Origin of the sequence: Limnohabitans sp., from assembly GCF_023910625.1 — a bacterium.
Classification (GTDB): Bacteria; Pseudomonadota; Gammaproteobacteria; order Burkholderiales; family Burkholderiaceae_C; genus Limnohabitans_A.
In genome coordinates this window covers 1,621,205-1,676,552 of the sequence record NZ_JAAVVW010000003.1, presented here as the reverse complement: position 1 = coordinate 1,676,552, position 55,348 = coordinate 1,621,205, and the positions used below count along the sequence as shown (strand labels likewise).

Here is a 55,348-nt window from a genome sequence, read left to right as displayed (position 1 = left end):
GCCGCACGCTACAACGAGCAGGGCGCCGACGAACTCACCTTCCTCGACATCACCGCCACCAGCGACGGCCGCGACGTGATCCTGCACATCATCGAAGCCGTGGCCAGCCAGGTCTTCATTCCGCTCACCGTGGGCGGTGGCGTGCGCACGGTGGAAGACGTGCGCCGATTGCTCAACGCGGGTGCTGACAAAACCAGCTTCAACTCGGCGGCCATTGCCAACCCGCAAGTCATCCGCGAGGCGTCTGCCAAATATGGCGCGCAGTGCATCGTGGTCGCCATCGACGCCAAGCGCCGCAGCGCAGAGGACGAACAGCGCATCGGCACGAATGGTCTGCCCATAGGCCCCGGCTGGGACGTTTACAGCCACGGCGGCCGCAAAAACGTGGGCCTGGACGCGGTGGCCTGGGCCGAGCAAATGGCCGCCTACGGCGCAGGCGAATTTTTGCTGACCAGCATGGACCGCGACGGCACCAAAAGCGGTTTTGACCTGCAACTCACCCGCGCCGTGAGCGACGCCGTGAGCGTGCCCGTGATCGCGTCTGGCGGCGTGGGCAACCTTGACCACCTGGCCGATGGCGTGAGCATCGGCGGGGCGGATGCGGTGCTGGCGGCGAGCATCTTTCACTATGGTGAATACACGGTGGGGCAAGCCAAAGCGCGCATGCGGGAGCGGGGCATTGCGGTGCGGATTTGACGCGTTGACGAATCGGCCTAGACGCTGAGCAAAGCATCCAAAGGGCTGGCTGTGCCACCCGTGGCCACCTTCAGCACATGGGTGTAAATCATCGTTGTCGAGACGTCAGAATGACCCAGCAACTCTTGCACCGTACGAATGTCGGTGCCCGACTGCAGCAAATGCGTGGCAAACGAGTGGCGCAGCGTGTGAACGGATACGGGTTTGACAATGCCCGCAGCCGCCACGGCCTTTTTTAAGGCGCGTTGCAAGCGCTCTTCATACAAGTGGTGGCGGCGCTCCACGCCACTGCGAGGGTCAACCGACAGCGTCGGCGAAGGAAACATCCAAAACCAGCCCCATGTATCACCCACCTTGGGGTATTTGCTAGCCAAAGCGTGGGGCACCTCCACACCACCCCGTTGCACCTCCCGGTACAAAAACAGCAGAGCACTGAGCGCTTGGTTGTGAGTGGAGGCCGATACCTTGCGCTCATTGGCCAGCATGGACAAAAAAGCTTCGACATCGGCCACAACCAACTCGCGCGGGTGACGCATGCCGCCTGACTGCGTAGCGCTCCAGCGAATAAAAAAACGAATCCAATAGAGGTAAGCTTTCTCGGTTTTGAGGCTATAATGCATATACCGAACCCGCTCGCGCACCTGATCAAGCAAGCGGGTGGACTGCAAGGAAGGAGCACCGGGTTTCATGGCAAATTTATACCTGTACAAAACCACAGTATATGAACCTGTAAGCCAAGGCGCAAGCGGCTTGCAGCCAATTTCTCTGAAAGATGTATCGACACGGCCCGGATGTATCAACCGGGTTTTGCGGTCTACATTACGTTATGCATCTCCAAGGGATTAGCTAACTGATGTTGAACTCCAACAACTTCAAAGTCGTGTGGTGGGCAATCCTAGTCATTGCTCTAGGTGGTTATCTCTATCTGAGGCAAGACCAACTTGTTGGCGGGAACCCAACTTTTTTCGACGTGGTTGTGTTCTTAGTATGGATGGCGGTTTGCCTTGCCCCCATCTTCAAGGACGTGAAGCTATTCGGCCTCGAATTCAAGCATGACATTGAACAAATAAAAAAGGACATTTCCCATCAATTGGCGCTCATGAAGGTTGAGCTCCAATCGTCGATTGACGTCTCTTCATTCAATACCAGTCATGTCCACATCAACAGCGGAGCGCCGATCCCTGCTAACGATGAGGAAATCCCAGACATTAAGCAGCAAATCGCGGAAACCTTGAGAGAGTTCGGTATTGGTGCGGGAAGAACAGACCAACCCGAGTTGCATTTTGCACATGACATTCAAAAAGAGAGCATTGATCTATTCAAGGTTCGCCTTTCCTTTGAGCTGCTTATAAATGAGTACTCTCGCCTGAATGGCATTGACCCACGCCGTTATCCAATGCACAGGGTTCTGCGTGAGCTCCAGAAAAATGAAAAGATTTCCCCGAACGTAATCAATGGAGTTCTGGAGGTAATGGCCATTTGCAACTATGCAGTCCATGGGGAAATGGTTTCGGAGAACCAAATTGCTTTTGTTTTGGATTCAGCGCCTGGCCTGTATGCTGCTCTTAAGAAGGAGCTCCAGTCAAATGCATAACATGGCGCTCAACCTCTCTCCCTTCGGTCGCTGGACGCTGCGCGATAAAACCGCGCAGCGCCGGTTAGCCTTACGTTAGGCGTCATGAACGAACTTGAACGGTGGGCATACATCAATGAGCTCGATGAGAGCCTGCTGCTGCGCTGCGTCGTCTTGTCCGAATGGTGTTCCTTCATCGTCCGTCAAGCTGACATCGCCTTCACCAAGGGCGCGGACCTCGCGGCAATCTTTACTAGTGTCTCCGCTGCTGAGACCTACTTGCGAGCCGAGTTCGCAGAGATGCGAAGGGAACGCCTTGCAGACCTCATAGATAAGGCATTGATCAAGCCCGCGATCAAAGTCGATCTACACAAACTACGGCAATACAGGAACAAGTGGGTACACGTAGAAAGTCCCTGGGATGAGCAGACACTGCTCGCAGACGATGGCGCAGCCACAGAGAAAGAACTAGAAGACATGGCAGCCTTCGCTGTAACCGTGCTCCGAAGACTCATCTATGAGAACCAGTGGACATAGCGGCGATGACGCCTAACCCCTCGCTCAAGCGGAGCGCCAACGGCAGGCCACCAGGCCCGGCCACAGGGTACGGTGTACATTTTCCTGTGGCCGGGCCTGGCGTCCTGCCGTCGGTGCCCGCTTAACTCAAACGTTAGCTTTCACAATGCTCACGATCGAAATTCGAACCTACCGACTAAAGCCTGGCGCATCTGCACAATTTGAGGCAGCGATGCAAAATGCGCTGCCGATGGTGCGCGCCTCAATGAATGTCGTGGCTTTTGGGCGTACTGACCATGAAGGTCAGACTTATTTCCTAATTCGAGCTTTCTCAAGTGAAGCGGATTTGAAACTGAAGCAGGATGTTTTCTACAGTTCCTTGGCTTGGCGCAATGGGCCGCGCGAACCACTTGTTCAATGTATCGACACATATGTCAATACAATCGTTGAAATGTCAGCACAATCGGTGGATGAGCTTCGAAGTCAAGACGGGAAGGGACTCAATGCAAGCTAACATTTTGCTCGGCTCGGACACGCAGCAGCAGAATGCCGCTTCGCGGCGCGTGCAGCGTGCCGGGCAGCTTTGACGTTAGGCGTCACATCCAACTACTTTTCCAGGTCGCAGCTCCATGAACACCCGAAAAGCATTACTGCTCGTCGCATCTCATTTCGCGGTCGCTGCTGCCGGCTTTGCTGGAGGCATTTACGCTCTGCCTATCCTGATAGCACCGGCAGCACCGACCGCAGAAGAAATCAAGGCTGCCACTGCGCAGACTCAATTTACTGGGCAGTTCAAGCGAGACTTGAAAGACAGCGACGCGCTTCACTGGGGAGAGGGAGTCGTATCACTATCCCCCACTGCTATCTCACTCACCGGAAAACTCGCACCGGGTCCTGATTACAAGCTCTACCTCTCCCCCGAGTTCGTTGAAACCGAAGCCGACTTCAATAGACTCAAGAGGAACATGGTCCGAGTCGGGGACGTCAAGACCTTCGAGAACTTTGTAGTTGCTTTGCCGGCGAACATTGATCTCACAAGATACACCGCGGTTATCGTCTGGTGCGAGACCTTTGGTCAGTTCATAACAGCTGCCAAGTACAGGTGAGTGCAGTGACGCCTAACCCTTCGTTCAAGCGGAGCACCAACGGCAGGCCGCCAGGGCCCGGCCTGAGGTACGGTGTACATGGTCTCAGTCCGGGCCCTGGCGTCCTGCCGTCGGTGCCCGCTTAACTCAAACGTTAGGCCGCAAGACTTGCGTCACCGGCTCTTGAGCCGCCAAATTTCACAACAAGCAACCTGCGAGAAGACCTTGGCAAAGAATGATGTCGTACTCATTGACTCTGTGCTGCAGCAACTGCAAGTATCTGATCCTAGCGTCGATATCGGCCAGCACTTCGAACGGTTTGTTCTGGAACAGATCCTAAAGAACTTTGATCTGTCCAAAGAAGAGATTGATTTTGGTTGGACAGACGGATCGCACGACGGAGGCATCGACGGCTTCTACGTGCTTGTCAACGGACTTCTTCTGACCGATCCGACAGACTTCGCCTGGCCGCGGTCCGGCGCAGATATCCAAGTCATCCTTCTAACGTGTAAGCACCACTCTACCTTTCAACAAGCGCCCTTAGATTCGCTGCTAGCTTCGACCCAAGAGATCTTCGATCTTTCCCTTTCTAACGCACAACTGTCAGGAAAGTATTCAGCGGACATCAAGAGATGCCGAGACACGTTCATTTCCGCGTTTCATCATCTATCGCTGTACCGACCGTCTATCGGCTTCACCATCTACTACGCTTCTCGCGGCGACACTGCCCTTCTTGGCGACAGCATCGCCGCTCGTGCTTTGCAGTTGAAGTCGCTGTTTCACCAGTACTTCAGCGCCGCCAAAGTCGAATTCGTACCACTTGGTGCAAGCCAGTTGGTGGAACTTCATCGTGAAGTCAAGAGCTTCGCACTAGACCTTCCAGTCCAGGAGTGCCTCACCGCAGGCCAGGAGGGCTATGTCGTACTGGCTCGACTAAGTGACTACTGCAAATTCGTCCAGGACGAAAAGGGCGCACTTCGAAGATACTTGTTTGACTCGAATGTACGCGCCTTTCTCGGTGCGAATCTAGTCAATGCAGATATCGCGGAAACGCTTGCAAGTGAGGTTGGCCCAAACTTCTGGTGGTTAAACAACGGCGTGACCATATTGGCCACCAGCGCATCCCTGGTTGGCAAGACCCTCAAGCTCCGCGACATTCAGATTGTCAACGGATTGCAGACCACCGAGTCTTTACATCGTCACTTTACCAAGTCCGCCGCGACCTTGACCGACGTCCGCGCCCTTTTGGTAAAGATCATCGTCTCGCAAGATGAGAGCGTTCGAGATCAGGTCATTCGGGCAACCAACAACCAAAGCGCTGTAGAGCCAGCGGCCCTGCACGCGACTGATCGCATTCAAAGGAGCATCGAGGAACTTCTTCTTCGTAGCGAGTGGTTCTACGAAAGGCGAACCAACTTCTACAAGAACGAGGGACGGCCTGACGCCCGCATCATTTCTCCGATTGTTCTTGCCACGGGAGCGGTTGCACTTCTACTCAAGAACCCAGTTCGCTCATCGAAGCTTCGGCAGAAGAACATCCGAAGCCCTGAAGCTTACGCTGCCGCTTACTCTGAGCACTTTCCTCTGGATGCTTGGCCAATCGTTGCCGCGCTTACACGAGCAGCGGAGAATGCCATCACGCGCGCGCACCGCGCAAAGAGAGTAGCCCAAGGTCAGCACCTTGCAGCTTGGCGTGGTGTTCTAGCCTATTTCTCGGCAGTGCGAGCCATGGGTACGTTCAGCTACAGGCATCAAGATCTAGTAGCGCTCGACACGGCTCTGCTCACTGATCACTTTATGGATGACTGTTGGTCGACAGTCAGAACCGCAGCTGGCAGCCCGGGCTCAACAAAGGTGTCAGAACAGCAGTTCATGAGGATCTCCTCGACGGTACAGAGCAAGTGGCTCGTACCCGGCAATCCCGCTGACGGTAGGCGAGAACTGCCCCCGTCGGCGGGGCCTCTTGTCCCGGCATCCAAACTGCCGCGCACTGAGGACGAAACGTTCCTTGAACAGGTCGCAAAGCTGCTCCCGCCGCAGCCGTGGAAGCCAGGTGTCCACGTAGCTCTCGCAAAGGAGCTTTCCGCCAAGCCTCAACGCGTAACAAACGCTATCCAGATACTAATCGCGCGAGGGGCTTTCATGCAGCAACGAGATGGTGTCGTTTACGACAACGCCGGCAATGAAGTAGCCCGGGACGTTAGCCGCTACAAGCCTTGAACTCGCACCGTGCATTGCGGCCTAACCCCTCGCTCAAGCTGACCCGCTACGGCAGGCACTGTAAGCCCGGCCTGAGCCACTAGCACTATCGTCTCAGTCCGGGCTTACAGTACCTGCCTCCGCGGGCAGCTTAGCTCGAACGTTAGGCCTCAGAAGACACCCTAGTTTTATGCCTCGTGATACAAACACGCTTTAGCACAAAGGGAGACAGTACCGTGGACTTCATTGACCAGCTTCGAATCCTCGCAACTCGCATAGGCAACACTCGGTCAGTTATTCAAACCGAGGAAGCTACAAAAAACGCGATGATCATGCCGATGATCCAGATCCTCGGCTACAACGTCTTTGACCCACTTGAAGTCACACCCGAGTTGGTAGCTGATGTCGGTACAAAGAAGGGTGAAAAAGTCGACTACGCGATCCTAAAGGACGGTAAGCCGATTATCCTGTTTGAGTGCAAGAAAGCAGGCGGCGATCTAAGCATTAATCACGCCGGTCAGCTATTCCGGTACTTCCACGTCACAGAAGCGAGATTCGGTGTCCTCACAAACGGCTTGGTCTATCGGTTCTTCACCGACCTAGAACAGCCTAACAAGATGGACGAGAGGCCTTTCTTTGAGTTCAACATTCTTGACTTTAAGGACCGTGATGTAGAGGAACTTAAGAAGTTTGCGAAGTCAGCCTTCGACTTAGAAACGATTCTCACAACTGCGAACGAACTGAAGTACACGCGAGCCATTCAAACAAAGCTCAATGAATGGATGCTTAGTCCGTCAGAAGACTTTATCCGTTTGGTCGCCTCCGAACTGCTCGGCAACAAACGCTTTACCCCTGCTATCCGCGATCAATTCACCCTAATTACCAGGCGAGCTTTCGAGCAACTTGTGGGTGAGAAGATCAACGAACGCCTTAAGGGCGCAATGGCGCCGGAGTCAGTGTCCGTTCAGGACAGTGCGCAAACTACACAGACCTCCAGAGTGGAAGCCGCAACAGCAGGTCTAGCACCGGAACCCCTGGTGGTCACATCCTCAGAGGAACTCGAAGGCTTCTATATCGTTCGAGCAATTGTCCGGGGACTTGTTCCAACAAAGCGCATCGTAATGCGAGACGCACAGAGCTACTGCGCCATTCTGCTAGATGACAACAACCGTAAACCTATATGTCGGCTTCGCTTTAACAATCGCGAAAAACTGCGACTCGGACTATTCAACGGTAATAAAGACGAAGAGGTTGTAAACCTGGAGTCGCCAGACGACATCTACAACTATACGACTCAAATACAAGCAACACTCAAGTCGCATCTACCGCAAACTGAGGCCTAACGAGTAAGGATAGGTCGCTCGAAGCCGCGACCTGATCCGTTTGTTGGACGAGCCCGGTTCTGGGCGGTGGTTTTTGCCCTACAGAAAATATCTTTTTTGTCCTGCCTGCGCGATTGAGCATTCACTTGGCTCACGCGATACGACGGCGGTGCGCCTTGTGCCATTGCGGCACTTTTTGGGCAGTGTGTGGCTGTTTTTGGTCGAGCACATGCACAGTGCTTTGGGGCACTGTTGCGCGATGCTCAAGCTCAGATCAGGACGTGTTACTGTTTCGTGGGGGCCTGACTGTGTGAAAAGCGGACAACTTTGTTGACAAACACCGGGGTGCGCTAAAGCGCTGTCCGCTTGGTGCTCCAGCGCCGGGGCGAGCCCCCCATTTTGCGGGCCATCATCGAGTCCATCGCCCCCCCAGATCGGGTGCGTGCATCAAACCCTGGCTCTCTGGCCCGCAGGATGTACGTTGTACACTTTCATGCTCAGGGCGTGCGCCGCCGGCCTTTGCAGGCGTCTTAACTGTTATTTGAGCAGTCTTGCTTTTTTAGTCTTTCGCCCGCTGTTGTATTCATCAAGGAGCCATGTTTATGTCAGAGATCACAATCAAAATGGAAAGACCATTTGTTGAAGAGCTGTTCGCACGATACAAAGATCTGATTGGTAAAGATTACCCCGGTTATCGCAATCATGTGTATCGGACGATCTCGTATGCCATGCATTTTTTAGGCAATGCTCAGGAGCATGAGAGGCTGGTAGAGACTGCGTTTGTTTACCATGACATCGGTCTTTGGACGGATCATGAGTTGGCTTATTTGGAGCCATCTGAGGCTGTGGCCTTGGCCGACAACATCAAGTTCGGATTGGGGTTGGACCCCGAATTGTTGCGCGGCGCGATCCATTGGCATCACAAGATTTCTTCTTATTCCGGGCCTCATCGTGAGGTCATTGAGGCCTGCCGCAAGGCCGACTGGATTGATGCGTCCAAAGGCATGCTTCGCAAGGGTATCAGCAGAGACCAAATTCAACGCGTCGAAGCTGCATTTCCAAACTTGGGCTTCCACGATACGCTGCTTCGGCTGGCCAAAGACTATGGTGGCTCAACGCTTGTTGGTGGCGTCAAGGTGACGTTGGGGATCGTTAAGTGGTGACCGCTTTCTGCTGGGTGTCGGTGCTGACTGTGTCAGTGCCCTGAAAAATAGTCCCGTCGGTTTTCTTCAACCTAAGATCTTCTCCTATGAGCTGGCTCGATCAAATTCAATGGGACGATAAAGGTTTGGTGCCCGTCATCGCCCAAGAAAAAGACTCGGGCGATGTTTTGATGTTCGCCTGGATGAACCGCGAGGCGCTGCAAAAGACGGTTGAGCTGAAGCGGGCGGTGTATTTCAGCCGCTCGCGCAACAAGTTGTGGTTCAAGGGCGAGGAGTCGGGCCATGTGCAAACCGTGCACGATGTGCGCCTGGACTGCGACAATGATGTGGTTCTGCTCAAGGTTACTCAGTTGGGCCATGAGCCGGGTATTGCCTGCCACACCGGGCGGCACAGCTGTTTTTTTCAGAGCCTGCAGCCTGAGGGCTGGGAGGCGGTGGACCCGGTCCTCAAAGACCCCGAGAGTATTTACAAGTGAACGTCATGAGCCCCACACCTTCCCATGCCCCCAGATCCGTTGACGTTTTGGCGCGGTTGGCGGCGATCATCGAAAGCCGCAAAGCGGTCAATGGCGGCGACCCCGAAAAAAGCTATGTGGCACGCCTGTTGCACAAAGGCCCAGATGCCTTTTTGAAGAAAATCGGCGAAGAAGCCACCGAAACCGTCATGGCCGCCAAGGATGTGGACCACGGCGGCGATGCGTCCAAGTTGGTTTATGAAGTGGCCGATTTGTGGTTTCACAGCATGATTGCGTTGGCGCACTATGGTCTTGCGCCCGCCGATGTGGTCAACGAGCTGGCGCGCCGTGAGGGGCTGAGCGGTCTGGAAGAAAAAGCCCTGCGCAAAGTGCAAGAGCGTGAGCGTTTGGGCGAATAAACCATGAACAACCAACCCATCGACGACAGCACCCACACCATCAGCTGGGTGAGCTATATCTTGCACTTGATTGTGGCAGTCAGTGCCATGATTCCAGGCGCGCAAATGGGGCCGACTTTGCTGTTGGTGGCGCTGATCATTGATTGGGTCAAAAAGGGCGATGTCCCAGGCTGGGAGGCGACGCATTTCAGCTACCGCATCCGCACCGTGATTTGGGCGGCTTTGCTGTACCTAGTCACGGCGCCCTTGTGGTTGTTGATGTTTTTCCCCGGCTGGCTGGCTTGGGTGGCCATCTCCATCTGGTTTTTGTACCGCATTGTGCTGGGCATGGTGCGCCTGAACGGGCAGCGCCCGGTGACTGACTGATGCCTGTTTCCCAATTCAAGCAAGACATGACCGACGCCAACTGTATTTTTTGCAAAATCATTGCAGGCCAGATCCCTTCGCGCAAAGTGTACGAAGACGAGCACGTGTTCGCCTTTCATGACATTGCCCCTTGGGCACCCATTCACTTTCTGATCATTCCCAAGTTGCACATTCCCTCGATGGCGCAACTGGCCCCTGAGCATGCGGGTCTGATGGGCCACATGATGACCCTGGCCCCCAAGTTGGCTGCGCAGGAGGGTTGTAACCCTTACCCGGATGGCGGTTTCCGCATCGTGGTCAACAACGGGGCCGAGGGTGGCCAAGAGGTGCACCACCTGCACATGCACGTCATGGGCGGTCCTCGCCCTTGGCTACGAGGTTGAAATTCGGGGTTTTTCCCTCAAATCCTTCATTCATCAGGGCCGATCTGCTGTGCGGGATCGATCCCCTTAGAATCCAATCATTCACAGGAGATTTTCATGGGTACTTTTTCCATTTGGCATTGGTTGATTGTTTTGCTGATCGTGGTCATGGTGTTTGGCACCAAAAAGCTCAAGAACATGGGCTCTGACTTGGGTGGTGCGGTCAAGGGCTTCAAGGATGGCATGAAAGAAGGTGGTGCCAAGCCTGAAGACGGCGCGACACCAGCAGGTCAGGTCACTTCTTCGGTTGCGGCCGAAAAGACGACCATTGACGTTGAAGCCAAGACCAAGTCCTGAGTTTATTGATCGACTGAACGCTGCACTGTGCTGGATTTAAGCTTTTCGAAAATGGCCCTCATCGGGGTGGTGGCGTTGATCGTCATCGGTCCCGAGAAGCTACCCAAGGTGGCGCGGACTTTGGGGGCCTTGCTGGGCAAGGCACAGCGCTATGTCTCCGATGTCAAGGCCGAGGTCAATCGGTCCATGGATCTTGAAGAGCTCAAGAAGATGAAAGAGTCCATGGAAACCGCTGCCCGCGATGTCGAGCAGTCGGTGCAGACCACGGCCTCCGAGTTTGAAAAGGACTGGGCCGAGACCACGGCGGGTCTGACCAGTGATTTGCCCGACATTGAGCCACCACCACCCTATTACAAGCGTCCCGAGAAGAACTGGCGTCTGAAGCGGGGTGCTGTGCCTCAGTGGTACAAAGCCCGCTCGGGCGTGCGCACCAAGGCTCTCTCGGGTGCGGCACGTGTGGCCCGTTACAGGCCCAAGCCCCTCAATTCTGTGTGACGACTGCACATCACCCCCCGCGTGTGTGCCTCGACCAACTGACCTGCCCATGTCCGATACCCCTCCCCAGCCAGAAGACGAACTCAAGGGTTCTGAGCAACCTTTTGTGGCGCACTTGATCGAGTTGCGGGATCGTCTGCTTTGGGCGGTGGCGGCGATTGCTTTGGCCGCAGCGGCTTTGGCCATTTATCCCGGCCCTGGCAGCCTGTACGACATCATGGCGGCACCTTTGGTGGTGCACCTGCCCAAAGGGGCCACCTTGATCGCCACGTCGGTCATTTCGCCTTTCATGGTGCCGCTCAAGATTTTGTTGATGTCTGCCTTTTTAATCGCTTTACCCGTGGTGCTTTACCAGGTCTGGGCCTTTGTGGCCCCCGGTTTGTACAGCCATGAGAAAAAGCTGGTCATGCCCTTGGTGGTGTCGAGCACGTTGCTGTTTTTTGTGGGCGTGGCTTTTTGTTACTTTTTCGTGTTTGGCCAGGTGTTCAGCTTTATCCAGAGTTTTGCGCCCAAGAGCATCACCGCCGCGCCAGACATTGAGGCTTACTTGAGTTTTGTGCTGTCCATGTTCCTGGCTTTTGGCTTGGCTTTTGAGGTGCCGGTGGCCGTGGTTGTTTTGGCCCGCATGGGTGTGGTCAGTGTGGAAAAACTCAAGGAGTTCAGGGGCTACTTTGTGGTGCTGGCTTTTGTGATTGCCGCTGTGGTAACGCCGCCTGATGTGGTGTCTCAGTTGGCCTTGGCCATTCCTATGTGTTTGCTCTACGAGTTGGGCATCTGGGCTGCACAGATTTTCATCAAGCACACGAAAACCCCTGAAACGCCGGCTGACGCCGCTTGAACCCCACCACCCGAAAAACGGCGGTGCGGCCCTTTTAGGGTGGCGGCCTGAGCTTCAACGTTGCTGGGTTTTGGCAGCGGGTCTTTCAGCGGGTACGAGCTGCAAGTTCATCTCGGTTTGTTGCCGCCAAACCCGCACTTGGGCAGGTGCACCCGGCTTAAGACTGGCTACTTGATGCAGCAGCTCGGATACATTGCCCACCGATTGCTGGTCCACTTGCAAAATGACATCACCCGGGCGTATGCCCGCTTTGGCAGCCGGACCGTTTTGCAAGACGCCCGAGATCACCACGCCAGAGCGCAAGGCGTTGGGTCCTGTCAGGGGAAGTTTGAAGCTTTCGGCCAATTCGGCAGACAGCTCCTGGGGCTCTACCCCGATCCAGCCGCGTATCACCTTGCCGTTTTTGAGCAGGTCTTGCATCACCTGTTTGGCGGTGGAAATCGGTATGGCAAAGCCGATGCCCATGTTGCCACCGGAGCGCGAGTATATGGCCGTGTTGATCCCCATCAAGTGGCCATTGACGTCGACAAGCGCTCCGCCAGAGTTGCCGGGGTTGATGGCGGCATCGGTTTGGATGAAGTTTTCGAAGGTGTTGATGCCCAACTGGTTGCGCCCGAGTGCGCTGACAATGCCCGAGGTCACGGTTTGGCCTACGCCAAAGGGGTTGCCGATGGCCAGCACCACATCGCCAACTTGCATGTCAGTCGTCTGGCCAAGCACAATGACGGGCAGGTTCTTCAATGGAATTTGCAACAAGGCCAGGTCGGTGTCCGGGTCGGTGCCGATGACTTTGGCCATGGTTTTTCGGCCATCGCTTAGGACGACTTCGATGTCGTCTGCGTCTTCAATGACGTGGTTGTTGGTCAGGATGTGCCCCTCGGGGCTGACGATCACGCCGCTGCCCAGACCTGCTGTGTTTTGTTCATCGGGGTCCCCGTAGAAAAACCGGAACCAGGGGTCTTGCGCGAGCGGATTGTTGTCTTTGCGTTTGCCTTTGCTGGTGTTGATGCTGACCACCGCAGGGGAGGCTTTTTGGGCTGGGGCGCTCAGACTCCCGGCGGGTCGGTTGCCGCTGGAGCTGGGCGGTGCCTGGAGCAAGGTCATGCCCTGCATGGCAGATGGGTAGCCGCTCAACCATTGGGGTTGCAATGTGGCCACGACGAACCAGATGGCCAGCAAAACCGTCACCCACTGAGAAAACAAGAGCCAATAGCGTTTCATGGTCACAGATTGTCCCTGATTCGGACCTGCAGCAGGGAGCCATGCCTGCAATCACCAGATCCACGCTGGTTGTTGGCCACCTGAGCCACAATCGCAGGTCTCAACACCATTCCTCTGCCCATGACCGATGCCAAAACCCTGGGTCAGGCCTTTGATGCCTTGCTCCAACCCGAAAAGTTCCGCGACTACGGTCCGAATGGCTTGCAGGTCGAGGGTGACCGCGATGTCAAGTTGCTCGTCAGTGGCGTGACTGCCAGTCGTGCCTTGATCGAGGCGGCCATCGCCGCCGATGCTGACGCCATTCTGGTGCACCACGGCCTGTTCTGGCGCGGACAAGACGGACGGGTCACGGGCTGGATGCGTGAGCGGCTGCGGCTGTTGCTGGCGCATGGCATCCACCTTTTTGCGTTCCACCTGCCGCTCGATGGGCACCCGCAGTTGGGCAATAACGCCCAACTGGCCCGCGTGCTGGGCTTGCAGGTGCAAGGCCGTTTTGGTGAGCAAGACTTGGGCTTTTGGGGGGTCGGCCCCCAAGTTTGGGCGCAGCCTCAGGATTTGGCTGACCATGTGCGGCTGGCTTTGGGACGCACGGTGACCTGCGTTGGCGACCTGCACCGCCCGGTGCGGCGAGTGGCTTGGTGTTCCGGCGGGGCGCAGGGTTATTTTGAAGCGGCCATGGCGGCTGGGGCGGATGCTTTCATCACCGGCGAGATTTCCGAGCCGCAAGCCCACCTGGCGCGAGAAACCGGTGTGGCTTTCCTGGCCTGTGGGCACCATGCCAGCGAACGCTATGGTGCCCCGGCCGTGGGGGCACATATGGCGCAAAGCTTGGGTTTTTCTCACCGATTCATCGACATCGATAACCCCGCCTGATGGCATTGCCGCGCACGCGGTGGCCCTCGGTACATCGAAAGAGCCCATTGACCATGAAATTACCCATCGCCATCACCCCCGGAGATCCGTGTGGCATTGGCCCGGAGATCATCGCCAAGGCCTGGCGCGACGCGCCCGAGTTGACCCGTGGCTGTTTTGTGGCGGGCGATGTGGGCTTGATGCGCCGCGCCTTGGCTTTGGTGCAGCCGGTGCCTGCTTTGCCGGTGTGCGGCATCGATTCACCCGCCCAGGCGCTGGAGCTGCCGCCCCGGTGCTTGCCAGTGCTGCAAGTGGGGCCGGTGGCTCCCGTTTTGCCTTGGGGGCAAGTTGACGCCCGCGCCGGGCAATTGGCAGGTGAGTCGGTGTTGTGGGCCACACGGGCTGCTTTGCGAGGCGAGGTATCGGCGCTCGTGACGGCCCCTTTGCACAAAAAAGCCTTGCACGCCGCAGGTGCCCCGTACGATCAGTACCCCGGCCACACTGAGCTGTTACAGGCCGAGGCAGCCCGTCATGCTGGGGTGTCTGTTGACCAAATGCCGGTGCGCATGATGTTGGCCAATGACGAGCTGCGCACCGTGTTGGTCAGCATCCATGTCTCGCTGCGCGAGGCGCTGGAGGCGATCACTCTAGAGCGGGTGCTGCAGACCTTGCACATCACCGACACGGCATTGGCCCGGATGCTGGGGCGCAGACCTCGCATCGCAGTGGCAGGGGTCAACCCGCATGCCGGTGAGGGCGGCTTGTTTGGTCGTGAAGAAATCGAGGTGTTGCAGCCTTGCCTGGCGCTGGCCCGCCTGGAGGGCTTGGATGTGCATGGGCCCTGTGCGCCTGACACCGTGTTCATGCGGGCGCGCCAACGCGCCGACGGGCAGCGTGAATTTGATGTGGTCATTGCGATGTATCACGACCAGGGCTTGATCCCGGTCAAGTACCTTGGGGTGGAGCAGGGCGTGAACGTGACTTTGGGCTTGCCTTTGATCAGGACCAGCCCGGATCACGGCACCGCCATGGACTTGGCGGGTCAAGGCCTGGCCGATGCCAGCAGCATGGTTCGGGCCATTCGAATGGCCCGTCAGCTTGCCCATGGGGGCCCCTGAGGGACCAACGAGGTTCAGGATTGGCGGTTCAGGCTGTCCCGAATTTCTCGCAGTAACGCCACCTCTTCAGTGAGCTCGGGTGCCTTGGGTGCTGGAGTTTCGGCGGGTTGAAGTGACTTGAGCCGGTTGATTTGCCGAACCATCAAGAAAATGATGAAAGCTAGGATAAAAAAGTTCAAGGCCACGGTGATGAAGTTGCCATACGCAAAAACTGCGCCGAGTTTCTTGGCTTCCGCAAGAGACAAGTTGGCGGTTTGTCCTGACAGTGGCCAGTAGTAGTTGGCAAAGTCCAAACCACCAAAAACCAAACTGACCAGTGGCATGATCACGTCGGCCACCAATGAGTCAACGATCTTGGCGAACGCAGCACCGACAATGACGCCCACCGCCAGGTCAACGACGTTGCCTTTGAGTGCAAATGTTTTGAATTCCTGGATAAATGCCATGGGAAAACCCCCTGCTGTGGTTGCAGCTGCCATTGTGACCCATTCATGCAGAGGCCTATTGAGTTGTAAGTCGCTTATCTGTTTCACTCCGCTACAATCATGGGTTGACCCTGATAACGACTCGCTAGAGGATTCCCATGAGTGACACCCCAGTCGACAACAGCAAGCGGACCTGGCTGATTGCTTCTACTTGTGCAGGTGCTGTAGGCGCTGGCTTTGTGGCCACCCCCTTCGTCAGCAGCTTTCAACCGTCCGAACGCGCCAAGGCTGCTGGAGCCGCTGTTGAAGTGGATATTTCCGCTTTGAACCCCGGTGAAAAGCTGACCGTCGAATGGCGCGGCAAACCCGTTTGGATCATGAAGCGTTCGCCCGAGCAGCTCGAATCCTTGAAAAAGACCGAGTCCCAGTTGGCGGACCCTGCTTCCGAGCGCACGGCTTATCCGACCCCTGAATATGCCAAGAACCAGCACCGCTCGATCAAGCCAGAGGTGATGGTGGCTGTGGGCATTTGCACGCATTTGGGTTGTTCGCCTGCCGATAAATTTGCGCCAGGCCCTCAGCCCTCGCTGCCCGATGATTGGAATGGCGGTTTCCTGTGTGCCTGCCATGGCTCCACTTTTGATTTTGCCGGTCGCGTCTTCAAGAACAAGCCTGCACCTGACAACCTTGAAGTGCCGCCGCACATGTACCTGTCTGACACCAAGTTGCTTATTGGTGAGGACAAAAAGGCTTGATGGAGTACAACATGGCTCAATTCAAAGAAATCTCTCCAAATGCTCCCGTCGGTGAAAAGCTGCTCAACTGGGTGGACAACCGTTTTCCGGCCTCCAAGCTGTACAAGGAGCACCTTTCCGAGTACTACGCTTCCAAAAACCTGAATTTTTGGTACGTGTTTGGCGCGTTGTCGCTGCTGGTTCTGGTCATCCAGATCGTGACCGGCATCTTTTTGGTCATGCATTACAAGCCCGATGCTGCATTGGCGTTTGCTTCGGTCGAGTACATCATGCGCGATGTGCCCTGGGGCTGGTTGATCCGCTACATGCACTCGACAGGCGCCTCTGCTTTCTTCGTTGTGGTGTACCTGCACATGTTCCGGGGTTTGATGTACGGCTCGTACCGCAAGCCGCGCGAACTGGTTTGGATTTTCGGTTGCGCCATTTTCCTGGTGCTGATGGCCGAAGCCTTCATGGGTTATCTGCTGCCTTGGGGCCAGATGTCTTACTGGGGCGCTCAGGTGATCGTGAACCTGTTCTCGGCCGTGCCTGTGATCGGACCTGATTTGGCTTTGCTGATCCGCGGCGACTTCGTGGTGGGCGACGCCACCCTGAACCGCTTTTTCAGCTTCCACGTCATCGCCGTGCCTTTGGTGCTGCTGGGCCTGGTGGTGGCGCACATCATTGCGCTGCACGAAGTGGGCTCCAACAACCCCGATGGCGTTGAAATCAAGGCTGCAGATGCCCCCAAGGATGCCAAAGGTAACCCTTTGGATGGCATTCCGTTCCACCCTTACTACACCGTTCATGACATTTTCTCTGTGAGCGTGTTCCTGATGGCTTTCAGCGCGGTGGTGTTCTTTGCGCCTGAATTCGGTGGTTATTTCCTGGAGTACAACAACTTCATTCCGGCCGACCCGTTGACCACGCCTTTGCACATTGCACCTGTTTGGTACTTCACGCCGTTTTATTCCATGCTGCGTGCCATCACGACAGAGATGATGTACGTTTTGGTGTTGTGTGTGGTGGTGGGCGCTTTCTTGGCTGTGGCCAAGGGCAAACTGCCTGCTTTGCTCAAAGGCGGTTTGGTGGGTGCAAGTATTGTGATTTGTGTGTTGCTTTTGTCCATTGACGCCAAGTTCTGGGGTGTGGTGGTCATGGGCGCTGCAGTGATCATTTTGTTCTTCTTGCCTTGGCTCGATTACAGTCCTGTCAAGTCGATCCGGTACCGTCCTGACTGGCACAAATATGTCTATGCAGTGTTCGTGATCAACTTCCTGATCTTGGGCTATTTGGGCGTCAAGCCGCCCTCGCCCATCGGTGAGCGGGTGTCCCAAGTGGGTACCCTGTTCTATTTTGGCTTCTTCCTGTTGATGCCTTGGTGGAGCAAGCTGGGCACGTTCAAGCAAGTGCCTGACCGCGTGACCTTCACGCCTCACTGAGACCCCGGAGAGTCAAGATCATGAAAAACCTCAAGAAACTCGCACTCGGCTTTGTGGTGGCCCTTGGTATGGTGGCAGGTGCTCATGCAGCCGGGGGCGGTATTGCCTGGGACAAGGCTCCCAAGAAAACCAACGATCTGGCCGCTTTGCAAAATGGTGCCAAGTTGTTTGTCAACTACTGCCTGAACTGCCATTCGGCTGCCTTCATGCGTTACAACCGCCTGAAAGACATTGGTCTGACCGATCAGCAGATCAAGGACAACTTGATGTTCACCACCGAAAAAGTGGGTGACACTATGAAGGCCGCCATCGATCCGGTGCAGGCCAAAGAGTGGTTCGGCAAAAACCCGCCTGACCTCACCCTGATGGCGCGTTCACGTTCCGGCCCAGGTGGTACCGGGGCTGATTACCTCTACACTTACATGCGCACCTACTATCGCGACGATTCCAAGCCAATAGGCTGGAACAACTTGGCTTATCCCAACGTGGGTATGCCCAACCCGCTTTGGCAGCTGCAAGGTGAGCGCGAGCCCATCTTTGAAGAAAAAGAAGACAAAGGTCAAAAAGTCCAGGTTTTCAAAGGCTGGAAACAAACCAAGCCGGGCACGATGACCCCTTTGGAATACGATCAGGCCATCGGTGATCTGGTTGGCTATATGCAGTGGATGGCAGAACCGGCTCAAAACACACGCGTACGCATTGGTGTGTGGGTTTTGATTTTCTTGTCCTTTTTTACCTTCATCGCATGGCGTTTGAATGCGGCGTATTGGAAAGACGTCAAGTAAATGAGCTTTCACCCGGCTTTCCAGCCGGGCTCTTTGGAGTGGCGGGCCTTTGGGGCCTCCCACTCTTTTTGATTTATTGAGGAGCCTCCACCATGATGGTGCTTTATTCTGGAACCACTTGTCCTTTTTCTCACCGCTGCCGCTTTGTGCTGTTCGAAAAAGGCATGGACTTTGAAATACGTGATGTGGACTTGTACAACAAGCCCGAAGACATCAATGTGATGAATCCCTACGGCCAGGTGCCGATCCTGGTGGAACGTGATCTGATCCTGTACGAGTCGAACATCATCAACGAGTACATTGATGAGCGTTTCCCTCATCCGCAACTGATGCCCGGCGACCCGGTGGACCGTGCCCGTGTCCGCTTGTTCTTGCTCAATTTCGAGAAAGAGCTGTTCACGCATGTGCTGACGCTGGAAAACCGCGCCCTCAAAGGCAATGACAAGGCGCTAGAAAAAGCCCGTTCGCACATCCGCGACCGTCTGACACAGTTGGCACCCGTCTTCCTGAAGAACAAGTTCATGTTGGGTGACAACTTTTCGATGCTTGATGTCGCGATTGCCCCTTTGTTGTGGCGTCTGGACTACTACGGCATTGAGTTGAGCAAAAACGCAGCGCCCTTGCTCAAATACGCAGAGCGTATTTTTTCGCGTCCAGCCTACATTGAGGCACTCACGCCTTCTGAAAAAGTCATGCGCAAGTAAATCCGGGGAGGTCTCCACCATGATCAGCAGTACCGAACTGCCCTCCACTCGTCCTTACCTTATTCGGGCTTTGTACGACTGGTGCTCAGACAACGGTTTTACGCCTTATGTGGCCGTCAAGGTAGACCAGTCGGTGCAGGTACCCCGTGAATACGTGCAAGGTGGTGAGATCGTGCTCAATGTCAGCATGGATGCCACCAGCTCGCTCAAACTGGGCAATGAATTCATTGAGTTCAAGGCCCGTTTTGGTGGACAACCTCGTGACATCATGGTGCCGATTCATCGGGTCATGGCCATTTATGCACGTGAAAATGGTCAAGGCATGGCTTTTCCTGTGAGTGATGACGCCACCGCAGAGCCTCCCGCATTGTCTGCCGTGCCCGTACAAGATGCGCCGGTGGATGAGGGCGATGATCCTCCGCCACCGAGCTCCGGCTCTGCACGCCCGGCCTTGAAACGGATCAAGTGAAAGAATTAACGGTGCCAGGCCCTTAAATGGCTATGGATCACGTTAGAATCTGTGCCGTGCCGCTTTAGCTCAGTTGGTAGAGCACCCGCCTTGTAAGCGGTAGGTCGTCAGTTCGAATCCGACAAGCGGCACCATCATTGAAGCCCTGTTCCTTTACTGGTCGGGGCTTTTTTGTGGGTAGTCTCCTGATGGTCAACGTTTGTGGACCTTCAACCGAATCGAGTCCACGCCGATCCCTTGCTGGCTCAAGTGGGATTGCAAGGCGGGCAACATTTGTCGAACCTTGGCTGCCACCGCATTGGAGTCCACCAACAAACACCAGCAGCCCTGCTCAAGCGGACCCGCCTGCACGCTGGTGCGCAACCCGGCGGGCAACAGGCTTCGGATGGCATGCATACGATCCGCAGATTCCCGCACACGCCCCATCAACAGGGACAAAGTCGGTGACTCTTGTGCGGCTTGCTGCAGTGGGATGGATTGGTGACGTCTATGCATGGTGCGGTCTTGGGGGCTCTACGATTATCCTGCACAGTCGCAACGAGGCGGCGAAACTTGACGCGATGGGTTAGGGAATGCAAGCAAGCCAGAGCCTTGTTGGGGCCATGGCCCTTGTGATGAACGGCTAAAATGATCGGCTCAAGTCGGGCATCCTGCAGGATGCACGGCCAGGGCGATCACGGCGCAGACCAACAAAGCCCGGTTTCATGAACTCTTTTATTTGACAGGATAGACGGTCCGTTTTTCGGCCCCAGGCTGAAGGTGGACCCAACTGACATGGCCATCCCTTTCCTCACCAAGATTTTCGGCAGTCGCAACGACCGCCTGCTCAAGCAGTACCGCAAAACCGTTGAGCGCATCAATGCTTTGGAGGCTGGACTGGAAGCGCTGAGCGATGATGAGCTCAAAGTCAAAACCCAACTGTTCAAGGACCGCGCAGCCGCTGGTGAAAGCCTGGATGTCTTGTTGCCAGAGGCTTTCGCTGTGGTGCGAGAAGGCTCCAAGCGCGTCATGAAGATGCGCCATTTTGATGTGCAGTTGGCTGGGGGTATTGCCCTGCACAACGGCAAGATTGCCGAAATGCGAACGGGTGAGGGCAAGACACTGACCTCGACCCTGCCTGCCTATCTCAATGCAATCGCAGGCAAAGGGGTTCACGTGGTCACGGTGAACGATTACCTGGCCAGCCGTGATGCGCAGTGGATGGGTAAATTGTTCAACTTTTTGGGTCTGTCGGTGGGCATTAACTTGCCCCAGATGACGCGCCAAGAAAAGCAAGCGGCCTACACGTCAGACATCACCTACGGAACCAACAACGAGTATGGATTTGACTACCTGCGCGACAACATGGTCCATGAAGCCAATGACCGGGTTCAGCGTTCGCTTCATTACGCCATCATTGACGAGGTGGACTCCATCCTGATCGACGAGGCACGTACCCCTCTGATCATCAGCGGCCAGGCCGAAGACCACACGGCCACTTACATCTCGATGAAGCAGTTGGTGCCCCTTCTCAGCCGTCAGGAAGGCGAGGCGGATCCGCGCACGGGCGAAGGCATCATCACGCCTGGCGATTTCACTGTGGATGAAAAAGCGCATCAGATTTTTCTGACCGAACAAGGTCACGAAAAAGCCGAAGCGGTTCTGGCGCAATTGGGCTTGATCCCCGAAGGTGCGAGCCTGTACGACCCGGCCAACATCACGCTGATGCACCATTTGAATGCTGCTTTGCGTGCTCAGCATCTGTACCACCGTGACCAGCACTATGTGGTGCAAGAGGGCGAAATCATCATCGTTGACGAGTTCACCGGGCGCTTGATGACGGGACGCCGATGGAGCGATGGCCTGCACCAGGCCGTTGAGGCCAAGGAGGGCGTGCATATCCAAGCCGAAAACCAGACGCTGGCTTCCATCACCTTTCAGAACTATTTCCGTCTGTACAACAAGATCGGCGGCATGACGGGAACGGCAGACACCGAGGCCTATGAATTCCAGGAGATCTATGGTCTGGAGACCATGGTGATTCCGCCGCACCGCAAGAGCCAGCGCGAAGACCAGCTGGATCGGGTGTACAAAACTTCACAAGAGCGTTACACCGCGGCCATTGCTGACATCCGCGAATGTCACGAGCGTGGCCAGCCGGTGCTGGTGGGCACCACTTCGATTGAAAACTCGGAGCTGATTGCGCAACTGCTGACGCAGCAAAAGCTGCCACACCAGGTGCTCAACGCCAAACAGCATGCCCGCGAAGCCGACATTGTGGCCCAGGCCGGACGTCCCGGCATGATCACCATCGCCACCAATATGGCCGGTCGTGGCACCGACATTGTGTTGGGCGGCAACATTGAAAAAGACGTGCAGGCCATCGAGGCCGATGAGAGTCTGCCCGAAGCTGCGCGTCAAAAGCGAATCCATGAACTGCGTGAGCAATGGAAATTGGTGCACGAACAGGTCAAGGCTTTGGGCGGTTTGCGCATCATCGCCACCGAACGCCATGAGTCACGCCGAATCGACAACCAGCTGCGAGGACGTTCGGGTCGCCAGGGAGATCCCGGCTCTTCACGCTTTTACCTGAGCCTGGACGATCCGCTCATGCGTATTTTTGCGGGTGACCGGGTGCGCTCCATCATGGATCGCCTGAAGATGCCCGAGGGCGAGGCCATCGAGGCGGGCATTGTCACGCGCAGCATTGAAGGGGCACAGCGCAAAGTCGAAGCGCGTAACTTTGACATTCGCAAGCAGCTGCTCGAATACGACGATGTCTCCAATGACCAGCGCAAGGTGATTTACCAGCAGCGCAACGACATCCTTGATGCACAGGATTTGAACGCCCAAATCGCCGCTTTACGCGAAGGTTGCTTTACCGACTTGGTCCGCCAGTATGTGCCGGTGGAATCGGTGGAGGAGCAATGGGATCTGCAGTCCCTAGAAAAAGCCTTATCCGAAGAATGGGGCATCGCACTCGATTTGCAAGACCAGGTTCAGGCATCCAACGCTATCACTGATGAGGATCTTGTCGAGAAAGTGCTGGCCCAAGCCCATGCGAAGTTCCAGACCAAACTCGATCAAGTGGGGGCCGAAAGCTTCCTCTCTTTTGAGCGCATGATTTTGTTGCAGAGTATCGACACCCATTGGCGCGAGCACCTGAGTGCGCTCGATTACCTGCGCCAGGGCATTCATCTGCGGGGTTATGCCCAAAAGCAACCCAAGCAGGAATACAAGCGCGAAGCGTTTGAACTGTTTGGTCAATTGCTCGATTCGGTCAAAAATGAAGTGACCCGCACTTTGATGACCGTGCGCGTCGACTCGGGCGATCAGATGCAGCAAGCCGCACAGGCCATCGAAGAACGCGCTGAGCAAATCAGCAACGTGACCTACACCGCCCCGGATGAAACCGGCCAGCCCCAAGTGCAAGCCGCTGGAGCTGCTCCTGGCTTGACGGGTTTGACCAGTTCTTGGGGCCAGGTTGGGCGCAACGAGCCTTGCCCCTGCGGCAGCGGCAAAAAATTCAAACATTGCCACGGCAAACTGGCCTGAAAAGGCTGGACGAATGAAACGGGCTTCGGCCCGTTTTGTCCTTGTGCCGTCTGACTACCGATTGTTTTCCTGAAGGATGTTTATGCCCGTGAATTTGCCCCCTCTGGACCCCGCCCAACTCCAGCCCATCGCGGGCGTGCGCATCGGCATCGCCGAAGCAGGCGTACGCAAAGCCAACCGCAAAGACCTCACCGTGTTTTTGCTGGACGAGGGCGCCAATGTGGCAGGCGTGTTCACCCGCAACCGTTTTTGCGCCGCCCCTGTGCAGGTTTGCCGCGAGCACTTGGCCGTTGGCAGCGCGGTGCGCGCCTTGGTCGTCAACACCGGCAATGCCAATGCCGGCACGGGTGCGCCGGGCTTGGCCCATGCCCGCCAGACCTGTGAAGCCTTGGCCGGTTTGCTGCACTGCACGTCCGCGCAAGTGCTGCCTTTTTCGACCGGCGTGATCATGGAGCCGCTGCCAGTGGGCCGCATCGTGGCGGGCCTGCCTGCTGCACTGGCAGACGCGCAAGCCGCTCACTGGGCCAAGGCCGCAGAAGGCATCATGACCACCGACACCGTGCCCAAAGCGGCCAGTGTCCAGGTGCATGTGGGTGGCAAAACCGTCAGCATCACCGGCATCAGCAAAGGTGCGGGCATGATCCGCCCTAACATGGCCACCATGCTGGGTTTTGTGGCCACCGATGCCTGCATTGACCCCGCATTGCTGCCCGCATTGGCCAAGCAACTGGCCGATGGTTCGTTCAACCGCATCACCATCGACGGCGACACCTCGACCAACGATTCCTTCATGTTGATCGCCACGCACAAGGCGGCGCATGCCCCCATCACCTCGCTGGACAGCGCCGATGGTCAGGCCTTGCTTGAGGGCCTGATGCAAGTGGCCCGCCAGCTGGCCCACGCCATCGTGCGCGATGGCGAGGGCGCCACCAAGTTCATCACCGTGCAGGTCGAAGGCGGCCGCACGGGCCAAGAGTGCCGCCAGGTGGCTTATGCGATCGCGCATTCGCCCTTGGTCAAAACCGCTTTTTTTGCCAGCGACCCCAACCTGGGCCGCATCCTGGCCGCCGTGGGTTATGCGGGCATCGAGGATTTGGACCAAGGCCTGATCGAGCTCCACCTGGACGACGTGCATGTGGTCTCGCAAGGCGGACGCCGCGCCGAGTACCGCGAAGAAGACGGTCAGCGTGTGATGAAGGGCAGCGAGATCACCGTGCGCGTTGGCCTGGGCCGCGGCGCCGCCAGCGACACCGTCTGGACCTGCGACCTGAGCCACGATTACGTCACCATCAACGCGGATTACCGTTCATGAATTCTCCTGCTTCTTCAGCTCTGGACCAACTGCTGGCCAAAGTCAGCCAGTTGGTGGACCGCATCGAGTCGGTCTTGCCCCAACCCCTGTCGGCCCCCGACTGGACGCAAGCCATTGCCTGGCGCTACCGCAAGCGTTCTTCAGGCCATGGCGTGATGGAGCCGGTGCGCCATGTGGCGGCCATGACGCTCGATGACCTCAAGGAAATCGACGACCAAAAAGAAAAGCTGCAACGCAACACCGAGCAGTTTGTGCATGGCCATCCGGCCAACAATGTGCTGCTCACGGGCGCACGCGGCACCGGCAAATCCTCGCTCATCAAGGCGTGCCTGAACACCTATGCACCGCAAGGCTTGCGCCTGATCGAGGTGGACAAGCAAGACCTGACCGATTTGCCCGACATCATCGAGGTGGTATCCGGGCGGGATGAAAAGTTCATTGTGTACTGCGACGACCTGAGCTTTGAAGACGGTGAGCCGGGCTACAAGGCGCTCAAGTCCATTTTGGACGGCACTGTGGCTGCCTCGACCCCCAACGTGCTGGTGTACGCGACCAGCAACCGCCGCCACCTCTTGCCCGAGTACATGAGCGAGAACCTCACCTACAAGCACACCGACGACGGCGAAGTGCACCCGGGTGAAGGCGTGGAAGAGAAAATTTCCCTGTCCGAGCGCTTTGGCCTGTGGATCAGTTTCTACCCTTTCTCACAGGACGAGTACCTGACCATCGCAGGCCAATGGCTCAGCGCCCTGGGAGCCACACCCGCGCAAATCGAGGCCGCTCGCCCCGATGCGTTGCTCTGGGCTTTGGAACGCGGTTCGCGCAGTGGCCGTGTGGCATACCAATTTGCCCGCGACATGATGGGTCGCCAATCGGATCGCGCATGAGCACAGGCCTGCTGGTCGCAGACGGTGAGCGTGTACGGCAAGACCTGGCAAAGGGCCAGGCCGAGCGCGCCGTCGTCGATGTGGCCGTGGGTGTTTTGCTCCAAGCCGATGGCCAGTTTTTGCTGACCTCGCGCCCCGAAGGCAAGGTGTACGCAGGCTATTGGGAGTTCCCTGGCGGCAAACTGGAAGCGGGCGAGTCGGTTGAGCAAGCTTTGCGTCGCGAGTTGCAAGAAGAGCTGGGCATCACGATCGGGCCAGCGCAAGTTTGGAAAACCCAGATGGTCGACTACCCCCACGCCCTGGTGCGCTTGCACTTTTGCAAGGTGTGGGCGTGGCAGGGTGAGTTGCAAATGCGCGAAGCCCAATCGCATGCCTGGCAGACGCTGCCGGTGGCAGTGGTGCCTGTGCTGCCGGGTACGGTGCCGGTACTGGGGTGGCTGGCTGATGAGCGCAGCTTCAGTGGGCCCACGTACGCATAATGCAGGCCCGCGTGACAGGTTTATTGCTGACGTGGCTCGCCAAATGCTTCGTCCAGCGGGCTGTCGTCGGGCAGTTTGAATGCTTCGCTGGCCCAGGCCCCCAGATCAACACCTTTGCAACGCGCGCTGCAAAACGGGCGGTAGGGGTTGGCAGGGCTGTATAGGCTTAAGCCCGAGCAGGCAGGGCAGCGCACCTTGCGGGGTGCGAAATCTTGTTGGGCTTGATTTGCTTCGCTCATGTGCACAAAGTGATCTCGAAGGGCACGTCATCGGTGGTGGGGACCAATTTCCCGTTTCTTTGCTGGCGCATCATGTGGATCACCAACAGGAAGCGGTTACAGCCGATCTCGGGGGTGATGCCCAGTGTGTCGTCGATCTTCAGGCGCAGTAGCTGATAGCTGCGGCCTTGGGACAGGTTTTGCTGCAATTGCCCTGCTGTGGCCATGACCTTTTGGCTGTTGCCCGATTCGCGCAGAATTTGCAGCAGCAATTTCAAGGCCTGTGCCAAGGGTCCAAAAGGCTCCACCCATTGCACCAGGTCTTGCTTTCGGCTGGCTGCTGCTTGGTGTTGCCAAGCGTGGTATGCGGGCAAGTCAAATTCACAGGCGCCGGCCGGAATCACGGCCCGACTGCGCAAGGCCATCAGGAAATCGTTGTCGCTCAGGCTTTGGCCGATCTTGCCAGAGACCTGATTGAGAGCCTCAAAGTGATCATCGAGCTGGGTTATCACGTCGTCGAGGGCTCGCTCGGAGATGGCAGGGTTGCCAAGGTATCCGTTGTAGATTTGTCGAAGGCGTTCCAGGTCTTTCAGGAGATCGGATTTGAGCTCGGAGCGTGAGGCCACTTCGACGATCTCGAACACAGTGGTCAGGGCAAAGTGGTGGTCAACCGCGTCTGTGCGAGCCATCAATTGACCCAGGCGGTTGAAGAGGTGTTGCAACCGCAGGTATGTGCGAATGCGTTCGTTAAAAGGGTATTCGTAAAGAATCACACAGCGTCTTCCAGTCCTGCCATCATAGCCCGAAGTCAGCAGCCACCTGGGCCACATGGGCGTCTAATTTGGCCAAACTCAGGCCTTGGTTGTAGATCACCACATCGGAGCAGGCCAAGCGCTGCGCGCGCGAGGCTTGCAGCCCCACAATGCGGTCAATTTCTTCCGCTGTCAGTCCACTGCGGACCATTACCCTTTGTTTTTGTGTATCGGTATCGCAGTCCACCACGAGCACCCGGTCGACCTGTTGGCGCCAGCGATGGCCCGACTCAACCAGCAGGGGCACATCGAACACCAGCACCTGACGGCCGCTTTGCACCGCAGCGTGTGCCTGCTCTGCCGTGATCTGGCTGACCAAAGGGTGGATGATGGCTTCGAGTTGCTTTTTGGCTGCCGCATTTCGGAACACCCGCTGGCGCATGGCTTGTCGGTCCATCGCGCCTTGGGCATCGATCACCTGTGGCCCGAATGCCTGGGCAATCGGGGTGATCGCCCGGCCACCAGCCGCGGTCAGGCTGCGCGAAATCGCGTCGGCATCGATCACGGCGGCACCACGTGCGGCCAGCATGCTGGCCACTGTGCTTTTGCCGCAGCCAATACCTCCAGTTAAACCGAGGCGCCAAGTGCGTAGAGGCATGTCTGTTCAGATCCAGAACCAGGGTAGGGGGCCAAAGTTCATGACCCACAAACCTGCGAAGACAAGGTAGGGCCCAAAGGCCAGTTCGCCATTGTCTGACAATTGTCCGCGCAGCTTCAAGGCCAGGCCGCCCAGGACGCCGGTCAAGGAAGCGATCAGCACGAGCGACAGCAAAGCGGGCCAGCCCAACCAGGCCCCGAGAGCGGCCAAGAGTTTGAAGTCGCCCTGTCCCATGCCGTCTTTACCGGTGACGCCTTTGAACAACCAATATACCCACCAAAGAAAAAGATAGCCCGCCACGGCTCCCCACAGTGCATCGCCCAAACCGAGGTCTGACAAGCCCAGGTGTGCAGCCAGCAGGCCAGACCAGACCAGGGGCTGGGTGATGGCATCGGGGAGCAGGTGTGTGGCGGCATCGATGGCGGCCAGGGTCACCAAGGCCGCAGCAAAACCAGCCCAAGCCATTGCCTGGATACTCCAGCCATACCGCGACACCACAGCCATGAAAAGCCCAGCCGTGATCAATTCAACGACCGGGTATCGCCACGGAATCGGGGCTCGACAGTGCGCACATTGCCCGCGCAGGGCCATGAAGCTGAGCACAGGTATGTTCTCTCGCCACCCCAAAGGATGTTGGCATTGAGGACAATGTGAACGTGGCACGGCCAGGTTGAAGGACCACTTGCGTGCGCTCGCTTCGTGGTTGGCCGCGTCCCACTGTGCTTGCATCATCAAGGGCAAGCGGTAGATCACCACATTCAGGAAGCTGCCGATCATCAGACCCAGCAAGCCTGCCCATCCGAAGGTCAAAACGCTGTTGCTCATCTCAGAAAACTTGTCCCAAATTGAATATAGGCAGGTACATGGCCACCAGGATGGCCCCAATAAAGCCACCCAAGACCACAATGATCATCGGCTCAAGCAAACTGGTCAGCCCTCTGACTTGATCATCGAGCTCGGTCGCCATCAGCCCGCCTGCTCTGCCCAGCAAGCTGTCCAAGGCCCCGGTTTCCTCGCCCGTTGTACACAACTGAACGATCATCGCCGGAAACTGCCCGGTTTGTTGCATCGCTTCGCTCAAACTGCTGCCCTGGACCACTCGGCGGTGCAGTTGCCAGGTGGTTTCCTCGAACACTGGATGATCACATGCTTGCGCGGTAGGTCCCAGAGCCTCCGAGATGGGAACGCCTGCGGACAACAAGGCCGAGAGGGTTTGTGACCAGCGTGCTACAACCGCAGTGGTCAACATAGGCCCCAATACCGGCCAGAGCAAGAACCACCCTGCAGCCCAAAGACGTAATTGATCGGCGCGCGGTCCCTCGTGTTTGATGGCCCAGATGATCAGCAACAGCAGGGGCAAGGCCGCTGGCCAGAGATGGGTCAGAGTGTCGCTGATACTCACCACTATTTGGGTAGACAGTGGTAGTTTGGCACCCATGGACAAAAAAACATCCTCAAAGACAGGCACTACCCACACCAAAATCAGAACCAGAATCGCCAAGGCCACCAACATGACTGTGGTGGGATACATCAGCGCAGAGCGGATTTTGGCGCGTAAAGCCTCGTTTTTTTCGAGCGTCTGCGATAAGCGTTCCATCATGGCGTCCAAAATTCCAGCCGATTCACCCGCTTGCACCATGTGCACGTACAGACCGCTGAAATGACGAGGGTGCCTGGCCAAGGCATCATGCAGCGCGACACCGGATTCGACATCGCTGAGAACGGTTTGCATGACAGCCACCAATGTTTTGCTGGTCATGCTTCGGCACAACATGCCCAGCGCCTGGACCACTGGGACACCGGCTTTCAGCATGGCTGCCCACTGCCGAGTCATGGTTGCAAGGTCTTTGCTCTTGATTTTCTCGGGTGTCGACCACCACAGGCGTTGAACCTGCACTTTTTGAAATCCCTGCTGCCGCACGAGAGCACGGGCCAGGTCGGCATGTTGTGCCTGTATGGTGCCGTTGTGGCGGCGTCCACGAACGTCAAAACCAGACCAACGAAAGGTCGGTTGGGACCGCTCTGAAGCTGGGGCTTTCATGTCCCATCCCGTGTGGCGGCAAGCACCTCGTCCAGTGAGGTGATGCCTTGCAGTACTTTGCGCAAACCCGCAATCCGCAAGCTGCTGACGCCTTCCCGGCGGGCTTGGCGATCCATTTCCTGAATGCCTGCCTCTTGCAGGACCAACTGCTGCATCTCGGTACTGACCGGCATGACCTGAAAGATGCCAGTCCGACCGTTGAAGCCTTTATGGCATTTTGGGCATCCTACAGGCTCGAAAACAGGCACAAGATCTGCTGGACACATGGCTTGTGGCCAACCAGATCGAAGCAAAATTTCTGGCTGTAGCGTGGTGCTTTTCTTGCACGAGGGGCAAAGGCAGCGCACCAGGCGTTGTGCCGTGATCAGGCTCACACTGGCGGCGATGTTGTAGGGGGCCGTGCCCATGTTGCGCAAGCGGACCAAGGTGGATGGTGCGTCGTTGGTGTGTAAGGTGGACAGCACCAGGTGGCCAGTTTGCGCGGCCTGGATGGCGATGTTGGCGGTCTCCAGGTCACGGACTTCTCCCACCATCAAAATATCTGGATCCTGTCGCAAAAATGCGCGCAAGGCCACTGCAAAATTCAAGCCGGGCTTGTCCTGGACATTGACCTGGTTGATGCCTGTGAGCTGGATTTCACAGGGGTCCTCCACCGTGGCAATATTCACTTCGGCGGTGTTGAGCAAGTTCAGGCAGGCATAGAGCGATTGTGTTTTGCCTGATCCGGTGGGACCGGTCACCAAAACCAGCCCGTGGGGGGCATGGATCGCCTTCAGCAACTGGGCCAGATCATCGGGTTCATAGCCCAGATTGGTCAAGTCCAGTTGGACTTGTGCAGAGTCAAGAACGCGGATCACGAGCTTTTCACCAAACAAGGTGGGCAATGTGCTGACGCGCAGGTCAAGCTCCCTGCCCTCGGCCAAAAGCAGTTTCATTCTCCCATCTTGGGGCAGGCGCTTTTCGGCAATATCCAGGCGCGACATCACCTTGATGCGGGACGCCAAGCGGTCCTTCAGTGCCATGTGCGGAGAAGCGACTTCGCGCAGCTCGCCATCAATTCGCATGCGAACCCGGTAATGGTGTTCGTACGGTTCGAAGTGCAGATCCGAAGCTTTCAGGGCCACGGCTTGCTCGAGCAGTTGCTGCACGCAGGTGACCACCGGCGCATCATCGATAGGGGATGTGTGAATTTGGGTGGGTCCTGTGGCGGGCATGCGAGGCCTTTGGTGCGAGTATTTGCTGTTTGCATCATCGCTTTTTGCTCCGCATTTGTAAATCAAACCCATTCGACGAGAGGGCGTACCCTCATGCGAGTTGCAACGCCAAAATCTGTTAACGCTCAGGTTCGTCGCTCAAGCAGTTGAGACGCCAGTGCCACCATCGAGGCGCGGTAGGCGTTGTTCGGCAGTTGCATGGCAGCATCGATGGCGCGTTGCGCTTGCGCCGCTGCGGCTGTTCGGGTCGCAGTCAGGGCCCCTGTGTCGCGCACAATGGCCACGATGTCATTCAGACGATCCACGCTGCCGGTCTCGATGGCCTGGTGAACGGTGCGGCTTTGTTCGGGCGTACCGCGCTGCATAGCCAAGATCAGAGGCAGTGTGGCTTTGCCTTCGCGCAGGTCGTTGCCCAAGTTTTTGCCCATTTCAGTGGTGTTGCCATCGTAGTCGAGCACATCATCAATCACCTGAAAGGCTGTGCCCAAGGCTTGGCCGTAATCGGCGCAGGCAGATTCAATGGCTACCGAGCTGCCTGCCAAAATGGCCCCCAAGCGAGCGCTGGCTTCGAACAGCTTGGCGGTTTTGGAGCGGATCACCCGCAAATACCCTTCTTCATCAAGAGAGGCATCGTGCATGTTCATCAGTTGCAGCACCTCGCCTTCGGCGATCACGTTGGTGGCATCGGCCAGGGTTTGCATCACCCTCATGCTGTCTGCGCCCACCATCATCTGAAAGGCGCGCGAGTACAAAAAATCACCCACGAGCACGCTGGCCGGGTTGCCAAAGCGTTCATTCGCCGTGGCCCTGCCGCGCCTGAGGGTGGACTCGTCCACCACATCGTCGTGCAGCAAGGTGGCGGTGTGGATGAATTCGACCACGGCCGCCAGGTTGTGGCGCTGGCCACCGGTGTAGCCCAAGGCTCCGCAAGTGAGCAGCAGCAGGACCGGGCGAAGGCGCTTGCCTCCAGCTGAAATGATGTAGCGGGCCACCTCTCCTACCAAGGGCACACCGGAATCGAGGCGCTGGGCAATGACATGGTCGACCATGGCCATGTCTGGGGCCACCAGTTCTAGAACGGCTGTGGTGCTGTTTTCTGAGGCAGACAAATGGAAGATCCGGCAGGGGAGCTCGGTGGAGCCGAGGCGGGTGGAACAAAACGCACCCAGTGCGAGATGCAATTATAGAGACCGTCGCGCTTGGCCCCCTGAAGCATGTGCATTCGGGAAGCGACAGATTGTTCAGCCATGGGTGGCCGTGCTAGAATCTCAGGTTCCTTGGGGATTAGCCCTTGGAAACTTCCATTCAAAGAGGTCATTTATGTACGCGGTCATAAAAACCGGTGGCAAACAGTATCGTGTTGTCGCTGGCGAAAAAATTAAAGTAGAACAGATTGCTGCGGACGTTGGCCAGGAAATCGTGATTGATCAAGTTCTCGCAGTCGGCAACGGCGCAGACCTGAAGATCGGCACGCCCCTGGTGTCCGGCGCAACAGTCACAGTCACAGTGCTGGCTCATGGCAAGCACGACAAAGTGCACATTTTCAAGATGCGCCGTCGCAAACACTATCAGAAACGTCAGGGTCACCGCCAGCAGTTCACCGAACTGCAAATCGGCGCGATCGCTGCCTGAGGAGAATAGGTCATGGCACAGAAAAAAGGCGGCGGCTCTACGCGCAACGGACGTGATTCCAAGCCAAAAATGCTCGGCGTCAAGGCTTTCGGTGGTGAACTGATCAGTGCAGGCTCGATCATCGTTCGTCAACGTGGTACCAAGTTCCATGCAGGCAACAATGTCGGCATCGGCAAAGACCACACTTTGTTTGCCCTGGTCGACGGCCATGTGTCGTTTTCTACCAAAGGCGAACTGAGCAAGCACATGGTCAACGTGACGCCGGCTGTTTAAGCCCGTTGCGTCCATGGCGAAGAGGAGCCCCGCAAGCCGGGGCTTTTCGCATTCTGGCCCGCTGACCTTTTGATCTCGGGCCCACCGCTACACTGGATACCCCATGAAGTTCGTTGACGAAGCCTATATTGACATCTCCGCAGGTGACGGCGGGAACGGCTGCGTCTCGTTCCGCCATGAAAAATACAAAGAATTCGGTGGTCCCAACGGGGGAGATGGCGGGCGAGGCGGTCATGTGTTTGCTTTTGCCGACATCAACCTGAACACCTTGGTCGATTACCGTTACTCGCGCAGGCACGATGCCAAACGCGGCCAGCACGGCATGGGCTCCGACATGTTCGGCGCTGCCGGCGACGATGTCACCCTCAAAATGCCGGTGGGCACCATCATCACCGATGCCGAAACCGGCGAAGTGCTCTATGAGTTGCTGGAGCCGGGTGAAACCATCATGATCGCCAAGGGTGGCGACGGTGGTTTTGGCAACATGCGCTTCAAAAGCGCGATCAACCGCGCGCCCCGCCAAAAAACACCCGGCTGGCTCGGTGAGAAGAAAGAGCTCAAGCTCGAATTGAAGGTGCTGGCCGATGTCGGTCTGCTGGGCATGCCCAATGCGGGCAAGTCCACCTTCATCGCGGCCGTCTCCAATGCCCGCCCCAAAATCGCCGATTACCCCTTCACCACCTTGCACCCCAACTTGGGCGTGGTGCGTGTGGGCCCCGAACAAAGCTTTGTGGTGGCCGATGTGCCGGGGCTGATCGAGGGCGCCTCAGAAGGTGCTGGCTTGGGCCATTTGTTCCTGCGCCATTTGCAGCGCACCCGTTTGCTCTTGCATGTGGTCGACTTTGCGCCTTTTGACGAGAACGTCGATCCGGTGCAGCAGGCCAAGGCCATCGTGGCGGAGCTTAAAAAATACGATCCCGGTTTGTACAACAAGCCCCGCTGGCTGGTGCTGAACAAGCTGGACATGGTGCCAACCGAGGAGCGCGAAGCGCGGTTGAAGGAATTCATCAAGCGCATGCGTTACAAAGGCCCCGTCTTTCAAATTTCTGCCCTGACCCGTGAAGGTTGCGAGCCGCTGATCAAGGAAATCTACAAACACATCCGTGCCCAGCAAATCATCGAGCAGGGCATTGTGGAGATTGACCCCCGCTTCACCGAACAGGACAAGCCGCAAGAGCCGGATGCCGATGACCCGCGTTTCAAGCCGCTGCCGTCTGATGCGGATTGATCCGGTGGCGTGCGCCTAAATTTGTCCTTTTTTCTTCACGCCCAGTAAAACCCCAGCATGTCTTCTGCCGCCGTTTCCACCCTGTTGCGCGATGCGCGCCGCATCGTCGTCAAAGTCGGCTCCAGCCTGGTGACCAATGAAGGGCGCGGTCTGGACGAGGGCGCGATTGGCGAGTGGTGTCGCCAGATGGCGCTGCTGAGCAGCCAAGGCAAAGAAGTGGTCATGGTCTCCAGCGGCGCGATTGCTGAAGGCATGAAGCGCCTGGGCTGGACCACTCGCCCGAGCGAAGTCCCTGCTTTGCAGGCCGCTGCCGCTGTGGGCCAGATGGGTCTGGCGCAAATGTACGAAACCAAGCTGCGCGAAAACGGCATGGGCAGCGCCCAGGTCTTGCTCACGCATGCCGACCTGGCCGACCGCGAGCGCTACCTCAACGCCCGCTCGACTTTGTTCACCTTGCTGCAACACAAGGTGTTGCCCGTGATCAACGAAAACGACACGGTGGTCAACGATGAGATCAAGTTTGGCGACAACGACACCTTGGGTGCCTTGGTGGCCAACCTGATCGAAGCCGACTTGCTGATCATCCTGACCGACCAAAAAGGCTTGTACACCGCCGACCCGCGCAAAGACCCCTCGGCCACCTTCGTGCACGAGGCCCATGCTGGGGATTTGGCCTTGGAAGCCATGGCAGGCGGTGCGGGTTCGAGCATTGGACGGGGCGGCATGATCACCAAAATCCTGGCGGCCAAACGGGCAGCCGGTTCTGGCGCATCCACCGTGATCGCCTGGGGACGTGAGCCCGATGCCTTGCTGCGCTTGTGCCAGGGCGACAACATGGGCACCCTGCTGGTGGCCCAGACCGCCAAACAACAAGCCCGCAAACAATGGATGGCTGACCACCTGCAGCTGCGCGGCTCGGTCACCGTGGATGCGGGTGCAGCGCACAAAGTGCTGACCGAAGGCAAAAGCCTGCTGCCCATCGGCATGACAGGCGTCGCGGGTGATTTTTCACGCGGCGATGTGATCGCCATTCGGGATGAGCAGGGTGCCGAAATTGCTCGGGGCTTGGCCAATTACGCCAGTGCCGAGGCCCGTTTGTTGTGCCGCAAGCCCTCGCACGACTACGAGGCCTTGCTGGGCTACACCGCCGAGCCCGAAATGGTGCACCGGGACAACCTGATCCTGAGCCGCTGAAGTCAAGGGGATCGAAACCAGCCAACGCAGGGCGAGTCAGCCTTGCGGGTTCGGGTCGAAGCTGGCACCCGGGGGCAACTCCATGTGCAAGGGTGGTTGCATCTCGCTGTGATCGTGGTCGACGCCTAGATCTCGTGGGGCGCGGCTGCCGCCACGCAAATAGCGGTTTTGCCGCTCTTGCCGGGGCAAATAGCGGGCCAGTTCAGTCAGCGCCATTTCATACACGCCGCGCTTGAACTCCACCACCACATCGAGCGGCACCCAATAGTCGTTCCAACGCCAAGCGTCAAACTCGGGGTGGTCGGTGGCACGCAAGTTCAGGTGGTGGTCGTGCGTCACCATCTGCAAAAGGAACCAGATCTGTTTCTGGCCCTTGTAAAAGCCGCGTGCATCCCGTCGGATGAAGCGGTCCGGCACCTCATAGCGCAACCAGTCACGGGTTCGGGCCACGATGCGCACATGCTCCGGGTGGAGCCCCACTTCTTCGTGCAGTTCACGGAACATGGCTTGTTCAGGGCTTTCACCCCGGTCAATGCCACCCTGCGGAAACTGCCAGCTGTGGGTACGGATGCGCTTGCCCCAGAAAACCTGGTTTTTCTGGTTGAGCAGAATGATGCCGACGTTTGGCCTAAAGCCTTCACGGTCAAGCATAATCAACCTCAAATTTTTAAATTGTGTCCATTATGCACGCCGCACAGGCGCTTGCTCTTGGATGTTTCCCTGATCCCCCTGCTGAGTTAGCCCGCCGCGATGAAAGCCTCCCAGTTCCTCATTTCCACCCTCAAAGAAGCCCCCGCCGACGCTGAAGTGGTCAGCCACAAGCTCATGACCCGCGCCGGCATGATCAAAAAGCTGGGCGCAGGCATCTACAACTACATGCCCATGGGTTTGCGCGTGATCCGCAAGGTCGAAGCCATCGTGCGCGAAGAGATGAACCGCGCAGGCGCCATTGAGATGACCATGCCCGTGGTGCAGCCGGCTGAGCTGTGGCAAGAGACCGGCCGCTTTGACAAGATGGGCCCTGAATTGCTGCGCATCAAGGACCGCCATGGCCGCGATTTCGTGATCCAGCCCACCAGCGAAGAAGTGGTGACCGATGTGGTGCGCCAGGAAGTGCGCAGTTACAAACAGTTGCCCAAAAATTTTTACCAAATCCAGACCAAATTCCGCGACGAGCGCCGCCCCCGTTTTGGCCTGATGCGTGGCCGCGAATTCACCATGAAAGACGCCTACAGCTTTGACCGCGACGTGGCGAGCGCCAAGGCCAGCTACCAGGTGATGGCCGGGGCCTACCGCAAGATCTTTGACCGCTTTGGCCTCACCTACCGCGCAGTTGCCGCAGACAGCGGGGCCATCGGGGGAGATTTGTCTGAAGAGTTCCAGGTGATCGCTGCCACGGGCGAAGACGCCATCGTCTATTGCCCCACCAGCAGCTACGCCGCCAACATCGAAAAAGCCGAAGCCCTGGCCCCCAGCCAGCCGCGCGGCGCGGCATCGCAAGCGCTGACCAAGACCCCCACCCCAGGCAAGAGCACCTGCGAAGACGTGGCCGCTTTGCTGAACGTGCCCCTGTCCACCACCGTCAAATCCTTGGTGCTGGCCACCGACACCCTGAACGAGCAGGGCGAGATCGTCAAATCGCAAGTTTGGCTCTTGCTCTTGCGTGGCGACCACGACATGAACGAAGTCAAGGTCGGCAAGCTGCCCGGCATGGAAGGCGGCTTCCGTTTTGCCACCTTGAGCGAGATCGAAGACCACTTCGGCTGCAAGCCCGGCTACCTCGGCCCGCTGAACCTCAAAAAGCCCGTGCACCTGGTGGCCGACCGCGACGTGGCCGTGATGGTCGACTGGATCTGCGGCGCCAACGAAGAAGACTTCCACATCACTGGCGTCAACTGGGGCCGTGACCTGCCCGAGCCTGCGCTGGTGGCCGACATCCGCAACGTGGTCACGGGTGACAAGTCGCCTGACGGTCTGGGAGAACTGGCCATTGAGCGCGGCATTGAAGTGGGCCATGTGTTCTATTTGGGCACCAAATACTCCAAGGCCATGAGTGCCACCTTCCTAGACGAAAACGGCAAGCCCCAGTTTCTGGAAATGGGTTGCTACGGCATTGGCATCACCCGCCTGCCCGCCGCTGCCATCGAGCAAAACCACGACGAACGCGGCATCATTTGGCCCGACGCCATCGCCCCCTTCACCGTGGTGGTCTGTCCCATTGGCATGGACCGCAGCGAAGCCGTCAAGGCCGAGGCCGAACGCATCTATGCCGCCTTGTTGGCGGACGGGGTGGATGTCATCCTGGACGACCGGGGCGAGCGCCCCGGTGCCATGTTTGCCGACTGGGAACTGATCGGCGTGCCGCACCGCATCACGATTGGCGACAAGGGCCTCAAAGACGGTTTGGTCGAGTACCAGCACCGCCGGGATGCCGAATCGAGCAAAGTGTCGGTGGCCGATATTCAGGGCCACCTCAAGGGGCGTTTGGCCCCCTGAACCGCGCACCCCGGCCCATGACGCGCTCGGTCTTGCCCAGCCGCCGGGCTTGTTTGCTCAGCCTGTGCGGGACCCTGTTGCCCGCCGGGCTGACGCATGCCGGACGGCAAATCGAAGAGCCCCTGTCGCACGCCGTGCGTTCGGCCCTGAGCGCGGCGGTGGCAGCGGCAGCGCCGCCTGAGCCCCTGCTGCCCACCACTGCAGATCAGCAGGCCTATGCGCAATGGCAAGCGGCCAGCAGTCAGCGTCTGGCACGCCACAAAAAGAACCCCACCGAGCGCCAAGAATTTTTGCAAACCCTTTGGTACGAAGCCCGCCGCGCAGGCCTGCCGCTGTCGCTGGTGCTGGGCGTGGTGCAGGTCGAAAGCGCGTTTCGCAAATACGCCATTTCCAGCGCCGGGGCACGCGGCTACATGCAGGTCATGCCGTTTTGGGCGCGCCTGATCGGCGACGGCGACGACAGCCGCCTGTTCCACATGCAGACCAACCTGCGTTTTGGTTGCGTGATCCTGCGCCACTACCTGGACCGGGAACGGGGCGACATTTTCATGGGGCTGGGTCGTTACAACGGTTCACGCGGAAAAAGCGCTTATCCGCAGGCCGTTCAAGCGGCGCAGCGGCTGTGGTTGCAAGCGGAAGATTGAGGTGCACGGGCCAGCAGTGAAAAAGCCACCCGCAGGTGGCTATTCGGGGTGGCAGGGCCGCCGCCCTTGGCCAATCAGGCCTGGCCGTTGATCACTTGTTGCAGCTCGCCCGATTCGTACATTTCCATCATGATGTCCGAGCCGCCGATGAATTCGCCCTTGACGTAGAGCTGGGGGATGGTGGGCCAGTTGCTGTATTCCTTGATGCCTTGGCGGATTTCGGCGTCGTCCAGTACGTTCACGGTTTTGACCGTCTTGGGGTCCACGCCGCAAGCCTTGAGCAGTTGGATGGCACGGCCTGAAAACCCGCACATGGGAAAGCTGGCGTTGCCTTTCATGAACAGGGTGATCTCGTTGCCTTTGACGAGTTCGTCGATGCGTTGTTGGGTGTCGCTCATGTTGTTGCTCCAAGTGGGGTCGGTGTCGAATGAAGTGAATTATGTCTCTGATTGAAAGTCTGCCATTTTTGCAGGGATGTTGCTGTCACTTTGGCATGACTGCGCCTGTACAGCGCTCTAAACCGCCCAGATCGCGGCGCGACTGCACCTGCACAAAACCGGCTTCGCGCAGCAGGGCTTGCACCGGGGCCGCTTGGTCCCAGCCGTGTTCGAGCAGCAGCCAGCCGCCCGGGGCGAGGCGGCTGGGGGCTTGGGCAATGATCTGGAGGATGTCATCGAGGCCATCTGTGCCGCTGGTCAGCGCGCTCAGGGGCTCATGGGTCAGGGCGGCAAGGTGCGGGTCGCCTTCGGCCACATAGGGGGGGTTGGAGACGATCAGCTCAAATGGACCCGGCACGGCGTCCATCCAGTGGCTGATCACACACTTCACGGCCAAGTTCAGGCGCTGGGCATTGGCGCTGGCCACGGCCAGGGCGTCGGCACTGGCGTCCACCGCCGTCACCTGTGCGGCAGGGCGGTGGTGCTGCAGGGCCAGCGCCACGGCCCCGCTGCCGGTGCCCAGGTCCAGCACGCGGGTTGGCTGGCTTGAAGGCAGCAATTCCAGCGCCCATTCGACCAGGATTTCCGTGTCGGGGCGCGGGTCCAGCACACGGGCGTCCACCTTCAGCGTGAGGCCAAAAAAGTCTTTGTGCCCGGTGATATAGGCCACGGGCTCGCCTTGCAGGCGGCGCTGCAGGGCTTGGCCCCAGTTGTGTTGTTGCGCCTCGGTCAACAGATCGGTGTCGTGGGCCAGCAGCCAGGCGCGCTCATGCACCGGGCGCGCCAAGGCATGCAGCAGCAGCATCTGCGCGTCCACGCGGGCCAGCCCTTGTCTGTGGGCTTGTTGCAGGCAATCGGCCACGCTGGGGCTGGCGCGCGGGTCCATCACGCAGACGCCCCGATTTCCAGTGCAGCCAGTTGTTCTGCGGCTTCGTAGGCCTGCAGTGCATCGACCACGTCTTTCAAATCGCCTTCCATGATGGTGAGCAGCTTGTACAGCGTGAGGTTGATGCGGTGGTCGGTCAGGCGCCCTTGCGGGAAGTTGTAGGTGCGGATGCGGTCGGAGCGGTCGCCGCTGCCGATCAGGCTTTTGCGCTCGGCCGCGTCTTTGGCGGCGCGTTCGGACCGGTCTTTTTCCTGAATGCGGGCGGTCAGCACCTTCAGGGCTTGCGCCTTGTTGCTGTGCTGGCTGCGGCCATCTTGGCATTCGGCCACGATGCCGGTGGGCAAGTGGGTGATGCGCACCGCCGAGTCGGTTTTGTTGATGTGCTGCCCACCCGCGCCGCTGGCGCGGTAGGTGTCAATGCGCAAATCAGACGGGTTGATCTTGATGGCTTCGGCCTCGTCTGGCTCGGCCAGCACGGCCACCGTGCAGGCGCTGGTGTGGATGCGGCCTTGGGTTTCGGTCGCGGGCACGCGCTGCACCCGGTGGCCGCCCGATTCGAACTTGAGCGCGCCATACACCTGGTCGCCTTCGATGCGCACCACGACTTCTTTGTAGCCGCCCAGTTCGCTCATCGACTCCGAGATGATCTCGCAACGCCAAGCCTGGCTTTCGGCGAAGCGGGTGTACATGCGCAGCAAGTCGCCCGCGAACAAGGCCGATTCGTCGCCTCCGGTGCCTGCGCGAATTTCCACAAAAGCGGGGCGGGCATCGTCGGGGTCTTTGGGCAGCAGCATGCGCTGCAGCTCTGATTCCAGGCTTTGCAGTTCGGCGCTGGCGCTGGCCACTTCTTCTTCGGCCATCTCGCGCAGGTCTTCGTCATCCAACATGGTTTGGGCTGTGGCCAGATCGGCGCTGCGCTGCTGAAAGCGGGCAAAGCGCGAGGCCACGGCGCTGACCTCGGCATGTTCCCGAGAGAGTTTCAGGAACTGCGTCATGTCGGCCATGATGTCTTCGCGGGACAGTAAAAAGTCCAGCTCGGTCAAGCGCAGGGCATAGCGTTCGAGTTGCTGGATAAGAAAGGGTTTCATGCGGCCAGAATTTTTGAAAGTTGGATCTTGAATTCCAACGGGCATGGAGCAGGGAGGGTGTCGGTGTTGATGTGCCGACCTGCCAAGCCAAGCCGCTAACGCTCTTTGCGCAAGAAGACGCGCTGCACAGTTTGAATGGTGTGCTCGCGGTGCTCGGAGTCGGTCCCGCGCAACTCGGCCAGGGCGCCGTGCAGCATTTTCTGGGTCAGGCCTTTGGACAGGGCCTCCATCACGGCGATCGGGTCATCGCCCCGTGCCAGCAACTTGCGGGCGCGGACCATTTCGGCTTCGCGCCAAGCGTCGGCTTGGTTTTGCAGCTGCTGGATCAGGGGCACGGTGCCGCGTTGGCCCATCCAATGCATGAAACTTTGCACCCCGGCGTCGATGATGACCTCGGCCTCGGCCACGGCCGCTTGGCGGTGGGCTTGACCCGATTGCACCACGCCCGCCAAGTCGTCCACGGTGTAAAGGTAAACATCGTCCAGCGACTTGACTTCGGGCTCAATGTCGCGCGGCACCGCCAGATCGACCATGAACATGGGGCGGTATTTGCGTTTTTTAAGGGCACGTTCGACCGCACCCAAACCAATCAGGGGCAAGGTGCTGGCGGTGCAGCTGATGACCGCGTCGAACTCGTGCAAGCGTTCGGGCAGGTCGGACAGGGGCATGACCTCGGCCCCAAATCGGTGGGCCAGCAACTCGGCGCGGTCCAGGCTGCGGTTGGCAATCACCATGCCTTTGGGCTGCTTGGCTGCAAAGTGGGTGGCCACCAACTCGTTCATTTCACCCGCACCGACAAACAGGATGCGGATGTCTTGGATGTCTTCGAACAACTGGCTGGCCAGGCGCACCGAGGCAGCGGCCATGCTGATGGAGTGGGCACCGATTTCGGTGGAGCTGCGCACTTCTTTGGCCACGGCGAAGCTGCGCTGGAACAATTGGTTGAGGGTGCTGCCCAGGGCACCGGCTTGCTCGGCCGCACGCACGGCGTCCTTGAGCTGGCCCAGAATCTGGGCTTCACCCAATACCATGGAGTCCAGGCCGCTGGCCACGCGAAAAGCATGGCGGGCCGCCTCATTGCCTTCGAGCAAATACGTGTGGGCGTGCAGTTCAGAGGCATTGACACCACCGGTTTGGGCCAGCCAAGTCAAGGTGTCGTGCGTGGCCGCTTGGTCGGCAGCGCAGTATATTTCCGTGCGGTTGCAGGTCGACAAAATGGCTGCTTCGGGCTCTTGGGCGATACGGTGTGCCAAATCTCGGCGCAAACCGTGCAGGGTGGGCACCAGTTTGTCCACGGCGAACGCAAACCGACCGCGCAGATCCAGCGGCGCAGTGGTGTGGTTCAAACCGAGGGTCCATACAGCCATGAGGGGCATTATAGGCACGACGTGTCAACTTCGCTTGACACTGGAGTCATGAAGCCTGCTGACGTTGCTTTCCATGCACAATTGCCATTTTTACCCTGAGGCTGGGAAGCCTTGAACCACCCACAGACGCAGACCCCATGAGCTATTGGCAACTCCTTGTGCACCTGTTCAACTTTGTGCTGCCGGCTTTGGTCATGGCTGTCTGCATGCCTTGGGCGGGGCGCTGGGTCATGGGCGTGCGCGGGCCCGACACAGGCCGACGCATGGCAGTCCATGCTGTCAGTGGAGTGTTGGTGCTGGCAGCAGGTTTGTGGCTGCAAGGTCAGGATGGGAAAATGTGCACCTACATCGCTTTGGTGCTGGTGGCGGCCACTGCCGAATGGGTGATGCACCGTGGCTGGGCCCGAAAATGAGTCCAGGGCCGTATCCCCGCGGTCCAGGGTACATGTTCAAAAGGAGACAAACATGATTGGAATGAAACGCCGTGCCTTGTGTGCTTTGAGTGTCCTGGCCTTGGGCAGTGCCTGGGCCTTTCCGACAAAGCCAATCCGGGTGGTGATGGGTTTCCCGGCAGGGGGGCCACTGGATCAGCACGCGCGTCTGCTGACCGATCGGCTGCAGGCCCAGTTGGGTCAGCCCGTCCTGATCGATTACAAAGCGGGCGCAGGCGGCACCGTGGGGGCGCAAGAGGTGATGCGCTCTGCACCCGATGGCCATACCCTCATGCTGGCCAACACCGGGGTGATGGTCATCAACCCAGCGCTGTACACCAAGCTGCCTTACAGCACGCTGCGCGATTTTGTGCCGGTGGCACGCACGGCGATGCAGCCACTGGCCTTGATGGTCAACCCCAAAGTGCCGGTGAACAATTTGAAGGAATTTGTGGACTATGCCAAGGCCCGCCCTGGGCAGATCAATTACGGCTCTGCGGGCAATGGTGGCAGTAGCCATTTGGTGCCCGAGATGTTCAAGTCGGCCACGGGTCTGTTCATGGTCCACATCCCTTACCGGGGCAGTGCCCCCGCCTTCATTGACCTGATGGCAGGCCAAGTGCAGTTCATGGCTGAAAGTATTCCGCAGGCAGCGCAGTACCACAAGCAGGGCAAAGTGCGTGCACTGGCCGTGACCAGCCGCGAGCGAAACCCGGCCCTGCCCGACATCCCGACCGTGATGGAGACGGGTATTGCGAATTTTGAAGTGGTGGGCTTTTATGGCTTTCTGGCCCCTGCGGGCACCCCAAAAGACGTGGTCAACAAGCTCAGCGATGCCTTCAAGGCGGTGATGAACCAGCCCGACATCCGATCGCGCATGGTGACACAAGGGGCCGATCCGGCTTTTTTGGGGGCCGATGACTTTGCCAAATTTTTGACCAGTGAAATGCCGCGCTGGGCGCTGGTGGTTCAGAAATCGGGGGCCAAGCTCGACTGACGGGGGTTGATTCAGATCGGACTGAACCCATCCACCCGGTCGGTGATGATGCCGTCGGTGCCCAGGGCCAGCAGGTGCTGGGCGGCCCAGTCGTCGTTGACGGTGTAGCTCAGGCACCGCATGCCAGTGCCGTGGACTTGGGCCACGGTGGCGCTGTCCCACAGGGCGTAGTTGGCGACCACGGCGCAGCACTGCAGCGCCAAAGCCTTTTCCAACCAGCCGTCCCACAGCGTATCCACCAGCAGGCCACGCGGCAACTCGGGTGCCGCCGTTTGCGCTGCCGCCAGCGCGTCGGGTTTGAAAGATGTCAGCAGGGGGAGGATTTCGGCGCCTTGCCACAGTTGCGCCGCCAGACGCGCAACCGCGTCGCCCGTAGCCGCTTCAGTGCCCGGCGTGGGTTTGATTTCGATGTTCAGCAGGTAGCGGTTCGCCAGACAAAACCGGGCCAGTGCTTCCAGAGTGGGCAGTGGCTCGCCCGCAAAAGCCCGCGAATGCCAGCCGCCAGCGTCCAACTGCGACAGGGCATGCCAAGGCAGGTCACCGCCGATGCCGTTGCCGTTGGTGGTGCGCTCCAGCGTGGCGTCGTGCATCAAAAACACCACGCCGTCTGCGCTGAGCTTGGCATCGCACTCGAACATGCGAAAGCCTTGCGCTGCGCCCAGCCGGAAGGCGGTCAGGGTGTTTTCCGGGGCAAGCTTGCCAGCGCCTCGGTGGGCAATCCAGCGTGGGTAGGGCCAGTGTTTCATGGTGCTCTTCAGGCGATGCGTTTTTGCGAGGCCCTGTCAAACCAGTGCAGTCGGTCGGCGCGTGGCGTGGCGTGGAAGGTGCTGCCCGGTTGAGGCGCGGGCACTGATTCGTCCAGTCGCAGGGTCAGCGTTTCTTGGCCGAGGCGGGCGTGCACCAAGCGCTCGGCGCCCAGCAATTCCACGGTGTCTACCGTCAGTGTCCAGCCACCGTTTTCGGTGACAGGCGTGATGTCCAGGTGCTCGGGGCGGATGCCCAAAATTTGCCCTGCGGGTGTGCCCGGAGCGTGCTGCAGCAAGTTCATCGGGGGCGAGCCAATGAAGCTGGCCACAAAGGTGCTGGCCGGGCGGTTGTAGACCTCCTCGGGTGTGCCGAACTGTTCCATGTGGCCGCCGTTCATGACGATCATGCGCTGGGCCAAGGTCATGGCTTCGACCTGGTCGTGCGTGACAAACAGGCTGGTGATGCCCAATTCGCGGTGCAGTTTCTGAATTTCCAGCCGGGTCTGGGCGCGCAGCTTGGCGTCCAGATTCGACAGCGGCTCGTCAAACAAAAACACCTGCGGCTGGCGCACGATGGCGCGGCCCATGGCCACGCGCTGGCGCTGGCCACCCGACAGTTCGCGCGGTTTGCGCTGCAGCAGTTGCGACAACTCCAAAATCGCGGCAGCCTTGTCCACGCGGGTTTTGATCTCGGCCACCGGCACTTTGGCGATTTTCAGGCCATAGGCCATGTTGTCGAACACGCTCATGTGCGGGTAAAGCGCGTAGTTCTGGAACACCATGGCGATGTCGCGCTCGGCGGGCTCCAGGCCGTTGACCACGCGCTCACCAATCGAGATGGAGCCACCGGAGATGTCTTCGAGGCCCGCCACCATGCGCAGCAGGGTGGATTTGCCGCAGCCCGAGGGGCCGACGATGACGACAAATTCACCGTGTGCGATCTCGGCGCTCAGGTCGTGGATGACGGTGTTGGCTTTGTCGCCTGCACCGTAGGTTTTGAGGATGTGAGAGAGGGTGATGGAAGCCATATGTTTTTTGATCAGACGAGGACAGAGCAACGCTTCAAATGGGTCTGTCTCCGGGTTATTGATTTGACGAGGACAGAGCAACGCTTCGCATGGGTCTGTCCCCGGCTTGTTAATTTGACGAGGACAGAGCAACGCTTCGCGTTGGTCTGTCCCCGGCGTATTTATTTTTCCGTATCAACCAGGCCTTTGACGAACCATTTTTGCATCAGGATGACGACCAGCGCCGGGGGCAGCATGGCCAAGATGGCGGTGGCCATGACCACGTTCCATTCGGTGTAAGCCTCACCCGCGATCAGGCGCTTGATGCCCATGACCACCGGGTACATGTCTTCGTTGGTCGTCACCAGAAGCGGCCACAGGTATTGGTTCCAGCCATAAATGAACTGGATCACGAACAGGGCGGCGATCGAGGTGCGTGTCAGCGGCAGCAAGATGTCGATGAAAAAGCGCATCGGCCCCGCGCCGTCCATGCGCGCAGCTTCCACCAGCTCGTCGGGCACCGTGAGAAAAAACTGCCGGAACAAAAACGTGGCCGTGGCCGAGGCGATCAGCGGCACCGTCAGGCCCGCGTAGCTGTTGAGCATGCCCAGGTTGGAGACCACTTCGTAGGTCGGGCCGATGCGCACTTCGACGGGCAGCATCAGGGTGACGAAAATCATCCAGAACACCAAATTGCGCAAGGGGAAGCGGAAATACACAATGGCAAAAGCCGACAACAAATGAAATGGCGATCTTGCCAATGGCAATCACCAGCGCACTGACCAGGCTGACCCACATCATGGGCGCTGCCGCCGGGATGCGGCTGCCAGCGCTGGTTTCGCCGCCAAACAAGGCGGTTTTGTAGGTCTCCAGCGCGTGGCTGCCAGGGCCACATGGACATGGGCACCGATTGGGCGATCTCGGTCGGCGCTTTGGGTCGAGGCGACTAAAGGTGAGGTACAGCGGGAAGGCGACGATCACCACCCCCAGGATCAGCACCAGGTGGGACAAGACCGTGAGGCCGGGGCGTTTTTCAATCATGGGGCGGGCTCAGTACTGGACTTTTTTCTCGACAAAACGGAACTGCACCACCGTCAGCGCCACCACGATCAGCATCAGGATCACCGACTGCGCGGCCGAGCCGCCCATGTCCAGCGCCTTGAAGCCGTCGTAATAGACCTTGTAGACGAGGATGGCGGTGTCCTTGCCGGGGCCGCCTTGGGTGGTGGCGTCGATGATGCCGAAGGTGTCAAAAAAGGCGTAGACCACGTTGATGACCAAGAGGAAAAAATGTGGTGGGTGACAAGAGCGGGAACACGATGGTCCAAAAGCGGTGCCAAGGGGCTGGCTCCGTCGATGGCCGCTGCCTCCAGCAGGGATTTGGGGATGGACTGCAGCCCAGCCAAAAAGAACAGGAAGTTGTAGGAAATCTGTTTCCACACAGCGGCCAACACGATCAGGGTCATGGCGTGGCCAGAGTCCAGCAGGTGGTTCCACTCGATGCCCACTGAGCGCAAATAAAAGGCGATGACGCCCATGGGCGAAGCGAACATGAACAGCCACAGCACGCCCGCCACCACCGGGGCCACCGCATAAGGCCAAATGAGCAAGGTTTTGTAGATGGCCGCGCCTTTGAGCACGCGGTCGGCCATGACGGCCAGCAAAAGCGAAATGACCAAGCCGCAAACGGCCACCAGCAAAGAAAAAACAGCCGTGGTTTTGAAGGATTCGAGGTAAGTGCTGTCAGCAAACAGGCGCTCGAAGTTCTCCATGCCGACAAATTCGGTGCTCAGGCCAAAAGCGTCTTGCGACAACACACTTTGGTACAAGGCCTGACCGGCGGGCCAGAAAAAGAAAACAAGCACGATGGCCATTTGCGGCGCTATGAGCAGCCAGGGCAACCATCGGGATTGGAATCGAACGCGTTTTTCCATAGGGGCAGAGTTTAGGCGAGCCACAAAAGCTCAAAAAACAGGGGCGCGTGGCCCCTGTTTTCAAGACAAAACCTGGGCAACCTGCCCGGGTTCAACACTCACTTGTTGGCTTTTTGGAAGCGCTCGAGTTGCTCGTTGCCACGCTTGACCGCGGCGTCCAGCGCTTCTTTGGGGCCTTTTTTACCAGCCCAGACCTGTTCGAGCTCTTCGTCGTTGATGGTGCGGATCTGCACAAAGTTGCCCAAGCGGATGCCGCGTGACTTTTCAGTGGTCTTGCGGATCATCTGCTCCACCGACACATCGGTGCCAGGGTTTTGCTTGTAGAAGCCCGATTTCTCGGTCATTTCAAACGAGGCGGGTGTCAAAGGCAGGTAGCCCGTACGCTGGTGGCTGCGGGCATCGACTTCGGGCTTGGACAGGTGGGCGAAGAACTGGGCCACGCCCTTGTATTCCTCGGCCTTCTTGCCCGACATCACCCAAAGGCTGGCGCCGCCAATCACGGTGTTTTGCGGCGCACCGGTCACATCGGGGTAGTAAGGCAAGGTGCTGATGCCACTGGCGAACTTGGCGTTGCGCTTGATGTTGCCATACAGCGCAGAGCTACCCGTGGTCATGGCGCATTCGCCAGACACAAACACCGCATCGGCCGCGTTGCCCCGGCCCTTATAAACAAACAAGCCGGTTTTGGACATGTTGGCCAGGTTCTCGATGTGGCGCACATGCAAGGGGCTGTTGAAGTTCAGACGGGCGTCGATGCCGCGCATGCCGTTGCCCTTGGTGGCGAATTCGGTGTTGTGCCAGGCCGAGAAGCTCTCGAGCTGTGTCCAGCTCACCCAGCTGGTGGTGAAAGGGCACTTGTGACCCGAGGCCTTGAGCTTGGCAGCCGCCAGCGCGACTTCAGGCCAGGTTTTGGGTGGTTTTTCAGTGTCAAGGCCCGCAGCCTTGAAGGCATCTTTGTTGTAGTGAAAGACCGTGGTGGAACTGTTGAAAGGAAAGCTCAGCATCTGGCCGTTAGGGGCCGTGTAGTAGCCAGCTACTGCAGGCACGTAGTTTTTAGGCTCGAACTTGACGCCAGCGTCAGCCATCACTTTGCCTACAGGCACGATGGCGCCTTTGCTGGCCATCATGGTGGCGGTGCCCACTTCAAACACCTGCAGAATGTGCGGGGCGTTGCCCGCACGGAAGGCGGCGATGGCCGCCGTCATGGATTCGTCGTAGCTGCCCTTGAACGTGGGCACAACTTTGTACTGTGTCTGACTGGCATTGAAGTCTTTGGCGTGGTCGTTGACCCATTCGCCCAAGGCGCCGCCCATGGAGTGCCACCATTGAATTTCGGTTTGGGCTTGGGCCGACAGACTGGCCAGGCCCAAGGCCAGGGCGGTGATCGAGAGTTTGAGTTTCGTGCGGGCTCCTGATAGGGGTAAAACAAGAATGAATCGACCGCTTGGGGTGTCCAATGGGGTGTCCAAGCTTGAAGGCCATCGCCTTGTATTGGGTCTGATTCAAAGGTATTGCTGATTAAAACCCTGTGAAAGATCCGTGACAACCCGGACTTTCCATGAGTCCAGACCCCTGCGTGACAGGTGTCCCCACCCCCGGCGCGTGTTTGCTGCACTGCGGTAACATCTGTTCTCAGCCGGTTTGACGCCTCCGTCCAGGTCTGGCTGAACGCGTTTTCACCCACGCCTTTGACCGTGCACCCCCCATGAATGCTCCCACCACGCTCCAACATTTGATGCAAGCCGACGCCGATGCGCCGCGCTTGCGCGAGATTCCTTACAACTACACCAGCTTTTCAGACCGCGAAATCGTGCTGCGCTTGCTGGGCGAGTCGGCTTGGGATCTGCTGAACCAGTTGCGCCAGGAGCGCGGCACGGGCCGCTCTGCCCGCATGCTGTACGAAGTGTTGGGCGACATCTGGGTGGTGGAGCGCAACCCTTATCTGCAGGACGACCTGCTGGACAACCCGGCCCGCCGCAAACTGCTGGTGGAAGCCTTGCAGCATCGCCTGGGCGAGGTGCAAAAGCGCCGCACCCCCAGCGTGGACGCCGCCCGCGACGCCTTGGTCGGCCAACTGTTGGCCATGGCCACCCAGGCCGTGACGCAGTTCAATGAGCGCTTTGGCCGCATGGCCAAGCTGCGCAGCCAGGTGCAAAAGACTTTGGGCCGACTCACGGCCAAGGACAACATCAAATTCGATGGCCTCTCGCGTGTGAGCCACGTGACCGACGCGACCGACTGGCGCGTGGAATACCCCTTTGTGGTCCTGACACCTGACTCCGAAGAAGAAATGGCGGGTCTGGTCAAGGGCTGTATCGACCTGGGCCTGACCATCGTGCCCCGGGGCGGCGGCACGGGCTACACCGGCGGCGCTATTCCCTTGACCTGGAAGAGCGCGGTGATGAACACCGAGAAACTCGAAGCCATGACCGAGGTCGAGATGTTCGATCTGCCCGGCGTGGCCCACCCGATTCCCACCATCTGGACCGAAGCCGGGGTGGTCACCCAGCGCGTGGCCGATGCGGCTGAGCGCGGCGGTTTTGTGTTTGCGGTGGACCCGACCTCTGCAGAAGCTTCTTGCATTGGCGGCAACATCGCCATGAACGCGGGCGGCAAAAAAGCCGTGCTCTGGGGCACGGCGCTGGACAACCTGGCCAGCTGGCGCATGGTCACCCCCGACGCCGAATGGCTGGATGTGGTCCGCATGGACCACAACATGGGCAAAATCCACGATGCCGAAGTGGCCACGTTTGAGCTGCGCTACTTCAAGGCCGACGGCAAAACCCCGATCCGCACCGAAACCCTGGTCATCCCCGGCAAAACCTTCCGCAAAGAAGGCCTGGGCAAGGACGTGACCGACAAGTTCCTGAGCGGTTTGCCGGGTGTGCAAAAAGAAGGCTGCGACGGCCTGATCACCAGCGCCCGCTGGGTGATGCACCGCATGCCCACGCACACCCGCACCGTGTGCATGGAGTTCTTTGGCCACGCCCGCGAGGCGGTGCCCAGCATCGTCGAGATCAAGGACTTCATGTTTGCCGAGCAAAAGCGCACCGGCACCGTGATGGCGGGTCTGGAGCATCTGGACGACCGCTATTTGCGGGCGGTGGGTTACTCCACCAAGTCCAAGCGCGGCGGCTTCCCCAAGATGGTCTTGATCGGCGACATCGCCGGTGACAATGCCGACGACGTGGCCAAAGCCACGTCCGAGATCGTGCGCATCGCCAACTCGCGCAGCGGCGAAGGCTTCATTGCCATCAGCCCCGAAGCGCGTAAAAAGTTCTGGTTGGACCGCAAGAAAACAGCGGCCATTTCGCGCCACACCAACGCCTTCAAGGTCAACGAAGACGTGGTGATCCCCTTGCCGCGCATGGCCGAGTACACCGACGGCATCGAGCGCATCAACATTGAGCTGTCGCTGCGCAACAAGCTCAAGCTGTGCCGTGAAATCGAAGCCTTTTTGGAGCGTGGCAACCTGCCTTTGGGCAAGCAAGACGATGCCAACGACATCCCGTCTGCCGAGTTACTCGAAGACCGTGTGGCGCAAGCCCTGGCCGTGGTGCGCGAGGTGCAGGCGCAGTGGCAAGGCTGGCTCACGCAAGTCGATGCGCTGTTCCCCCAGCTGCAAGAGCACACTTTGCGTGCCAGCTGGAAGACGCAAATCCGTCCGGCTTTCCAGAACATCTTCTCGGGCTCGGCCTTTCCTGCCGATTACTGAACGAGGTCACGGCCATTCACCAGCGCGTGCTCAAGGGCCGCGTGTGGGTGGCGCTGCACATGCATGCCGGTGACGGCAATGTGCACACCAACATTCCGGTCAACTCCGACAACTACGAGATGCTGCAAACCGCGCACGAAGCGGTGGCCCGCATCATGGTGCTGGCGCGCAGTCTTGACGGTGTCATCTCGGGCGAGCATGGCATTGGCATCACCAAGCTGGAGTTTTTGACCGACGCCGAGTTGGCCAACTTCACCGCCTACAAAGCCAAAGTGGACCCGCAAGGGCGCTTCAACAAAGGCAAGCTGCTGCGCGGCGCAGCCCTCACGGGCTTGGGTGACGATGTGCACGCGGCCGACCTGACGCACGCCTACACCCCCAGCTTTGGCCTGATGGGCCACGAGTCGCTGATCATGCAGCAGTCGGACATAGGTGAGATCGCTGCCAGCGTGAAAGACTGCTTGCGCTGCGGCAAGTGCAAACCCGTGTGCGCCACGCATGTGCCGCGTGCCAATTTGCTCTACAGCCCGCGCAACAAAATCTTGGCCACGTCATTGCTGGTCGAGGCCTTTCTGTACGAGGAGCAGACGCGCAGGGGCATCTCCATCAAGCACTGGCAAGAGTTCGAAGACGTGGCCGATCACTGCACTGTTTGCCACAAGTGCCTGACGCCTTGCCCGGTGAACATCGACTTTGGCGAAGTGTCGATGAACATGCGCAACCTGCTGCGCAAGATGGGGCAAAAGAGCTTCCGGCCAGCGGCGGAGTTTCAGTCTTGGTTCATTGGTACCGCCAGTCCGAACGCCATTGCGTTGGGTCAGGCGTTGACCAAAATCAGTTTCAAGGCGCAACGCTTTGGCAACCGCGTGTTGAATGTTTTTGCACGTCAGCAAACCAAGGCACCTCCAGCGTCTGTGGGACAACCGCCGATTAAGGAGCAGGTGATTCACTTCATCAACAAGAAAATGCCTGGGGGCCTGCCCAAGAAGGGCGCTCGTGCTTTGCTCGACATCGAAGACAAAGACTTCGTGCCGATCATCCGTGACCCTAAAACCACGAGTGCGGAGACCGAGGCGGTGTTTTACTTCCCCGGCTGCGGCTCCGAGCGCCTGTTCAGCCAAGTGGGCTTGGCGACGCAGGCCATGCTGTGGCATGCGGGCGTGCAAACGGTGTTGCCACCGGGCTACCTGTGCTGCGGTTACCCGCAAAAGGGTTCGGGTCAGTTCGACAAGGCCGAAAAAATCATCACCGACAACCGGGTGCTGTTCCACCGCGTGGCCAACACGCTCAACTACCTCGACATCAAGACGGTGGTGGTCAGCTGCGGCACCTGCTACGACCAGCTGCAGGGCTACGAGTTCGACAAGATTTTCCCGGGCTGCCGCATCGTGGACATTCACGAGTACCTGCTCGAAAAAGGCATCAAGCTCGAATCCCAAGGCGCGTACCTCTACCACGACCCTTGCCACAGCCCGATGAAGTTGCAAGCGCCCATGAAAACTGTCACAGCATTGTTGGGCGATGGTGTGATGGAGAGCAGTCGCTGCTGTGGTGAAAGCGGTGGTTTGGCCACGTCACGCCCTGATATCTCCACACAGATTCGCTTTCGCAAAGAAGAAGAAATTCGCAAAGGCGAGGTCGCTTTGCGTCAATCGGGCGCGGTCAAAGCAGACGAGAACATCAAAATTCTCACCTCTTGCCCGAGCTGTCTGATGGGCTTGAACCGCTACCAAGACGACCTGCAAAACGGTCTGCTCGAAGCCGACTACATCGTGGTCGAGATGGCCAAACACATCCTGGGCGAGAACTGGATGCCCGAATACGTGAGCGCTGCCAACGCAGGCGGCATTGAGCGCGTGCTGGTGTAAGCCCAACGCGCAACCCGACAGCAAGATTTCGAAAGCAAAAGATGGCCGGATTGAAAAAAGACATGCCCCACCCCGAGTCGCTGACCCTGCACGGTCAGACCCGGGTGCTGGAGATCGGGTTTTCCGACGGGGCGCAGTTCCGCATCCCGTTTGAGTTGATGCGCGTGTATTCGCCCTCGGCCGAGGTGCAAGGCCATGGCCCCGGCCAGGAAGTGCTGCAGACCGGCAAGCGCGAGGTCGGCATTGCCGAGATCGAGCCTGTGGGCAATTACGCCGTGAAACCCACCTTCACGGATGGGCACGAATCGGGCCTGTTCACCTGGGAATACCTGTACTTTCTGGGCGACCAAGAGGCCGCTCTCTGGAAACAGTACGAAGACCGCCTGCAAGCCGCGGGCATGAGCCGGGACGCGCCCATGATCGAAGCCTCAGCGGGTGGCAGTTGCGGTCACAAGCATTGAGGTGACGAACATGAGCAGTACCCACTTCGGTTTCAAAACCGTCGACGAGACCGAAAAAGCCAAGCACGTGCGCGGCGTGTTCGACTCGGTCGCGTCCAAATATGACGTGATGAACGACCTGATGTCCATGGGCCTGCACCGCGTCTGGAAGGCTTACACCGTGCAAGTGGCCAACCTCAAAGAGGGCGATCAGGTGCTGGACATTGCAGGTGGCACGGGTGACTTGGCCATGGCGTTTGCCAAAAAGGTGGGTGCCACCGGCCGCGTGGTGCACACCGACATCAACGAAGCCATGCTCTCCACCGGGCGTGACCGCCTGGTCGACCACGGCTTGGCCTTGGCCACGCTGGTGTGCGATGCCGAGAAGCTGCCCTTTCCAGATGGCCACTTCAACGTGGTCAGCGTGGCCTTTGGCCTGCGCAACATGACGCACAAGGACGTGGCGCTCAAAGAGATGTGCCGCGTGCTCAAGCCGGGGGGCAAGTTGCTGGTGCTGGAGTTTTCCAAGGTGGCCAAGCCCCTTGAAAAAGCCTACGACTGGTACAGCTTCAAGATCCTGCCCAATTTGGGCAAGCTGGTGGCGGGCGATGCCGACAGTTACCGTTACCTGGCCGAATCGATCCGGATGCACCCTGGGCAGCAAGAGCTGAAAACCCTTATGAAAAATGCCGGATTTGGTCATGTGGATTTTCACAATTTGTCTGCGGGGGTGGTAGCCTTGCATTTGGGCATCAAATGTTGACGCCTGAAAACTGAATTTACTGAGATGGAGACACCATGAACAGCAAACTTGTTACCCTGATGCTCGCTGGCGTGATGGCCTTGGGCAGTCTGAACGCCGAGGCTGCACGCCGCATGGGTGGCGGCAAGTCTGTCGGACAGCAATCCAACCAAGTGACCAAGCGCGATGCCGCACCCCAAACACCGGCTGCACCAGCGCAAAACGCCGCTCCTGCCAATGCCGCCAAACCCGGTGCTGCCCCTGCTGCGGCCGCACCCAAGCGCCCATGGGGCGCGATGTTGGGTGGCTTGGCCGCTGGCTTGGGTTTGGCCTGGTTGGCCAGCTCACTCGGCATGGGTGAAGCCTTTGGCAACATCTTGATGGCTTTGTTGATTGGCGTGGCAGTGGTTGCCGTGATCGGCATGGTCATGCGAGCCCGCCGTGGTGGCGTGGCTCAGTCGGGTGGCTTGGCTTACCAAGGTGCCGGCGGATCATCTCAAAACCCGGCCACTTTCAAACAGTACAGTCCCAACAACGTGGGCAACGATGCTTCCGCCCGCCCTTGGGAAAGCCAAAACACTCGATTTGACGGTTCAACGGCCTCCCAGTCCACCGGTTCCATGATCGGTTCGGGCATCGGCTCCGGCCTGAACGTCCACAGCAGCGACCCCTTGAGCGGCTCGCAAACCTGGGGCATCCCTGCTGGTTTTGATGTCGACAACTTTGTCAGCGCAGCCAAACGCAATTTCGTGACGCTCCAGGACGCCTGGGACCGCTCGGACATCTCTGCCCTGCGCGCCATGATGACCGACGCCATGGTGGTCGAGATCCGCAACCAGTTGGCCGAGCGTGAAGCCCAGTTCCCAGGTCAACCCAACAAGACCGAGGTGGTCATGCTCGATGCGCAGCTGTTGGGTATTGAAGAGCAGGCCGATGTCTACATGGCCAGCGTGGAATTCAACGGCATGATCCGCGAAGACGCATCTTCCGGCCCCAGCCCGTTCCGCGAGGTCTGGAACATGACCAAGTCCAAGCAAGGCGGCGGCTGGCTGGTTGCTGGAGTGCAAGCCCTTCAATAACTCGCGGCTCCAAAAGGGGCTGTGCTTTCGGGAATAATCGGGGACTATGGCAACACAGTCCCCTTTTTCTTGGGCCGCTCAGGCACTCCCCGATATGCTGCAACGCTTCACGCAAGAGTTTCAGCCCCCCACTTGGTTGGTGGATGAAACGATCAACCGCTTGGTGTTGTTCCTCAACCATGTCTTGATGAGTGAGTCCGAGGCCAGGGCCCGCTTGGCCAGGCAAAAAGGCCAGCGCATCGAACTGGTCTGGCAGCGCATGCGGCTGCAACTGACGCCTACCCCCGCAGGCTTGCTTGAGCATGGTCACTTCGAGGGCTTTGACCTTCGCCTGACAGTGACCGAAGAGTCACCCGTCTCAATGGCTACGGCATTGGCCCGGGGTGACAAACCCAAAGTTCGCATCGAAGGCGATGTGCAACTGGCTGCCGAGGTCAACTGGTTGATCGACCA

The 55,348-nt window shown here is 58.5% G+C and carries 56 protein-coding genes, 1 tRNA gene and 4 pseudogenes (2 of these 61 cut by a window edge); 40 read left to right on the top strand and 21 right to left on the bottom strand.

The features are described 5' to 3' along the window. Positions 1–696, top strand: partial view of an imidazole glycerol phosphate synthase subunit HisF gene (gene hisF, locus HEQ17_RS11390; RefSeq protein WP_296292856.1) — the 3' portion only. The gene continues 105 nt to the left of window position 1, outside the view; only the last 696 of its 801 coding nucleotides appear in the window; its start codon lies beyond the left edge, outside the window; the stop codon is at positions 694–696. Positions 697–713: 17 nt separating this feature from the next. On the opposite strand, the gene HEQ17_RS11385 is transcribed toward hisF, so the two are convergent. Next, positions 714–1,385, bottom strand: coding sequence for a tyrosine-type recombinase/integrase (locus HEQ17_RS11385; RefSeq protein ID WP_296292855.1), 672 nt, complete (start codon positions 1,383–1,385; stop codon positions 714–716). A gap of 164 nt (positions 1,386–1,549) precedes the next feature. Between HEQ17_RS11385 and HEQ17_RS11380 the strand changes: the two genes are divergently transcribed. The 14 genes from HEQ17_RS11380 (at position 1,550) to tatC (ending at position 11,846) form a co-directional block, all read left to right on the top strand. Continuing rightward, the gene (locus HEQ17_RS11380) at positions 1,550–2,290 is read left to right on the top strand and encodes a hypothetical protein (protein WP_296292854.1); all 741 of its coding nucleotides are present in this window, start codon (positions 1,550–1,552) and stop codon (positions 2,288–2,290) included. An 84-nt stretch (positions 2,291–2,374) separates the two neighbouring features. Beyond that, a complete protein-coding gene (locus tag HEQ17_RS11375) occupies positions 2,375–2,806 on the top strand; it encodes a hypothetical protein (RefSeq protein ID WP_296292853.1) in 432 nt (143 codons plus the stop codon). 145 nt (positions 2,807–2,951) lie between these two features. Then, on the top strand, positions 2,952–3,299 hold the full coding sequence (locus tag HEQ17_RS11370) for an NIPSNAP family protein (protein WP_296292852.1): 348 nt from the start codon (positions 2,952–2,954) through the stop codon (positions 3,297–3,299). A 115-nt stretch (positions 3,300–3,414) separates the two neighbouring features. Then, the gene (locus tag HEQ17_RS11365; protein WP_296292851.1) at positions 3,415–3,891 is read left to right on the top strand and encodes a DM13 domain-containing protein; all 477 of its coding nucleotides are present in this window, start codon (positions 3,415–3,417) and stop codon (positions 3,889–3,891) included. Between the two features lie 162 nt (positions 3,892–4,053). Beyond that, entirely contained in the window at positions 4,054–6,090 is a 2,037-nt protein-coding gene (locus tag HEQ17_RS11360) for an AIPR family protein (RefSeq protein WP_296292850.1), read from the top strand. Positions 6,091–6,305: 215 nt separating this feature from the next. Further along, positions 6,306–7,412, top strand: a complete 1,107-nt coding sequence (locus HEQ17_RS11355) for a type I restriction endonuclease (RefSeq protein ID WP_296292849.1) — start codon at positions 6,306–6,308, stop codon at positions 7,410–7,412. A gap of 581 nt (positions 7,413–7,993) precedes the next feature. Then, positions 7,994–8,554 (top strand): hypothetical protein, encoded by a 561-nt coding sequence (locus tag HEQ17_RS11350; protein WP_296292848.1) that lies wholly within the window; start codon positions 7,994–7,996, stop codon positions 8,552–8,554. 86 nt (positions 8,555–8,640) lie between these two features. After that, complete coding sequence (gene hisI, locus HEQ17_RS11345) at positions 8,641–9,030, top strand: phosphoribosyl-AMP cyclohydrolase (RefSeq protein WP_296292847.1); 390 nt, start codon at positions 8,641–8,643, stop codon at positions 9,028–9,030. A gap of 5 nt (positions 9,031–9,035) precedes the next feature. After that, positions 9,036–9,428, top strand: a complete 393-nt coding sequence (locus HEQ17_RS11340) for a phosphoribosyl-ATP diphosphatase (RefSeq protein WP_296292846.1) — start codon at positions 9,036–9,038, stop codon at positions 9,426–9,428. Between the two features lie 3 nt (positions 9,429–9,431). Next, positions 9,432–9,794, top strand: a complete 363-nt coding sequence (locus HEQ17_RS11335; protein WP_296292845.1) for a hypothetical protein — start codon at positions 9,432–9,434, stop codon at positions 9,792–9,794. Positions 9,795–9,820: 26 nt separating this feature from the next. Continuing rightward, positions 9,821–10,177, top strand: coding sequence for a histidine triad nucleotide-binding protein (locus tag HEQ17_RS11330; protein WP_296293739.1), 357 nt, complete (start codon positions 9,821–9,823; stop codon positions 10,175–10,177). A gap of 96 nt (positions 10,178–10,273) precedes the next feature. Beyond that, complete coding sequence (gene tatA, locus HEQ17_RS11325; protein WP_296292844.1) at positions 10,274–10,513, top strand: Sec-independent protein translocase subunit TatA; 240 nt, start codon at positions 10,274–10,276, stop codon at positions 10,511–10,513. Positions 10,514–10,540: 27 nt separating this feature from the next. Then, positions 10,541–11,008 carry a Sec-independent protein translocase protein TatB gene (tatB, locus tag HEQ17_RS11320; protein WP_296292843.1) on the top strand — a complete coding sequence of 156 codons (468 nt, stop codon included), beginning with the start codon at positions 10,541–10,543 and terminating at the stop codon, positions 11,006–11,008. Positions 11,009–11,057: 49 nt separating this feature from the next. Then, positions 11,058–11,846, top strand: a complete 789-nt coding sequence (gene tatC / locus HEQ17_RS11315; RefSeq protein ID WP_296292842.1) for a twin-arginine translocase subunit TatC — start codon at positions 11,058–11,060, stop codon at positions 11,844–11,846. A gap of 54 nt (positions 11,847–11,900) precedes the next feature. Here tatC and HEQ17_RS11310 read toward each other — a convergent pair whose 3' ends face one another. After that, a complete protein-coding gene (locus HEQ17_RS11310; protein ID WP_296292841.1) occupies positions 11,901–13,067 on the bottom strand; it encodes a trypsin-like peptidase domain-containing protein in 1,167 nt (388 codons plus the stop codon). 120 nt (positions 13,068–13,187) lie between these two features. Here HEQ17_RS11310 and HEQ17_RS11305 point away from each other — a divergent pair, with 120 nt between their 5' ends. Then, positions 13,188–13,940, top strand: a complete 753-nt coding sequence (locus HEQ17_RS11305; protein ID WP_296292840.1) for a Nif3-like dinuclear metal center hexameric protein — start codon at positions 13,188–13,190, stop codon at positions 13,938–13,940. 53 nt (positions 13,941–13,993) lie between these two features. After that, on the top strand, positions 13,994–15,037 hold the full coding sequence (gene pdxA / locus HEQ17_RS11300; RefSeq protein WP_296292839.1) for a 4-hydroxythreonine-4-phosphate dehydrogenase PdxA: 1,044 nt from the start codon (positions 13,994–13,996) through the stop codon (positions 15,035–15,037). A 14-nt stretch (positions 15,038–15,051) separates the two neighbouring features. On the opposite strand, the gene mscL is transcribed toward pdxA, so the two are convergent. Then, positions 15,052–15,483 carry a large conductance mechanosensitive channel protein MscL gene (gene mscL / locus HEQ17_RS11295; protein ID WP_296292838.1) on the bottom strand — a complete coding sequence of 144 codons (432 nt, stop codon included), beginning with the start codon at positions 15,481–15,483 and terminating at the stop codon, positions 15,052–15,054. Between the two features lie 137 nt (positions 15,484–15,620). On the opposite strand from mscL, the gene petA reads away from it, so the two are divergent. The 6 genes from petA (at position 15,621) to HEQ17_RS11265 (ending at position 19,730) form a co-directional block, all read left to right on the top strand. Further along, positions 15,621–16,217, top strand: coding sequence for a ubiquinol-cytochrome c reductase iron-sulfur subunit (gene petA, locus HEQ17_RS11290; protein ID WP_296292837.1), 597 nt, complete (start codon positions 15,621–15,623; stop codon positions 16,215–16,217). An 11-nt stretch (positions 16,218–16,228) separates the two neighbouring features. Then, positions 16,229–17,638, top strand: a complete 1,410-nt coding sequence (locus tag HEQ17_RS11285) for a cytochrome bc complex cytochrome b subunit (RefSeq protein ID WP_296292836.1) — start codon at positions 16,229–16,231, stop codon at positions 17,636–17,638. A gap of 20 nt (positions 17,639–17,658) precedes the next feature. Then, on the top strand, positions 17,659–18,423 hold the full coding sequence (locus tag HEQ17_RS11280) for a cytochrome c1 (protein ID WP_296292835.1): 765 nt from the start codon (positions 17,659–17,661) through the stop codon (positions 18,421–18,423). Positions 18,424–18,515: 92 nt separating this feature from the next. Beyond that, entirely contained in the window at positions 18,516–19,127 is a 612-nt protein-coding gene (locus HEQ17_RS11275; protein ID WP_108427527.1) for a glutathione S-transferase N-terminal domain-containing protein, read from the top strand. A 19-nt stretch (positions 19,128–19,146) separates the two neighbouring features. Further along, the gene (locus HEQ17_RS11270; RefSeq protein WP_296292834.1) at positions 19,147–19,596 is read left to right on the top strand and encodes a ClpXP protease specificity-enhancing factor; all 450 of its coding nucleotides are present in this window, start codon (positions 19,147–19,149) and stop codon (positions 19,594–19,596) included. A 58-nt stretch (positions 19,597–19,654) separates the two neighbouring features. After that, positions 19,655–19,730, top strand: a tRNA-Thr gene (locus HEQ17_RS11265). A 58-nt stretch (positions 19,731–19,788) separates the two neighbouring features. On the opposite strand, the gene HEQ17_RS11260 is transcribed toward HEQ17_RS11265, so the two are convergent. Next, positions 19,789–20,091, bottom strand: a complete 303-nt coding sequence (locus HEQ17_RS11260) for a hypothetical protein (protein WP_296292833.1) — start codon at positions 20,089–20,091, stop codon at positions 19,789–19,791. Positions 20,092–20,370: 279 nt separating this feature from the next. On the opposite strand from HEQ17_RS11260, the gene secA reads away from it, so the two are divergent. The 4 genes from secA to HEQ17_RS11240 all read left to right on the top strand — a co-directional run bounded on the left by secA (position 20,371) and on the right by HEQ17_RS11240 (position 25,808). After that, positions 20,371–23,130, top strand: coding sequence for a preprotein translocase subunit SecA (gene secA, locus HEQ17_RS11255; protein ID WP_296292832.1), 2,760 nt, complete (start codon positions 20,371–20,373; stop codon positions 23,128–23,130). A gap of 82 nt (positions 23,131–23,212) precedes the next feature. Next, complete coding sequence (gene argJ / locus HEQ17_RS11250) at positions 23,213–24,442, top strand: bifunctional glutamate N-acetyltransferase/amino-acid acetyltransferase ArgJ (protein WP_296292831.1); 1,230 nt, start codon at positions 23,213–23,215, stop codon at positions 24,440–24,442. After that, positions 24,439–25,329, top strand: a complete 891-nt coding sequence (locus HEQ17_RS11245) for an ATP-binding protein (RefSeq protein ID WP_296292830.1) — start codon at positions 24,439–24,441, stop codon at positions 25,327–25,329. Before argJ ends, HEQ17_RS11245 begins: the two co-directional genes overlap by 4 nt. After that, complete coding sequence (locus tag HEQ17_RS11240) at positions 25,326–25,808, top strand: NUDIX domain-containing protein (RefSeq protein ID WP_296292829.1); 483 nt, start codon at positions 25,326–25,328, stop codon at positions 25,806–25,808. Before HEQ17_RS11245 ends, HEQ17_RS11240 begins: the two co-directional genes overlap by 4 nt. Before the next feature lie 20 nt (positions 25,809–25,828). Here the strand turns inward: HEQ17_RS11240 and HEQ17_RS11235 are convergent, their stop codons facing one another. The 7 genes and pseudogenes from HEQ17_RS11235 to HEQ17_RS11205 all read right to left on the bottom strand — a co-directional run bounded on the left by HEQ17_RS11235 (position 25,829) and on the right by HEQ17_RS11205 (position 31,800). Then, positions 25,829–26,047, bottom strand: coding sequence for a DNA gyrase inhibitor YacG (locus HEQ17_RS11235; RefSeq protein ID WP_296292828.1), 219 nt, complete (start codon positions 26,045–26,047; stop codon positions 25,829–25,831). Beyond that, positions 26,044–26,799, bottom strand: a complete 756-nt coding sequence (gene zapD, locus HEQ17_RS11230) for a cell division protein ZapD (protein WP_296292827.1) — start codon at positions 26,797–26,799, stop codon at positions 26,044–26,046. Before zapD ends, HEQ17_RS11235 begins: the two co-directional genes overlap by 4 nt. 22 nt (positions 26,800–26,821) lie before the next feature. Continuing rightward, positions 26,822–27,436, bottom strand: coding sequence for a dephospho-CoA kinase (gene coaE, locus HEQ17_RS11225; protein ID WP_296292826.1), 615 nt, complete (start codon positions 27,434–27,436; stop codon positions 26,822–26,824). 6 nt (positions 27,437–27,442) lie between these two features. After that, positions 27,443–28,261 carry an A24 family peptidase gene (locus HEQ17_RS11220; RefSeq protein ID WP_296292825.1) on the bottom strand — a complete coding sequence of 273 codons (819 nt, stop codon included), beginning with the start codon at positions 28,259–28,261 and terminating at the stop codon, positions 27,443–27,445. 1 nt (position 28,262) lies between these two features. Next, the gene (locus HEQ17_RS11215; protein ID WP_296292824.1) at positions 28,263–29,477 is read right to left on the bottom strand and encodes a type II secretion system F family protein; all 1,215 of its coding nucleotides are present in this window, start codon (positions 29,475–29,477) and stop codon (positions 28,263–28,265) included. Further along, a pseudogene (locus HEQ17_RS11210) lies at positions 29,474–30,658 on the bottom strand (ATPase, T2SS/T4P/T4SS family); the annotation flags it as partial. The gene HEQ17_RS11215 and the pseudogene HEQ17_RS11210, both read right to left, overlap by 4 nt. Before the next feature lie 158 nt (positions 30,659–30,816). Continuing rightward, positions 30,817–31,800 (bottom strand): polyprenyl synthetase family protein, encoded by a 984-nt coding sequence (locus tag HEQ17_RS11205; RefSeq protein ID WP_296292823.1) that lies wholly within the window; start codon positions 31,798–31,800, stop codon positions 30,817–30,819. Positions 31,801–32,011: 211 nt separating this feature from the next. Between HEQ17_RS11205 and rplU the strand changes: the two genes are divergently transcribed. From rplU to proB, 4 genes are all read left to right on the top strand, one after another. Next, positions 32,012–32,323: a 50S ribosomal protein L21 gene (gene rplU / locus HEQ17_RS11200; protein WP_296292822.1), complete on the top strand. Its 312-nt coding sequence runs from the start codon at positions 32,012–32,014 to the stop codon at positions 32,321–32,323. A 12-nt stretch (positions 32,324–32,335) separates the two neighbouring features. Then, positions 32,336–32,596 (top strand): 50S ribosomal protein L27, encoded by a 261-nt coding sequence (gene rpmA / locus HEQ17_RS11195; RefSeq protein WP_019430604.1) that lies wholly within the window; start codon positions 32,336–32,338, stop codon positions 32,594–32,596. A 103-nt stretch (positions 32,597–32,699) separates the two neighbouring features. Further along, entirely contained in the window at positions 32,700–33,824 is a 1,125-nt protein-coding gene (cgtA, locus tag HEQ17_RS11190) for an Obg family GTPase CgtA (RefSeq protein ID WP_296292821.1), read from the top strand. Positions 33,825–33,881: 57 nt separating this feature from the next. Then, positions 33,882–35,018, top strand: coding sequence for a glutamate 5-kinase (proB, locus tag HEQ17_RS11185; protein ID WP_296292820.1), 1,137 nt, complete (start codon positions 33,882–33,884; stop codon positions 35,016–35,018). A gap of 36 nt (positions 35,019–35,054) precedes the next feature. Here proB and HEQ17_RS11180 read toward each other — a convergent pair whose 3' ends face one another. Further along, on the bottom strand, positions 35,055–35,669 hold the full coding sequence (locus HEQ17_RS11180; protein ID WP_296292819.1) for an RNA pyrophosphohydrolase: 615 nt from the start codon (positions 35,667–35,669) through the stop codon (positions 35,055–35,057). 99 nt (positions 35,670–35,768) lie between these two features. Here HEQ17_RS11180 and HEQ17_RS11175 point away from each other — a divergent pair, with 99 nt between their 5' ends. Together HEQ17_RS11175 and HEQ17_RS11170 are read left to right on the top strand one after the other, a co-directional pair. After that, positions 35,769–37,514, top strand: coding sequence for a proline--tRNA ligase (locus HEQ17_RS11175; protein ID WP_296292818.1), 1,746 nt, complete (start codon positions 35,769–35,771; stop codon positions 37,512–37,514). Positions 37,515–37,531: 17 nt separating this feature from the next. Next, positions 37,532–38,158, top strand: coding sequence for a lytic transglycosylase domain-containing protein (locus tag HEQ17_RS11170; RefSeq protein ID WP_296292817.1), 627 nt, complete (start codon positions 37,532–37,534; stop codon positions 38,156–38,158). A 74-nt stretch (positions 38,159–38,232) separates the two neighbouring features. Here the strand turns inward: HEQ17_RS11170 and grxD are convergent, their stop codons facing one another. The 4 genes from grxD to hemA form a co-directional block, all read right to left on the bottom strand. Beyond that, positions 38,233–38,556 carry a Grx4 family monothiol glutaredoxin gene (gene grxD / locus HEQ17_RS11165; RefSeq protein WP_296292816.1) on the bottom strand — a complete coding sequence of 108 codons (324 nt, stop codon included), beginning with the start codon at positions 38,554–38,556 and terminating at the stop codon, positions 38,233–38,235. 85 nt (positions 38,557–38,641) lie between these two features. Next, positions 38,642–39,481, bottom strand: a complete 840-nt coding sequence (gene prmC / locus HEQ17_RS11160) for a peptide chain release factor N(5)-glutamine methyltransferase (RefSeq protein ID WP_296292815.1) — start codon at positions 39,479–39,481, stop codon at positions 38,642–38,644. Further along, on the bottom strand, positions 39,481–40,569 hold the full coding sequence (gene prfA / locus HEQ17_RS11155) for a peptide chain release factor 1 (RefSeq protein WP_296292814.1): 1,089 nt from the start codon (positions 40,567–40,569) through the stop codon (positions 39,481–39,483). The genes prmC and prfA overlap by 1 nt, the downstream gene beginning before the upstream one ends. 95 nt (positions 40,570–40,664) lie before the next feature. Then, positions 40,665–41,936: a glutamyl-tRNA reductase gene (gene hemA, locus HEQ17_RS11150; RefSeq protein ID WP_296292813.1), complete on the bottom strand. Its 1,272-nt coding sequence runs from the start codon at positions 41,934–41,936 to the stop codon at positions 40,665–40,667. A 137-nt stretch (positions 41,937–42,073) separates the two neighbouring features. Between hemA and HEQ17_RS11145 the strand changes: the two genes are divergently transcribed. Both HEQ17_RS11145 and HEQ17_RS11140 read left to right on the top strand, forming a co-directional pair. Next, positions 42,074–42,349, top strand: coding sequence for a hypothetical protein (locus HEQ17_RS11145; RefSeq protein ID WP_296292812.1), 276 nt, complete (start codon positions 42,074–42,076; stop codon positions 42,347–42,349). A gap of 61 nt (positions 42,350–42,410) precedes the next feature. Beyond that, complete coding sequence (locus tag HEQ17_RS11140; protein ID WP_296293738.1) at positions 42,411–43,364, top strand: tripartite tricarboxylate transporter substrate binding protein; 954 nt, start codon at positions 42,411–42,413, stop codon at positions 43,362–43,364. Positions 43,365–43,375: 11 nt separating this feature from the next. Here HEQ17_RS11140 and ugpQ read toward each other — a convergent pair whose 3' ends face one another. The 5 genes and pseudogenes from ugpQ to ugpB form a co-directional block, all read right to left on the bottom strand. After that, positions 43,376–44,110 (bottom strand): glycerophosphodiester phosphodiesterase, encoded by a 735-nt coding sequence (gene ugpQ / locus HEQ17_RS11135; protein ID WP_296292811.1) that lies wholly within the window; start codon positions 44,108–44,110, stop codon positions 43,376–43,378. An 8-nt stretch (positions 44,111–44,118) separates the two neighbouring features. After that, positions 44,119–45,138: a sn-glycerol-3-phosphate ABC transporter ATP-binding protein UgpC gene (gene ugpC, locus HEQ17_RS11130; RefSeq protein WP_296292810.1), complete on the bottom strand. Its 1,020-nt coding sequence runs from the start codon at positions 45,136–45,138 to the stop codon at positions 44,119–44,121. 161 nt (positions 45,139–45,299) lie between these two features. Continuing rightward, positions 45,300–46,158: pseudogene (gene ugpE / locus HEQ17_RS11125) on the bottom strand (sn-glycerol-3-phosphate ABC transporter permease UgpE). A 9-nt stretch (positions 46,159–46,167) separates the two neighbouring features. Further along, a pseudogene (ugpA, locus tag HEQ17_RS11120) lies at positions 46,168–47,051 on the bottom strand (sn-glycerol-3-phosphate ABC transporter permease UgpA). Between the two features lie 98 nt (positions 47,052–47,149). After that, entirely contained in the window at positions 47,150–48,436 is a 1,287-nt protein-coding gene (gene ugpB, locus HEQ17_RS11115; protein WP_296293737.1) for a sn-glycerol-3-phosphate ABC transporter substrate-binding protein UgpB, read from the bottom strand. A gap of 320 nt (positions 48,437–48,756) precedes the next feature. Between ugpB and HEQ17_RS11110 the strand changes: the two are divergent. From HEQ17_RS11110 to HEQ17_RS11090, 5 genes and pseudogenes are all read left to right on the top strand, one after another. Next, a pseudogene (locus HEQ17_RS11110) lies at positions 48,757–52,634 on the top strand (FAD/FMN-binding oxidoreductase). Between the two features lie 41 nt (positions 52,635–52,675). Continuing rightward, a complete protein-coding gene (locus HEQ17_RS11105) occupies positions 52,676–53,095 on the top strand; it encodes a DUF971 domain-containing protein (RefSeq protein ID WP_296292809.1) in 420 nt (139 codons plus the stop codon). 10 nt (positions 53,096–53,105) lie between these two features. Continuing rightward, a complete protein-coding gene (ubiE, locus tag HEQ17_RS11100; protein WP_296292808.1) occupies positions 53,106–53,837 on the top strand; it encodes a bifunctional demethylmenaquinone methyltransferase/2-methoxy-6-polyprenyl-1,4-benzoquinol methylase UbiE in 732 nt (243 codons plus the stop codon). Positions 53,838–53,872: 35 nt separating this feature from the next. Further along, a complete protein-coding gene (locus HEQ17_RS11095) occupies positions 53,873–54,895 on the top strand; it encodes a TIM44-like domain-containing protein (protein WP_296292807.1) in 1,023 nt (340 codons plus the stop codon). Between the two features lie 46 nt (positions 54,896–54,941). Further along, positions 54,942–55,348: the 5' portion of a hypothetical protein gene (locus HEQ17_RS11090; protein ID WP_296292806.1), read on the top strand. 154 nt of this gene lie beyond the right edge of the window; only the first 407 of its 561 coding nucleotides appear in the window; its start codon is at positions 54,942–54,944; its stop codon lies off the right edge, out of view.

Excerpts from the sequence above, each read along its gene's own strand:
- HEQ17_RS11105 (WP_296292809.1), top strand. The coding sequence starts at position 52,676 with ATGGCCGGATTGAAAAAAGACATGCCCCACCCCGAGTCGCTGACCCTG.
- grxD (WP_296292816.1), bottom strand. The coding sequence starts at position 38,556 with ATGAGCGACACCCAACAACGCATCGACGAACTCGTCAAAGGCAACGAG.
- HEQ17_RS11140 (WP_296293738.1), top strand. The coding sequence starts at position 42,411 with ATGAAACGCCGTGCCTTGTGTGCTTTGAGTGTCCTGGCCTTGGGCAGT.
- HEQ17_RS11175 (WP_296292818.1), top strand. The coding sequence starts at position 35,769 with ATGAAAGCCTCCCAGTTCCTCATTTCCACCCTCAAAGAAGCCCCCGCC.
- HEQ17_RS11340 (WP_296292846.1), top strand. The coding sequence starts at position 9,036 with ATGAGCCCCACACCTTCCCATGCCCCCAGATCCGTTGACGTTTTGGCG.
- HEQ17_RS11220 (WP_296292825.1), bottom strand. The coding sequence starts at position 28,261 with ATGAGCAACAGCGTTTTGACCTTCGGATGGGCAGGCTTGCTGGGTCTG.
- hemA (WP_296292813.1), bottom strand. The coding sequence starts at position 41,936 with ATGGCTGTATGGACCCTCGGTTTGAACCACACCACTGCGCCGCTGGAT.
- ubiE (WP_296292808.1), top strand. The coding sequence starts at position 53,106 with ATGAGCAGTACCCACTTCGGTTTCAAAACCGTCGACGAGACCGAAAAA.
- tatC (WP_296292842.1), top strand. The coding sequence starts at position 11,058 with ATGTCCGATACCCCTCCCCAGCCAGAAGACGAACTCAAGGGTTCTGAG.
- proB (WP_296292820.1), top strand. The coding sequence starts at position 33,882 with ATGTCTTCTGCCGCCGTTTCCACCCTGTTGCGCGATGCGCGCCGCATC.
- petA (WP_296292837.1), top strand. The coding sequence starts at position 15,621 with ATGAGTGACACCCCAGTCGACAACAGCAAGCGGACCTGGCTGATTGCT.
- HEQ17_RS11385 (WP_296292855.1), bottom strand. The coding sequence starts at position 1,385 with ATGAAACCCGGTGCTCCTTCCTTGCAGTCCACCCGCTTGCTTGATCAG.
- HEQ17_RS11180 (WP_296292819.1), bottom strand. The coding sequence starts at position 35,669 with ATGCTTGACCGTGAAGGCTTTAGGCCAAACGTCGGCATCATTCTGCTC.
- HEQ17_RS11375 (WP_296292853.1), top strand. The coding sequence starts at position 2,375 with ATGAACGAACTTGAACGGTGGGCATACATCAATGAGCTCGATGAGAGC.
- prfA (WP_296292814.1), bottom strand. The coding sequence starts at position 40,569 with ATGAAACCCTTTCTTATCCAGCAACTCGAACGCTATGCCCTGCGCTTG.
- tatA (WP_296292844.1), top strand. The coding sequence starts at position 10,274 with ATGGGTACTTTTTCCATTTGGCATTGGTTGATTGTTTTGCTGATCGTG.
- prmC (WP_296292815.1), bottom strand. The coding sequence starts at position 39,481 with ATGGACCCGCGCGCCAGCCCCAGCGTGGCCGATTGCCTGCAACAAGCC.
- HEQ17_RS11270 (WP_296292834.1), top strand. The coding sequence starts at position 19,147 with ATGATCAGCAGTACCGAACTGCCCTCCACTCGTCCTTACCTTATTCGG.
- HEQ17_RS11235 (WP_296292828.1), bottom strand. The coding sequence starts at position 26,047 with ATGAGCGAAGCAAATCAAGCCCAACAAGATTTCGCACCCCGCAAGGTG.
- HEQ17_RS11245 (WP_296292830.1), top strand. The coding sequence starts at position 24,439 with ATGAATTCTCCTGCTTCTTCAGCTCTGGACCAACTGCTGGCCAAAGTC.
- pdxA (WP_296292839.1), top strand. The coding sequence starts at position 13,994 with ATGAAATTACCCATCGCCATCACCCCCGGAGATCCGTGTGGCATTGGC.
- argJ (WP_296292831.1), top strand. The coding sequence starts at position 23,213 with ATGCCCGTGAATTTGCCCCCTCTGGACCCCGCCCAACTCCAGCCCATC.
- HEQ17_RS11240 (WP_296292829.1), top strand. The coding sequence starts at position 25,326 with ATGAGCACAGGCCTGCTGGTCGCAGACGGTGAGCGTGTACGGCAAGAC.
- cgtA (WP_296292821.1), top strand. The coding sequence starts at position 32,700 with ATGAAGTTCGTTGACGAAGCCTATATTGACATCTCCGCAGGTGACGGC.
- HEQ17_RS11370 (WP_296292852.1), top strand. The coding sequence starts at position 2,952 with ATGCTCACGATCGAAATTCGAACCTACCGACTAAAGCCTGGCGCATCT.
- HEQ17_RS11145 (WP_296292812.1), top strand. The coding sequence starts at position 42,074 with ATGAGCTATTGGCAACTCCTTGTGCACCTGTTCAACTTTGTGCTGCCG.
- HEQ17_RS11350 (WP_296292848.1), top strand. The coding sequence starts at position 7,994 with ATGTCAGAGATCACAATCAAAATGGAAAGACCATTTGTTGAAGAGCTG.
- HEQ17_RS11275 (WP_108427527.1), top strand. The coding sequence starts at position 18,516 with ATGATGGTGCTTTATTCTGGAACCACTTGTCCTTTTTCTCACCGCTGC.
- HEQ17_RS11365 (WP_296292851.1), top strand. The coding sequence starts at position 3,415 with ATGAACACCCGAAAAGCATTACTGCTCGTCGCATCTCATTTCGCGGTC.
- HEQ17_RS11280 (WP_296292835.1), top strand. The coding sequence starts at position 17,659 with ATGAAAAACCTCAAGAAACTCGCACTCGGCTTTGTGGTGGCCCTTGGT.
- rplU (WP_296292822.1), top strand. The coding sequence starts at position 32,012 with ATGTACGCGGTCATAAAAACCGGTGGCAAACAGTATCGTGTTGTCGCT.
- HEQ17_RS11215 (WP_296292824.1), bottom strand. The coding sequence starts at position 29,477 with ATGAAAGCCCCAGCTTCAGAGCGGTCCCAACCGACCTTTCGTTGGTCT.
- HEQ17_RS11170 (WP_296292817.1), top strand. The coding sequence starts at position 37,532 with ATGACGCGCTCGGTCTTGCCCAGCCGCCGGGCTTGTTTGCTCAGCCTG.
- HEQ17_RS11260 (WP_296292833.1), bottom strand. The coding sequence starts at position 20,091 with ATGCATAGACGTCACCAATCCATCCCACTGCAGCAAGCCGCACAAGAG.
- coaE (WP_296292826.1), bottom strand. The coding sequence starts at position 27,436 with ATGCCTCTACGCACTTGGCGCCTCGGTTTAACTGGAGGTATTGGCTGC.
- HEQ17_RS11330 (WP_296293739.1), top strand. The coding sequence starts at position 9,821 with ATGACCGACGCCAACTGTATTTTTTGCAAAATCATTGCAGGCCAGATC.
- ugpQ (WP_296292811.1), bottom strand. The coding sequence starts at position 44,110 with ATGAAACACTGGCCCTACCCACGCTGGATTGCCCACCGAGGCGCTGGC.
- HEQ17_RS11095 (WP_296292807.1), top strand. The coding sequence starts at position 53,873 with ATGAACAGCAAACTTGTTACCCTGATGCTCGCTGGCGTGATGGCCTTG.
- HEQ17_RS11335 (WP_296292845.1), top strand. The coding sequence starts at position 9,432 with ATGAACAACCAACCCATCGACGACAGCACCCACACCATCAGCTGGGTG.
- mscL (WP_296292838.1), bottom strand. The coding sequence starts at position 15,483 with ATGGCATTTATCCAGGAATTCAAAACATTTGCACTCAAAGGCAACGTC.
- HEQ17_RS11285 (WP_296292836.1), top strand. The coding sequence starts at position 16,229 with ATGGCTCAATTCAAAGAAATCTCTCCAAATGCTCCCGTCGGTGAAAAG.
- HEQ17_RS11380 (WP_296292854.1), top strand. The coding sequence starts at position 1,550 with ATGTTGAACTCCAACAACTTCAAAGTCGTGTGGTGGGCAATCCTAGTC.
- HEQ17_RS11305 (WP_296292840.1), top strand. The coding sequence starts at position 13,188 with ATGACCGATGCCAAAACCCTGGGTCAGGCCTTTGATGCCTTGCTCCAA.
- HEQ17_RS11310 (WP_296292841.1), bottom strand. The coding sequence starts at position 13,067 with ATGAAACGCTATTGGCTCTTGTTTTCTCAGTGGGTGACGGTTTTGCTG.
- secA (WP_296292832.1), top strand. The coding sequence starts at position 20,371 with ATGGCCATCCCTTTCCTCACCAAGATTTTCGGCAGTCGCAACGACCGC.
- hisI (WP_296292847.1), top strand. The coding sequence starts at position 8,641 with ATGAGCTGGCTCGATCAAATTCAATGGGACGATAAAGGTTTGGTGCCC.
- ugpC (WP_296292810.1), bottom strand. The coding sequence starts at position 45,138 with ATGGCTTCCATCACCCTCTCTCACATCCTCAAAACCTACGGTGCAGGC.
- rpmA (WP_019430604.1), top strand. The coding sequence starts at position 32,336 with ATGGCACAGAAAAAAGGCGGCGGCTCTACGCGCAACGGACGTGATTCC.